Origin of the sequence: Neobacillus soli NBRC 102451, assembly GCF_001591665.1 — a bacterium.
GTDB lineage: Bacteria > Bacillota > Bacilli > Bacillales > Cytobacillaceae > Neobacillus > Neobacillus soli.
The window spans coordinates 1-57,671 of record NZ_BCVI01000025.1; the positions used below are offsets into that span (position 1 = coordinate 1).

At 35.2% G+C, this 57,671-nt stretch carries 61 protein-coding genes, 1 pseudogene and 2 riboswitches; of the genes and pseudogenes, 48 read left to right on the forward strand and 14 right to left on the reverse strand.

Features of this window, described 5'->3' with window-relative positions; all coding sequences use genetic code 11:
- Positions 1-187: 187 nt before the first annotated feature.
- The 3 genes from BSO02S_RS09660 (at position 188) to BSO02S_RS09670 (ending at position 2,852) form a co-directional block, all read left to right on the forward strand.
- Entirely contained in the window at positions 188-655 is a 468-nt protein-coding gene (locus BSO02S_RS09660) for a hypothetical protein (protein WP_066066030.1), read from the forward strand.
- Between the two features lie 290 nt (positions 656-945).
- Positions 946-1,692: an RNA polymerase sigma factor SigI gene (gene sigI / locus BSO02S_RS09665; protein ID WP_066066035.1), complete on the forward strand. Its 747-nt coding sequence runs from the start codon at positions 946-948 to the stop codon at positions 1,690-1,692.
- Positions 1,689-2,852, forward strand: coding sequence for an anti-sigma-I factor RsgI family protein (locus BSO02S_RS09670; RefSeq protein WP_066066037.1), 1,164 nt, complete (start codon positions 1,689-1,691; stop codon positions 2,850-2,852). Before sigI ends, BSO02S_RS09670 begins: the two co-directional genes overlap by 4 nt.
- Positions 2,853-2,895: 43 nt before the next feature.
- Here BSO02S_RS09670 and BSO02S_RS09675 read toward each other — a convergent pair whose 3' ends face one another.
- Both BSO02S_RS09675 and BSO02S_RS09680 read right to left on the reverse strand, forming a co-directional pair.
- Entirely contained in the window at positions 2,896-3,099 is a 204-nt protein-coding gene (locus BSO02S_RS09675) for an alpha/beta-type small acid-soluble spore protein (protein ID WP_066066040.1), read from the reverse strand.
- A gap of 122 nt (positions 3,100-3,221) precedes the next feature.
- Positions 3,222-3,575 (reverse strand): DUF3905 domain-containing protein, encoded by a 354-nt coding sequence (locus tag BSO02S_RS09680; RefSeq protein ID WP_066066045.1) that lies wholly within the window; start codon positions 3,573-3,575, stop codon positions 3,222-3,224.
- Positions 3,576-3,706: 131 nt separating this feature from the next.
- Here BSO02S_RS09680 and ykzP point away from each other — a divergent pair, with 131 nt between their 5' ends.
- The gene (gene ykzP, locus BSO02S_RS27525) at positions 3,707-3,868 is read left to right on the forward strand and encodes a protein YkzP (protein ID WP_169802740.1); all 162 of its coding nucleotides are present in this window, start codon (positions 3,707-3,709) and stop codon (positions 3,866-3,868) included.
- Between the two features lie 24 nt (positions 3,869-3,892).
- Here ykzP and BSO02S_RS09685 read toward each other — a convergent pair whose 3' ends face one another.
- Positions 3,893-5,638, reverse strand: a complete 1,746-nt coding sequence (locus BSO02S_RS09685; protein ID WP_066066048.1) for a B12-binding domain-containing radical SAM protein — start codon at positions 5,636-5,638, stop codon at positions 3,893-3,895.
- A 348-nt stretch (positions 5,639-5,986) separates the two neighbouring features.
- On the opposite strand from BSO02S_RS09685, the gene BSO02S_RS09690 reads away from it, so the two are divergent.
- The 4 genes from BSO02S_RS09690 (at position 5,987) to BSO02S_RS09705 (ending at position 11,288) form a co-directional block, all read left to right on the forward strand.
- Complete coding sequence (locus BSO02S_RS09690) at positions 5,987-7,000, forward strand: 2-oxoacid:acceptor oxidoreductase family protein (protein ID WP_066066051.1); 1,014 nt, start codon at positions 5,987-5,989, stop codon at positions 6,998-7,000.
- On the forward strand, positions 7,000-9,294 hold the full coding sequence (locus tag BSO02S_RS09695; protein ID WP_066066053.1) for a thiamine pyrophosphate-dependent enzyme: 2,295 nt from the start codon (positions 7,000-7,002) through the stop codon (positions 9,292-9,294). The genes BSO02S_RS09690 and BSO02S_RS09695 overlap by 1 nt, the downstream gene beginning before the upstream one ends.
- Positions 9,295-9,479: 185 nt before the next feature.
- On the forward strand, positions 9,480-10,598 hold the full coding sequence (locus BSO02S_RS09700) for a PAS domain-containing sensor histidine kinase (RefSeq protein WP_096190962.1): 1,119 nt from the start codon (positions 9,480-9,482) through the stop codon (positions 10,596-10,598).
- Positions 10,599-10,703: 105 nt separating this feature from the next.
- A complete protein-coding gene (locus tag BSO02S_RS09705; RefSeq protein ID WP_066066267.1) occupies positions 10,704-11,288 on the forward strand; it encodes a DUF2087 domain-containing protein in 585 nt (194 codons plus the stop codon).
- A gap of 34 nt (positions 11,289-11,322) precedes the next feature.
- Here the strand turns inward: BSO02S_RS09705 and mtnK are convergent, their stop codons facing one another.
- Complete coding sequence (gene mtnK / locus BSO02S_RS09710) at positions 11,323-12,507, reverse strand: S-methyl-5-thioribose kinase (RefSeq protein WP_066066056.1); 1,185 nt, start codon at positions 12,505-12,507, stop codon at positions 11,323-11,325.
- Between the two features lie 104 nt (positions 12,508-12,611).
- Positions 12,612-12,753, reverse strand: a riboswitch (SAM riboswitch).
- A gap of 297 nt (positions 12,754-13,050) precedes the next feature.
- Between mtnK and BSO02S_RS09715 the strand changes: the two genes are divergently transcribed.
- The 13 genes and pseudogenes from BSO02S_RS09715 (at position 13,051) to BSO02S_RS09780 (ending at position 24,727) form a co-directional block, all read left to right on the forward strand.
- On the forward strand, positions 13,051-14,229 hold the full coding sequence (locus tag BSO02S_RS09715; protein ID WP_066066059.1) for a pyridoxal phosphate-dependent aminotransferase: 1,179 nt from the start codon (positions 13,051-13,053) through the stop codon (positions 14,227-14,229).
- 230 nt (positions 14,230-14,459) lie between these two features.
- Positions 14,460-14,569, forward strand: a riboswitch (SAM riboswitch).
- A 75-nt stretch (positions 14,570-14,644) separates the two neighbouring features.
- Positions 14,645-15,856, forward strand: coding sequence for a 2,3-diketo-5-methylthiopentyl-1-phosphate enolase (mtnW, locus tag BSO02S_RS09720; protein ID WP_066066062.1), 1,212 nt, complete (start codon positions 14,645-14,647; stop codon positions 15,854-15,856).
- Positions 15,857-16,531 (forward strand): 2-hydroxy-3-keto-5-methylthiopentenyl-1-phosphate phosphatase, encoded by a 675-nt coding sequence (locus tag BSO02S_RS09725; protein ID WP_066066065.1) that lies wholly within the window; start codon positions 15,857-15,859, stop codon positions 16,529-16,531. It begins immediately after the preceding gene.
- Positions 16,525-17,154, forward strand: a complete 630-nt coding sequence (locus BSO02S_RS09730) for a methylthioribulose 1-phosphate dehydratase (protein ID WP_066066069.1) — start codon at positions 16,525-16,527, stop codon at positions 17,152-17,154. Before BSO02S_RS09725 ends, BSO02S_RS09730 begins: the two co-directional genes overlap by 7 nt.
- A 100-nt stretch (positions 17,155-17,254) precedes the next feature.
- Positions 17,255-17,788 (forward strand): 1,2-dihydroxy-3-keto-5-methylthiopentene dioxygenase, encoded by a 534-nt coding sequence (locus BSO02S_RS09735; protein ID WP_066066072.1) that lies wholly within the window; start codon positions 17,255-17,257, stop codon positions 17,786-17,788.
- 84 nt (positions 17,789-17,872) lie between these two features.
- Positions 17,873-19,260, forward strand: a pseudogene (locus BSO02S_RS26300) (IS3 family transposase).
- Between the two features lie 227 nt (positions 19,261-19,487).
- Positions 19,488-19,730 (forward strand): aspartyl-phosphate phosphatase Spo0E family protein, encoded by a 243-nt coding sequence (locus tag BSO02S_RS09750; protein WP_066066081.1) that lies wholly within the window; start codon positions 19,488-19,490, stop codon positions 19,728-19,730.
- Positions 19,731-20,299: 569 nt separating this feature from the next.
- A complete protein-coding gene (locus BSO02S_RS09755; RefSeq protein WP_066066084.1) occupies positions 20,300-21,124 on the forward strand; it encodes an electron transfer flavoprotein subunit beta/FixA family protein in 825 nt (274 codons plus the stop codon).
- Positions 21,125-21,156: 32 nt separating this feature from the next.
- Positions 21,157-22,188, forward strand: a complete 1,032-nt coding sequence (locus tag BSO02S_RS09760; RefSeq protein ID WP_066066087.1) for an electron transfer flavoprotein subunit alpha/FixB family protein — start codon at positions 21,157-21,159, stop codon at positions 22,186-22,188.
- Complete coding sequence (locus BSO02S_RS09765) at positions 22,181-23,476, forward strand: FAD-dependent oxidoreductase (RefSeq protein ID WP_066066091.1); 1,296 nt, start codon at positions 22,181-22,183, stop codon at positions 23,474-23,476. The genes BSO02S_RS09760 and BSO02S_RS09765 overlap by 8 nt, the downstream gene beginning before the upstream one ends.
- The gene (locus tag BSO02S_RS09770; protein WP_007086187.1) at positions 23,476-23,760 is read left to right on the forward strand and encodes a ferredoxin family protein; all 285 of its coding nucleotides are present in this window, start codon (positions 23,476-23,478) and stop codon (positions 23,758-23,760) included. Before BSO02S_RS09765 ends, BSO02S_RS09770 begins: the two co-directional genes overlap by 1 nt.
- 213 nt (positions 23,761-23,973) lie before the next feature.
- Positions 23,974-24,246 (forward strand): hypothetical protein, encoded by a 273-nt coding sequence (locus BSO02S_RS09775; protein ID WP_066066094.1) that lies wholly within the window; start codon positions 23,974-23,976, stop codon positions 24,244-24,246.
- 28 nt (positions 24,247-24,274) lie between these two features.
- The gene (locus BSO02S_RS09780) at positions 24,275-24,727 is read left to right on the forward strand and encodes a hypothetical protein (protein ID WP_066066095.1); all 453 of its coding nucleotides are present in this window, start codon (positions 24,275-24,277) and stop codon (positions 24,725-24,727) included.
- A 670-nt stretch (positions 24,728-25,397) separates the two neighbouring features.
- Here BSO02S_RS09780 and BSO02S_RS09785 read toward each other — a convergent pair.
- On the reverse strand, positions 25,398-25,697 hold the full coding sequence (locus BSO02S_RS09785) for a hypothetical protein (protein ID WP_066066099.1): 300 nt from the start codon (positions 25,695-25,697) through the stop codon (positions 25,398-25,400).
- Positions 25,698-25,949: 252 nt separating this feature from the next.
- Here BSO02S_RS09785 and BSO02S_RS09790 point away from each other — a divergent pair, with 252 nt between their 5' ends.
- Both BSO02S_RS09790 and BSO02S_RS09795 read left to right on the forward strand, forming a co-directional pair.
- Entirely contained in the window at positions 25,950-26,420 is a 471-nt protein-coding gene (locus tag BSO02S_RS09790; protein ID WP_084374970.1) for a DUF3888 domain-containing protein, read from the forward strand.
- Positions 26,421-26,561: 141 nt separating this feature from the next.
- Positions 26,562-26,957 (forward strand): DUF3888 domain-containing protein, encoded by a 396-nt coding sequence (locus BSO02S_RS09795; protein ID WP_066066103.1) that lies wholly within the window; start codon positions 26,562-26,564, stop codon positions 26,955-26,957.
- Positions 26,958-28,126: 1,169 nt separating this feature from the next.
- On the opposite strand, the gene BSO02S_RS27530 is transcribed toward BSO02S_RS09795, so the two are convergent.
- Positions 28,127-28,303 (reverse strand): hypothetical protein, encoded by a 177-nt coding sequence (locus BSO02S_RS27530; protein WP_169802741.1) that lies wholly within the window; start codon positions 28,301-28,303, stop codon positions 28,127-28,129.
- Positions 28,304-28,928: 625 nt separating this feature from the next.
- Positions 28,929-29,423 (reverse strand): hypothetical protein, encoded by a 495-nt coding sequence (locus BSO02S_RS09805; protein WP_157081422.1) that lies wholly within the window; start codon positions 29,421-29,423, stop codon positions 28,929-28,931.
- Between the two features lie 247 nt (positions 29,424-29,670).
- Here BSO02S_RS09805 and BSO02S_RS09810 point away from each other — a divergent pair, with 247 nt between their 5' ends.
- From BSO02S_RS09810 to BSO02S_RS09860, 12 genes are all read left to right on the forward strand, one after another.
- Positions 29,671-29,961 carry a hypothetical protein gene (locus tag BSO02S_RS09810; protein WP_066066109.1) on the forward strand — a complete coding sequence of 97 codons (291 nt, stop codon included), beginning with the start codon at positions 29,671-29,673 and terminating at the stop codon, positions 29,959-29,961.
- Positions 29,962-30,157: 196 nt separating this feature from the next.
- Positions 30,158-30,478 (forward strand): hypothetical protein, encoded by a 321-nt coding sequence (locus BSO02S_RS09815; RefSeq protein ID WP_066066112.1) that lies wholly within the window; start codon positions 30,158-30,160, stop codon positions 30,476-30,478.
- 252 nt (positions 30,479-30,730) lie between these two features.
- Positions 30,731-31,168, forward strand: coding sequence for a hypothetical protein (locus BSO02S_RS09820; RefSeq protein ID WP_066066115.1), 438 nt, complete (start codon positions 30,731-30,733; stop codon positions 31,166-31,168).
- Between the two features lie 155 nt (positions 31,169-31,323).
- A complete protein-coding gene (locus tag BSO02S_RS09825) occupies positions 31,324-31,770 on the forward strand; it encodes a hypothetical protein (RefSeq protein WP_066066117.1) in 447 nt (148 codons plus the stop codon).
- 72 nt (positions 31,771-31,842) lie between these two features.
- The gene (locus tag BSO02S_RS09830; protein WP_066066121.1) at positions 31,843-32,121 is read left to right on the forward strand and encodes a hypothetical protein; all 279 of its coding nucleotides are present in this window, start codon (positions 31,843-31,845) and stop codon (positions 32,119-32,121) included.
- Positions 32,122-32,328: 207 nt separating this feature from the next.
- The gene (locus tag BSO02S_RS26990) at positions 32,329-32,496 is read left to right on the forward strand and encodes a hypothetical protein (protein ID WP_157081423.1); all 168 of its coding nucleotides are present in this window, start codon (positions 32,329-32,331) and stop codon (positions 32,494-32,496) included.
- Positions 32,496-33,692 (forward strand): hypothetical protein, encoded by a 1,197-nt coding sequence (locus BSO02S_RS09835; protein ID WP_066066124.1) that lies wholly within the window; start codon positions 32,496-32,498, stop codon positions 33,690-33,692. Before BSO02S_RS26990 ends, BSO02S_RS09835 begins: the two co-directional genes overlap by 1 nt.
- A 12-nt stretch (positions 33,693-33,704) precedes the next feature.
- Positions 33,705-34,217, forward strand: a complete 513-nt coding sequence (locus tag BSO02S_RS09840; RefSeq protein ID WP_066066126.1) for a P-loop NTPase family protein — start codon at positions 33,705-33,707, stop codon at positions 34,215-34,217.
- 318 nt (positions 34,218-34,535) lie between these two features.
- Positions 34,536-35,600 carry a DnaB-like helicase C-terminal domain-containing protein gene (locus tag BSO02S_RS09845; protein ID WP_066066130.1) on the forward strand — a complete coding sequence of 355 codons (1,065 nt, stop codon included), beginning with the start codon at positions 34,536-34,538 and terminating at the stop codon, positions 35,598-35,600.
- Between the two features lie 86 nt (positions 35,601-35,686).
- Entirely contained in the window at positions 35,687-36,328 is a 642-nt protein-coding gene (locus BSO02S_RS09850) for a Sak single strand annealing protein (RefSeq protein WP_066066135.1), read from the forward strand.
- A gap of 40 nt (positions 36,329-36,368) precedes the next feature.
- Positions 36,369-36,656, forward strand: a complete 288-nt coding sequence (locus BSO02S_RS09855; protein WP_066066138.1) for a hypothetical protein — start codon at positions 36,369-36,371, stop codon at positions 36,654-36,656.
- A 3-nt stretch (positions 36,657-36,659) separates the two neighbouring features.
- Positions 36,660-36,896, forward strand: coding sequence for a hypothetical protein (locus BSO02S_RS09860; protein ID WP_066066141.1), 237 nt, complete (start codon positions 36,660-36,662; stop codon positions 36,894-36,896).
- A gap of 519 nt (positions 36,897-37,415) precedes the next feature.
- On the opposite strand, the gene BSO02S_RS26995 is transcribed toward BSO02S_RS09860, so the two are convergent.
- The 3 genes from BSO02S_RS26995 to BSO02S_RS09870 all read right to left on the reverse strand — a co-directional run bounded on the left by BSO02S_RS26995 (position 37,416) and on the right by BSO02S_RS09870 (position 38,874).
- Positions 37,416-37,580: a hypothetical protein gene (locus BSO02S_RS26995; protein WP_157081425.1), complete on the reverse strand. Its 165-nt coding sequence runs from the start codon at positions 37,578-37,580 to the stop codon at positions 37,416-37,418.
- 186 nt (positions 37,581-37,766) lie between these two features.
- Positions 37,767-38,057, reverse strand: a complete 291-nt coding sequence (locus BSO02S_RS09865; protein WP_066066144.1) for a hypothetical protein — start codon at positions 38,055-38,057, stop codon at positions 37,767-37,769.
- 19 nt (positions 38,058-38,076) lie between these two features.
- Complete coding sequence (locus BSO02S_RS09870) at positions 38,077-38,874, reverse strand: ParA family protein (protein ID WP_066066147.1); 798 nt, start codon at positions 38,872-38,874, stop codon at positions 38,077-38,079.
- 412 nt (positions 38,875-39,286) lie between these two features.
- Between BSO02S_RS09870 and BSO02S_RS09875 the strand changes: the two genes are divergently transcribed.
- From BSO02S_RS09875 to BSO02S_RS09890, 3 genes are all read left to right on the forward strand, one after another.
- Entirely contained in the window at positions 39,287-43,543 is a 4,257-nt protein-coding gene (locus BSO02S_RS09875; RefSeq protein ID WP_066066154.1) for a hypothetical protein, read from the forward strand.
- Positions 43,544-44,320: 777 nt separating this feature from the next.
- On the forward strand, positions 44,321-44,581 hold the full coding sequence (locus BSO02S_RS09885) for a hypothetical protein (protein WP_066066159.1): 261 nt from the start codon (positions 44,321-44,323) through the stop codon (positions 44,579-44,581).
- 12 nt (positions 44,582-44,593) lie between these two features.
- Positions 44,594-44,785: a hypothetical protein gene (locus BSO02S_RS09890; RefSeq protein ID WP_066066162.1), complete on the forward strand. Its 192-nt coding sequence runs from the start codon at positions 44,594-44,596 to the stop codon at positions 44,783-44,785.
- A gap of 238 nt (positions 44,786-45,023) precedes the next feature.
- On the opposite strand, the gene BSO02S_RS28270 is transcribed toward BSO02S_RS09890, so the two are convergent.
- On the reverse strand, positions 45,024-45,146 hold the full coding sequence (locus BSO02S_RS28270; RefSeq protein WP_268875992.1) for a hypothetical protein: 123 nt from the start codon (positions 45,144-45,146) through the stop codon (positions 45,024-45,026).
- A gap of 413 nt (positions 45,147-45,559) precedes the next feature.
- On the opposite strand from BSO02S_RS28270, the gene BSO02S_RS09895 reads away from it, so the two are divergent.
- Positions 45,560-45,820 carry a hypothetical protein gene (locus tag BSO02S_RS09895; RefSeq protein WP_066066163.1) on the forward strand — a complete coding sequence of 87 codons (261 nt, stop codon included), beginning with the start codon at positions 45,560-45,562 and terminating at the stop codon, positions 45,818-45,820.
- A 119-nt stretch (positions 45,821-45,939) separates the two neighbouring features.
- Here BSO02S_RS09895 and BSO02S_RS27000 read toward each other — a convergent pair whose 3' ends face one another.
- Positions 45,940-46,116 (reverse strand): hypothetical protein, encoded by a 177-nt coding sequence (locus tag BSO02S_RS27000; RefSeq protein ID WP_157081427.1) that lies wholly within the window; start codon positions 46,114-46,116, stop codon positions 45,940-45,942.
- 385 nt (positions 46,117-46,501) lie between these two features.
- Here BSO02S_RS27000 and BSO02S_RS28455 point away from each other — a divergent pair, with 385 nt between their 5' ends.
- From BSO02S_RS28455 to BSO02S_RS09910, 4 genes are all read left to right on the forward strand, one after another.
- Entirely contained in the window at positions 46,502-46,699 is a 198-nt protein-coding gene (locus BSO02S_RS28455; RefSeq protein WP_084374973.1) for a recombinase family protein, read from the forward strand.
- A 91-nt stretch (positions 46,700-46,790) separates the two neighbouring features.
- Entirely contained in the window at positions 46,791-47,612 is an 822-nt protein-coding gene (locus BSO02S_RS09900; protein ID WP_066066166.1) for a hypothetical protein, read from the forward strand.
- 760 nt (positions 47,613-48,372) lie between these two features.
- The gene (locus BSO02S_RS28705; RefSeq protein ID WP_501193484.1) at positions 48,373-48,987 is read left to right on the forward strand and encodes a DUF8727 domain-containing protein; all 615 of its coding nucleotides are present in this window, start codon (positions 48,373-48,375) and stop codon (positions 48,985-48,987) included.
- Positions 48,987-50,789: a DUF2357 domain-containing protein gene (locus BSO02S_RS09910; RefSeq protein ID WP_066066172.1), complete on the forward strand. Its 1,803-nt coding sequence runs from the start codon at positions 48,987-48,989 to the stop codon at positions 50,787-50,789. Before BSO02S_RS28705 ends, BSO02S_RS09910 begins: the two co-directional genes overlap by 1 nt.
- 14 nt (positions 50,790-50,803) lie before the next feature.
- Here the strand turns inward: BSO02S_RS09910 and BSO02S_RS09915 are convergent, their stop codons facing one another.
- Both BSO02S_RS09915 and BSO02S_RS09920 read right to left on the reverse strand, forming a co-directional pair.
- Positions 50,804-51,937 (reverse strand): DNA methyltransferase, encoded by a 1,134-nt coding sequence (locus BSO02S_RS09915; RefSeq protein ID WP_066066174.1) that lies wholly within the window; start codon positions 51,935-51,937, stop codon positions 50,804-50,806.
- Positions 51,924-53,006: a DNA adenine methylase gene (locus BSO02S_RS09920; RefSeq protein ID WP_066066177.1), complete on the reverse strand. Its 1,083-nt coding sequence runs from the start codon at positions 53,004-53,006 to the stop codon at positions 51,924-51,926. The genes BSO02S_RS09915 and BSO02S_RS09920 overlap by 14 nt, the downstream gene beginning before the upstream one ends.
- 376 nt (positions 53,007-53,382) lie before the next feature.
- On the opposite strand from BSO02S_RS09920, the gene BSO02S_RS09925 reads away from it, so the two are divergent.
- From BSO02S_RS09925 to BSO02S_RS09945, 5 genes are all read left to right on the forward strand, one after another.
- The gene (locus BSO02S_RS09925) at positions 53,383-54,351 is read left to right on the forward strand and encodes a site-specific integrase (RefSeq protein ID WP_066066180.1); all 969 of its coding nucleotides are present in this window, start codon (positions 53,383-53,385) and stop codon (positions 54,349-54,351) included.
- Between the two features lie 157 nt (positions 54,352-54,508).
- Positions 54,509-54,769: a DUF7662 domain-containing protein gene (locus tag BSO02S_RS09930; RefSeq protein WP_066066183.1), complete on the forward strand. Its 261-nt coding sequence runs from the start codon at positions 54,509-54,511 to the stop codon at positions 54,767-54,769.
- Positions 54,770-54,821: 52 nt separating this feature from the next.
- Complete coding sequence (locus BSO02S_RS09935) at positions 54,822-55,430, forward strand: hypothetical protein (RefSeq protein WP_066066185.1); 609 nt, start codon at positions 54,822-54,824, stop codon at positions 55,428-55,430.
- Between the two features lie 90 nt (positions 55,431-55,520).
- Positions 55,521-55,901 (forward strand): hypothetical protein, encoded by a 381-nt coding sequence (locus BSO02S_RS09940; protein ID WP_066066188.1) that lies wholly within the window; start codon positions 55,521-55,523, stop codon positions 55,899-55,901.
- 478 nt (positions 55,902-56,379) lie between these two features.
- Positions 56,380-57,579: an IS256 family transposase gene (locus tag BSO02S_RS09945; RefSeq protein ID WP_066066192.1), complete on the forward strand. Its 1,200-nt coding sequence runs from the start codon at positions 56,380-56,382 to the stop codon at positions 57,577-57,579.
- Positions 57,580-57,671: the final 92 nt, after the last annotated feature.

Here is a 57,671-nt window from a genome sequence, read left to right on the forward strand (position 1 = left end):
CCGTGTTTCCTTTATCTCAGCCAAAGCGCTCCAGTCCATACGCCGCTAAACGGCCGCTTGCGCCTTTTGTTCTTAAGTTGGGAAAAAATAACGAATTACCCTGCTATTTTTTGGTATTAAACTGGACAAGCTAAGTGGAGAAGTATTTTTGCATTCTTAAATTTGCCTTGAGAAGCGGGATTGTTTGATGAAAGAGATGAGCCGATTAGAAGCCGTTTTATGGAATATTGCTTTACCTGGTTTTAGTCAATTATTAATGGGTCAATACATTAAAGGAATATTGTTTGTGGCCTTAGAATTCATAATAAATGCTAATGGCCATTTTAACCAGGCAATCATGTACAGCTTTTTAGGAGAAATCGACAAGGCCGAAGCGGTCATGAACTACCAATGGGTCATGTTTTATCCGTGTGTTTATATGTTTTCAATGTGGGATAGTTATCGTTCAGCCATGCCTGCAAATGAAAAATACACGTATTTACCGTTTGTCTTTGGTGCTTACTTTGTCACAGTTGGTTTGATGCTATCCCCTAAAGTGATGCTTTTTCAAATTCACCTAGGTCCAGTTTTTGTACCCATGCTATTTTTAATCCCAGGCCTACTGATCGGATTTTTAATAAAATATTTGTTGACCTTCACTTTTAATAAAAGATAATTGGTCAGATAAAAAAAGACTTTAATTCTTGTTAGACGAGGATTAAAGCTTTTTTATGTTGGGAAATTTTTTTTATAAACCCCCATAAACTGTTTAAGAGGAAACGTAACTATGTAGTAAAAAGAAAGGAAATTAAAAATACAGCATTTAGGCATGTGAAAATTCATTATTTTTGTGCCATTAAATTAGATTGGTAAGCCGTTCTTGGTGCTAATCTTTCATTTTGCTCAACTCCTCTAAAGTCCAAAGGTCCGTACTTATGTTATAATTGGGCGAATAGAGGTGAGTGAATGCTAAGTTTATTGTTTGTAGCCAAGAAGAAAAAAAGGACGTTGGAGGAATCAGTTCTCTTAATTCAACAAGGTGACAAGTTCCTGCTCAATGAAATCATAGATGCTTATAAACCATTTATTGCAAAAACAGTTTCTTCCGTATGTAAACGATATATTTATGAAACCGATGATGAATTTAGCATTGGCCTTATCGCGTTTAATGAAGCGATTGAAAAATATTCGACCGAGCGGGGAAGTTCCCTGTTAAGTTTTTCTGAAGTGATCATAAAAAGAAGGATAATTGACTATATTCGTAAACAAACTAAACATCAACATATTAGTATTGACCTAAGTAATACGTCGCATGAAGAAGAAACAGCGGGGTCAGTTATTGTTAACGAGCTATCTCTTGATGATTATAATAAAAGAAATGACGAGCAATTAAGGAAAGATGAAATTATTCAATTTCAATCATTATTGACCACCTTTGGTTTAAGCTTTAGCGACTTAGTTGAGAATTCCCCCAAGCATTCAGATGCACGGAAAAATGCGATGATTGCCGCAAAAATATTAATTGAGGATCATGAGTTAAAGGAATTATTATTTAGCAATAAGCGGCTTCCGATAAAGCAGCTTGAAAAAAGGGTGGATGTCAGTAGAAAGACCATAGAACGGAATCGGAAATATATTATTGCTATCGCACTCATTTTATCGAGTGATTATGTTTATATGAAGGATTATCTAAAGGGGGTGCTCGATACATGAAAAAGGGAATAATAATGGAAATAGATGAGGCCATTTTAACGCTTTTAACCCCCGAAGGTGAATTTCTGCATGCTAAGCGACTCAATCAGCCATATATAATTGGTGAAGAAATACAATTTTTTCCGATTGTAAGCATGAAAACATCTTCCAATTTAATCTCTTATTTAAAGAATTTGTTTAAGCTAAAATCGGTTTGGGCTGTCATAGCTGCACTATTTATCTTCCTTGGATCATTTATTCCCATGTATCAAAATAATAAGGCCTATGCCTATATGTCCATTGATGTGAATCCGAGTATTGAGCTTGGTGTTAATAAAAAAATGCAGGTTGTAGAGTTAACTGGTTTTAATAACGAAGGAAAAAAGATTATTTCACAAATTGATAATTGGAGAAATAAGGATGTTTCTAGAGTTACTCAAGCTATTTTAGCGGAAATGAAAAATGAAGGCTTTTTGAAAACGAAGGAACATGTGATAATTTCTACTGCAAGGACAAAGGAATCAGAAAAGAATGTTGAAGAAAAGTTCCAACAGAATATGCAAGCAATTAAAGAGACAGTAAAAAATCAGCATTTAGAGCTGACATTATTAACAAGTACGGAAAAAGAACTTAAAAAAGCACATGAACTTGGTATAACAGCGGGTAAATACCAAGAAAATAAAATCCAGTCAGCATTAAAGAAAAGAAGTAAAGAAAAGGTAAGGACCATTGAGAACAACCAGGAAGGCAATGGTCTTCCGTCGAGACCGGCTAAAACGGTCCAACCAGGGCAATTAAAAAAACAAATAATGAACCAGTCTGTTCAAAACAAGAGAATACCTGAAAATAAATTACAAAAGGAAAAACGCTGGGACGACTGGAAAAAGATGCCCCCAGGACAACTGAAAAAACAGAAAGAAGAACAGTTAAAGCACGACCAGGGGAAGCAAAAAAAGCAATCTTACCAAAAGGAAAACGTAAACGAAAATAAAAAAACAAAACATGGCGAAAAACAAAATGGGAAACATCGCAATAAACATAATGGAAAATATAACGAAAAACATAATAACGAAAAACATAATAACGGAAAACATAATAACGAAAAACATAATAACGGAAAACGTAATAACGGAAAACATAATAACGAAAAACATAATAACGAAAAACGTAGAAGTAATTAAAAGTCCGGTATGAATACCGGACTTTTTTCCATGTTTTATTAAATTATTCTTTAGTAAATTGTCCGGACATTTGCGCTTGTGCCTGCTTGACAAGTCTTTTTGTAATTTCGCCACCCACAGATCCGTTTGCTCTTGAAACTGTATCAGAACCTAAATGGACGCCAAATTCCTGAGCTATTTCGTATTTCACTTGATCCAAATACTGTTCAATTCCAGGCACTAACAATTTGTTACTGCTATTAGCCATTTTAGTCAACTCCTTATAACTTATACAGAGATAATTTTACCTCTGTATAAGTATTATTTAGTATGAACCCCATTTTCATAAGTGGTAATGTTTTTCGGAACTGGATAAAAAAAATACGTTTTTTAATCTGTTCCCTTGCTAACATCATTTGTGGGGTGCATGAACGGGTAGGCTTGGGGTTTTCTTTTACTCTCTAACAGCTCACGATTTTCGGTTGTGTTCCAGCCAATATCGTTCGTAGGATGAACCCATTCGTCACCCGCCATGATGGCCGGATCTGTATCCTTTGACCAATTTTCTAAAGGGGAATTATCAGAGGCATATAAGCTGTCACCGATGGTCACACCTTGTTTGTTAACAAAAGGCGCCTCCATTTTGATACCGGTCCCTTCAAAGGTTGGAGCATTAATTTGATGTGGCATTGTTTCGTTTATCGTTAATTGCTCAAGGGTCTGTTTGTTTTTTTGCCTTTTCATATCTGCTCACTCCTGTTTTTCTTTATTTTCTTCATGAATGATAATTTTATTTATGAAAAATAAGGAATGTTTGATTACCATCAATTTGTTTCAAACTAAAGAGGTCACAAAAAATAAAGGAGGAATACTTCATGGCAAAGCGAAAGGCTGAATTCGATGCAGTGGAAAAATATACAAAGACACCTCATAAAAATGTTCAAGAAAGTGAATTTTCAGCAGAATTTACTGATAATAACAATGCCATTAGGTTTGCAAACCGTAATTCCAAGTTAGGGAAAAAAGGAAAAGGGTAAAAAAAATAGCCGGCATTGCCCGGCTTATTTTTCTTTATATGAAAAAATGAGGGTTCTCGCATTTGTTGGATCAAAATAAGCTAATAAACAAACAGGATCCTTGTCAATTTCTCCTGTGCTTAAATATCTTGTTAAATCAAAGGAGAGCTCTTCTAGCATCGTATGCTTAAATAATTCCTTTTCATCCATTTGCAGCTCCTCGAATTCAATACCTAAAAGTGATGGCTCCTCGAGGATTTGTTTATATAATTTTGCCCGTGCACCTTTATCAAAGGAAGGTCCCCACCATGGCTTTCTTGGCTTGAATTTATGGTTTTTAAGGTAATCATACTTCATAAGTCCTAAAATCACATCAAGATTTTCGACTGACATTTGTTCAAGAAAGGAGTGCAGCCGGCGGAATAAATCTTCAAGCTGGTGGCCGATTCTTGACCAGCCCCTTTCATCCCAATAAGATCCAAACTGCTGGAAGAAATCAAATGGTGAAGGAAAAACGTTCGTTACTAAGTATTCAACAGTATGATCCATCCTATGGTCGTTCCAATATTTTTCTAGCACATCCTCAACCTGTTTAATTTTAACAATATCGTCAAAGGAAAGGACATTATTACTTAATATTTCATAGGGGGAGTGATCCATATAAATATATTGATGGTCAGCAGCTCGAAGGCGTACCCCTGTTCCGCGCAACATCTTCAAAAATCCTAATTGTAATTCCTCAGGCCTCATTTCAAAAACATCGTTAAATGTTTTCCGGAAAGATGAATAATCTTCTTCTGGCAGCCCAGCAATCAAATCGAGATGCTGGTCGATCTTGCCGCCTTCTTTTACCAATGTGACGGTTCTAGTGAGCTTAGAAAAATTTTGTTTCCGCATAACAAGCTCATTCGTAAAGTCATTGGTAGACTGAACACCAATTTCAAAGCGGAAGAGCCCTTTTGGTGCCTCTTGATTTAGAAATTCAATTACTTCTGGACGCATAATATCAGCGGTTATTTCAAATTGAAAAACGGTGCCTGGAAGATGCTCGTCAATCAGGAAGCGAAACATCTCCAGGGCGTAGCTTCTGCTGATATTAAAGGTACGGTCAACGAACTTAATTGTTTTCGCACCGTTTGCCATTAAATAGCGAATATCTTCTTTTATTTTTTCCCTATCAAAATATCGTACCCCAACTTCAATCGATGACAGGCAAAATTGACAGCTAAACGGACAGCCGCGGCTAGTTTCAATATAGGTCACACGTTTGCCTAAATGTGCATGATCTTCTGAAAAGCGGTACGGTGATGGGAGCTCCTTAAGATCAAGCTTATTCATCTGCGCTGTGAGCAGTACTTCACCATTGTGCCGATAGGCAATTCCATGGACATTGCGATAATTATGGGACCTTTCGATTTCCGTAAGTAACTGTTTAAAGGTTTGTTCACCCTCACCGAGTACAATAAAATCGACATCCGGATATTTGTTCATCCACTCAGTCGTATCATAGGATACTTCAGGACCACCCAGAACTATAAGGATGGAAGGGTCGATTTTTTTAAGCATATTTACCACTTTGAGTGTCTCTTCAATGTTCCAGATATAACAACTAAATCCAATCACCGTCGGTTTTTGTTGATAAAGGTCTGAGACAATGTTCATTACGGGATCTTTGATGGTGTACTCTTTGATTTGGATGTTAAATTCCGGGGCGGCATAAGCCTTTAAATAACGAATCGCTAAGTTAGTATGTATATATTTAGCATTCAAAGTTGAACAAATGACATTCATAGAATAACTCCCTTTTCTTTAATGAAACAAAGGATAATTATATATTATTTTAGACCAATTTAATAGTTAACAAACTGTTTCTTAAGGTTCATTAATAAATGTCTTAATATAACTAGTACTGTTATATTACAGGTAATACCCTGTTATATAATTGGTGCGTCCGAAAAAGTCAGTTGTATTAACGGTTTGTAGATAACAGGTTAATGTGTTTCAAATGTTTTTCTAAGATGTTTAACATTTGTCACAGCTTAATAAAATCTATTGCTCTACAATAACTTTGGGGAAGTTAAATTCTTATGTCTATTTTGGGTAATTATTTGAACGAAATTGGGGAGGGACAGGGACATTATGTCTATTTTACCGAAAAAAAATGAACTAGGATTTTTTGAAATCCGTTTAGAATCAATTGGCGGTCTAGGAGCGAACCTAGCTGGTAAAATGTTGGCTGAGGCAGGTATTTTAAGTCTTGGTTTGAAAGGATCTAATTTTTCATCTTACGGGTCTGAAAAAAAGGGGTCTCCAGTAAAGAGCTTCATCCGTTTTTGTGAACCGGATGTAGATATTAGAGATCATAGTCCAATCGAACAACCACATATTGTTGGAGTATTTCATGAAGCATTATATAGAACGGTTAATGTTGTCAGCGGCCTGAATGCTGATGGGATTGTCTTGGTAAATACAGCAAGAGATTTTGATGGAGTTAAAAAGGATTTACAGCTAGAAAACGGTACACTAGCAATTGTTGATGCCCTGACCATTGCGGTTGAGGAAAAAACAAAAGTAAATACGGCGATGCTTGGTGCATTATATCGTATTTGTGATTTTCTAGATCCGGAATCAATGAGAGATGTAATTCGAAAAACGTTTACAAAGAAATATCCGCATCTTGTTGAACCAAATGTCCGCACCTTTGATCGTGGCTATAATGAAGTTCAATTTAAAACGTATGAAGTGCCGGATGGAGCAGAAGGGAAAGCTTTCACACGCCCGCTTCCGTCTCTTGGCTATATGACCCAGGAAATCGGCGGTGTCATGGTCTCGCAGGCAAATAGTATTTTTAAAGATTTAAGCGGTTCTCGACAAGGATTTCTTCCCGAGTTCCAACTAGATAAATGCATTCATTGTGCTGCCTGCGATAATGTTTGCCCGGATTTTTGTTTTGTTTGGGAAGAAGGAGAAGATAAGCGCGGCAGGAAACAAATGTTTCTTAAAGGAATTGACTACCAATATTGTAAGGGCTGCCTGAAATGCGTGGAAGCATGCCCAACCGATGCATTAGGCGACCTTCGTGAAATGCTCGGGTATGCTGATGAAAACCGCGTGAAGCAAAACTTTCCTTATATTGCAGGAGGGATTCAATAATGGCGATTTTAGAAGATAAATTAACAGTTCAAAGTAAAGCAGAACAGGTTTCAACATTTGAATCAGGAAATGAAATGGCTGCAATGGCAGCCGCTCAAATAAATTATCATATTATGGGATACTTCCCAATTACACCTTCAACAGAGGTGGCGCAATTTTTAGATCAAATGAAGACGCGCGGTGAGCATGATATTAAGTTAATTCCAGCGGATGGTGAACATGGTTCTGCGGGTATTTGCTATGGTGCTGCTGCTACAGGTGCGCGCGTAATTAATGCAACGAGTGCAAATGGCTTCTTATTTATGCTTGAACAGATGCCTGTTCAATCAGGAACTCGTTTTCCAATGGTAATGAACCTTGTTACACGAGCAGTCAGCGGGCCGCTTGATATTCGCGGCGATCACTCTGACCTTTATTACGCCTTAAATACCGGCTGGGTTATTTTAACAGCAAAGACGCCTCAAGCCGTTTATGATATGAATATAATGGCACTAAAAATTGCTGAACACTCAAAAGTGCGTTTACCTGTTATTGTGGCTTATGATGGTTTCTTCACATCACACCAAAAACGCAGGGTGGAATACTTTAAGGATCGTAAAGTTGTGCAACAATTTGTTGGTGAATGTCCTACAGACTATAATTTTGTAAGGGATCTTAGAAAACCTGTGACCATCGGTGCCCATATGAGTGGTGATGAGTTCATTAACAATCACTTCCAGCAATCCGAAGCGATGTATAATGCTGGTGAGGTCTTTAGAGAAATTGCTAATGAATACGCGAAAATTTCAGGAAGAGAATATCCTGTTCTGGATTTGTATAAAATGGAAGATGCAGAATTGGCGGTATTCCTTTTAAACTCCGCGGCAGAATCAGCTAAAGATGTTGTTGACCAGTTACGTAAAAAAGGAATTAAAGCAGGGGTAATCAGCCCGAATATTATCCGTCCATTCCCTGCGAAGGAAATACGCGCGGCCCTTAAAAATGTGAAATCATTATTAGTTGGTGAACGGGCCGATTCCTACGGTGCAAATGGCCCTAATTTAACACATGAAGTAAAATCTGCCCTGCAGGATGACAAGAACAACCAAACGATTGTGTTAAGCCGCGTATTCGGTCTTGGCGGTAAGGATTTTTATGCAAGTGATGCACAAAATTTCTTTGAAATGGCGATTGAAGCCATGGAAAAGGGCTTCGCTGAAAAGCCATTCGATTACTATGGCCACATTCCTGGTAATCCGGAAAAAATCCTTAAGCCTGTCATTTTGCCACAGCACGGAGATGTTTTTAAAACAGGTTTAATTGATGTGAAGATGGATGAAGAAACGAATAAATTGAAGGTAAAAATCCCGCCGCTTCGTGCGTTGACTGGAAAACCAAAACGAATCGCATCGGGTCATGGAGCATGCCCAGGCTGTGGAATATTTGCTGGTCTCGAGTTATTCTTTAAAGGAATAGAGGGGGATATTGTTACTCTATTCCAAACAGGCTGTGCCTATGTAACTACCACTGGTTATCCAAGTACCTCACATAAGCAAACGATGATGCACAATCTGTTCCAAAATGGTGCAGCGACATTATCAGGTACACTAGAAGCATTTATGGAATTAAAACGCCGCGGTGAAATCGAAGTTTCTGATGATGCGACGTTTGTGATGATTACTGGTGACGGCGGTATGGATATTGGGATGGGCTCTGCGATAGGGACGGCACTAAGAGGACATAAATTGATCATGCTTGAATACGATAATGAAGGCTACATGAACACAGGTTCACAAATGTCTTATTCTACGCCAATGGGGCATATGACAAGTACATCCGGTGTAGGGAAAAAACAGCGAGGTAAAGCCTTCCATCATAAAGACACAGCACAAATCATGGCAGCGACAAATATGCCATACGTGTTTACCGGGTCTGAGGCCTTCCCACAAGACTTGGTTAAAAAAGGTGCAAAAGCACAGTGGTATGCCCAAAATGTTGGAACGGTTTATGGAAAAATTCTTATCACCTGTCCATTAAACTGGAAATCTGATGACCGCTACGGCACAAAAATTGTCGAGGCAGCGGTAGATGCTTGCTTCTTCCCGCTTTATGAAGTGGAACAAGGTGTTACAACAATTACGTACAACCCGGAAGAAAAGAATAAACGTATTCCGCTTTCGGATTGGTTAAAATACATGGGTAAAACCAGACATCTTCTAAAAGATGAAAATAAACCAATTTTAAAAGAATTTGAGGCAGAAGTGGAAAAAAGATGGCAGCGTCTAAAAGCAAAAGATGAAAACCCAATGCTATAATAATGTTAAACGCAAAGTGCAAGTATGTGCTTTGCGTTTTTTGCGTTTTGCCGCGGATGTTCACGAAATTGGTTAGCTGAAAAATTTGCTTGACAAGCGAAAAGGATATTCCGCGCTTTATGTAGAATATATGAGTAAATATTATTGCCTAATTTAAGATGTTCGTGGGGTGGCTTTAAGTGGAGATGCAGTTAAATCAGGGAGATGCTTTACCCCTTGATATTAGTGAACTGAAGAAAAGAAAAACTGATTTGCGAGAGAGCGAACAAAAGTACAGACGAATATTTGAGGATTCCATTGATGGACTCATTCTCTGGGATAACCAGCATCGCATCGTGGATATCAATTGTGCCGCTGAAAAAATGATAGGTATTTCAAGGGAAAAATTAATAGGGAAACAGATTTACGATCCCTATTCTCATCAAGAAAAGAATAAGCAGGAAATACTGAAGCATATTGAACACGTTCTTAATAATGGGCATGGCAATTCCACCATCATGTTTGATAAAGAAGATGGTAAAAAGCAATATTTTGAATACTCATCAAAACTTGAAATTGTTGAGGGGTTGAATTTTACAGTATTTAAGGACGTATCGGAAAAAGTGGAAATGCAAGAGCATCTGCGAAAATCAGATACTTTAAATGTGATAGGGGAGCTCGCGGCAGGAATTGCTCATGAGATCCGAAATCCCATGACAGCCTTAAAAGGATTTATCCAATTACTCGAGGGAAATATTACGAAAGAGCATTCGATGTATTATCAGGTTATTACCACTGAACTCGCGAGAATTGATTCAATTATTAACGAGTTTTTGGCCCTTGCAAAACCGCAGGCAATTAGGTTCCAGGAGAAAGACATCAATCAGATTATGAAGGAAACCGTTGATCTTTTGAATGCGCAAGCTGTACTTTATAACGTCCAATTTTTCACTAACTATGATGAACAGCTTCCACTTGTTTTTTGTGAGCCCAATCAATTGAAAAAGGTATTTATTAATTTAATTAAGAATGCCATCGAGGGTATGCCGAGTGGTGGGAATATAACAATTACTCTACAGAAAGTGGAGAATCAGCAAATTCAAATAAGCATTAAAGATGATGGAACAGGAATATCGAAAGAAAAGATAAAAAAGCTGGGCGAACCCTTTTATACAACAAAGGAAAGGGGTACTGGGCTTGGTTTAATGGTGAGCTATCGGATCATCGATGAACATAAAGGAAATATAAGAGTTGAAAGTGAGGAAGGGAAAGGGGCGATATTTTATATAACGCTACCAATTAACCTGAATAATAGCAATCTCTAAAACACTTCCATTCCATTGGAAGTGTTTTAAATTATTGACAAAAAAATATTAAATTAGATATACTTCTAATTAGATGTATATCTAATCCATGGGGTGAGGTCGTTGATTCAGTTAGATAAGTTAGTAGCCTTTTATAAATCGATGGGTGACCCAACAAGGGTGAGAATTGTTGCGATTCTAGCAAATGGGCCTTTACATGGGCAGGCGATTGCGGGAAAGCTTGGCTTAACTGCCCCTACCATTTCACATCACTTGAAAAAGTTACGGGATATCCATGTGGTTTATGAAAGAAGAGATAAAAATACAATTTATTTTTATTTAAACACAGCGATGATTAAGCAGCAGGCTCATGTGCTAACCCGGTTAATAGAAAAAGGAGGAAAGGAGTTGGATGAGATGGTGGAAACTAGTTTAGTACGACAAAAAGTTTATGAGAATTTTTTTACAAAAGAAGGGAAACTGAAAAATATTCCTGCGCAAAGAAAGAAGAAATTAATGGTGTTTGAGCGTATGATTCGTGGGTTGAAGATAGGTGAAAAGTATGAGGAAAAAGTATTAAACGAGTATATCAAACAATTTCATGAAGATTACGCTACCATTCGCCGGGAGTTTATTATTAATCATTACATGTACCGCGAAAATGGTATATATGAACTAAACCCAGAGGAAATGTGGGATAAACCTGAATAAAAAAGCAATCCAATCTGGATTGCTTTTTCCCATGTTACAATACACCCTTTACTTTGAAGATGAAAGAGGGGAGGTTGTTAATTTCTTTTCGTTGTTTAATAAGGACTTCCCCTAGTTCCAGCGTTTTACGCTTGGCAGCTAGTCTTTTATGCTCATCTTCAATACCGTCCAAATCTGCAACATGTGCGAGTCCAATTGTCCTTCTAATTAATTCACAGCCAGCAAAGCCAAGGGCGTCCTCAAAGAATTTTGAAAGCTGGTAGTTTAAGAATGTCGAGGTTTTTGCTAATATTTCTTTATTTTCTGTGTTCCATAAGTGGGTATATTGGTCTTCAAAAACAATCCAGACCGTTTCAATATGATTGATAAATAAATCACGTTTTGACTCGTTAACAATTACCTGGAAAAGTAGATTCGCAATGACTTGGCCAATATCAAATCCAGCAGGGCCGTAGAACGCAAACTCAGGATCGATGATCTTTGTTTCCTCATTATTGGCAAAAACACTTCCAGTATGCAAGTCACCGTGCAAGAGGACTTCTGCTTCCGTTAAAAAGCTTCTTTTCAAGACATTTACATGAAACTTCAGCTCTTCATCCTGCCAAAGGGCATCAACTTCCGCGCGTAAGCCATCCTCGAATTCATTTGTCTCCGCATCAAAATATGGATCTGTGAAAATTAAATCCTCTGTGATCTTGCAAAGCTCCGGATTGATAAACTTTTGCACCTGTTCTTTTTTTGCAGATAGACCTAAACCATAATCAGACGTAAAAAATAAAGTTTTCGCCAGATATTCACCCAAATGTTTAGAAAGAAGCGGGTAGGTTTCCCCTTTAATAACTCCTGTTCTAGCAATCAAAAGATGGGATAGGTCCTCCATTACAGTTATAGCAAGTATATCATCAGTGAAATATACTTCTGGCACATAAGCAGGTGCAATTTGTCCAAAAATCTTTAAGGCATCTGCTTCGAACTTTGCTCTTTTTAGCGTTAATGGCCAGCTTTCACCAACAACCTTTGCATAGGGAAGTGCTTGTTTAATGATAAGTCCCTTTCCGGCTTGTTCGTCCACAAGGTGAAAAACAAGATTGAGATTGCCATCACCAATCTCCTTGCAGACTAATTCTGCATTTTCAGTAAAAATATTTAAACTTAAGGCTAGCTGAATGGCAGCTGCTTCGGTTAACGGTTGGTAAGATGTTTGTTTTAGTAGAGTCATTACTTTTCTTTTCCTCCTTGGTATAGAGGCTTGGATTGTGCCCAAAAGCACTAAAAAAGCCTCTTTCTCATCTGAAAGAGGCTTGAAGACTATGTCTATCGCACCTCTTATCTCTCAGAAAGAATATCCTTCTGTTGGAATTAGCACCGTGCCATGCGCAAATACTTGCGCCCCATTTCACAATGGATTTAAGGTCGGTTGCTGGGCTTCAAAGGGCCAAATCCCTCAGCCAGCTCGTGATAAGAGTAAATATAATTTTCAGTTTCTTTTAATCTGATAAACACTATAACAGTATTAAAAGAAAAGTGTCAATATTTTTTGAAAGATTATTTATAAAACCATGGTTTTCGATTTTCAAAAACAGTTTACTTCTTGGTTTTTGGATGGGTCACCAAAGGCGATATCTATTTGTAAGCAAGAAATTTTCAATTACACGAATCTTCCCCCCATTAGGAATTTTTCCTTTACATGCTGTTATTTAAGTTATATCATTTGTGATTAGAAATTCCCAAAATACGAAAAAGAATAAAGCAGGTGAGAATGATGAAGCAATTTCCGCCATCAGAACTTTTAAATAGTCTTCCGAAGCAATTTTTTGCCGGGCTCGTTAAGAAGGTCGGCGAATATATTGCCGAAGGACATGACGTCATAAATTTAGGTCAAGGCAATCCGGATCAGCCAACACCGGCACATATTGTTGCCAAGCTGCAGGAAGCGGCAGCTAATCCACTGAATCACAAATACTCGCCATTTCAGGGATATGGGTACTTAAAACAGGCAGCTGCAGATTTTTACTTAAGAGAATATGGGGTAACCATTGACCCGGCTAAAGAAGTGGCCATTTTATTTGGCGGGAAAGCAGGATTGGTCGAAATTCCCCAGTGCTTGTTAAATCCAGGTGATACCATTCTCGTTCCTGATCCAGGCTATCCAGATTATTGGTCTGGAGTCGCCCTTGCAAAAGCGGAAATGGTTACGATGCCATTAAGAGAGCAAAATAATTTTTTGCCCGATTTTCACGAACTTTCTCCTGAAGTTTTATCAAAGGCGAAATTAATGTTCCTCAATTATCCTAATAATCCGACTGGGGCTACGGCTACACAAGAATTTTTTGAGGAAACAGTTAAGCTAGCCAGTGAAAATGATATTAGTATAGTCCATGATTTTGCCTATGGAGCCATTGGCTTTGATGGTGAAAAACCATTGAGCTTCTTGCAGGTAGATGGAGCAAAAGATGTGGGGATAGAAATTTATACACTGTCCAAGACCTATAATATGGCCGGCTGGCGAGTTGGCTTTGCTGTAGGAAATGAAAGCGTGATTTCGGCGATTGAACTACTTCAGGACCATCTGTATGTTAGTTTGTTCGGGGCTGTGCAGGAGGCTGCAGCAGAAGCACTGACTGGCCCGCAGAATTGTGTGAAGGAATTAAACGAGCTTTATGAACGGAGAAGAAATGTTTTAATTGATGGTCTTCGTTCAATTGGCTGGAATGTCACGGCCCCAAAAGGTTCATTCTTTGCTTGGCTAAAGGTACCAGACAGGCTTTCATCGGAGGAATTTTCGAATATTCTCCTTGAAAAAGCACATATAATGGCAGCGCCGGGTATTGGTTTTGGAGAATTTGGTGAGGGTTATGTCCGTGTGGGATTATTATCATCTGAGGAACGGTTAGTGGAAGCTGTCAGAAGAATTAGTTGTTTAGAAATTTTTAAAAAATAGGTTGACAATTTATTCTTTTCTTGGGATAATCCAAAATAAAGTTTAATAACTTAGAAAAGCGCAAGCGCCCGTTAAGCGGCGTATAGACTGGAGCGCTTCGACTGAGATAAAGGAAACACGGAGAGCGGAGCGCATCCGTGCTTGACTTATCGTAGGGAAAAGAGCGAAGTCCACTAGCCGCTGGGCGCTGGAGCTGGACAATTCTGAAAAAGTGAATAAATACGATCGTTTTCTTATCAAGAGCAGGCGGAGGGAAAAGCCCGATGAAGCCCGGCAACCGACTTAAACTAGTTTTAAGCACGGTGCTAATTCTTGCAGCCTAGGTGCTGACAGATAAGAAGGTGTTAGTAAGGAATACTAACCTCTTCTTATTCGAAGAGGTTTATTTGCATTTTACAGGTGAGGAAGTGACAGAATGTCTGAATTAATAGCTACATATTTACTACATGATGAAAAAAATCCTGAAAAAAAGGCTGAGGAAATTGCCCTTGGATTAACGGTTGGTTCATGGACAAACCTGCCTGAATTAGAGCAAAGCCAATTACGCAAGCATAAGGGCAGGGTGGTTTCGATTGAGGGGTTAACGTCTGAAAAAGAGGATCAATCACTTATACGAATTGCCTATCCAACGCTCAATTTTTCGAATGATTTACCTGCCATCTTAACCACTGTCTTTGGAAAACTTTCATTGGATGGAAAAATAAAATTACTAGATTTGCAGTTTGATGATGTATTAAAGAGTCAGTTTCCAGGACCAAAATATGGAATGGACGGTCTTCGAGAGAAATTAAACGTCTATAACAGACCACTTCTGATGAGCATTTTTAAAGGAGTGTTAGGTAAAGACATCACCTTCTTAGCGCAGCAGTTAAAGCAGCAAGCCCTTGGCGGTGTTGATTTTGTGAAGGATGATGAAATCCTTTTTGAAAATGAGCTAACACCGTTTGAAAAAAGAATTGTGGCCGGAAAACAAGTTTTACAAGAAGTACAGGAACAGACAGGACACCGGACCTTATACGCAGTAAACCTAACTGGCAGAACATCACAGCTAAGGGATAAGGCCAGGAAGGCTGCTGAGCTTGGAGCAGATTTATTATTGTTTAATGTATTTTCCTATGGCTTAGATATTCTCCAGGAATTAAGAGAAGACGAGGAAATTGCTTTACCGCTTATGGCTCACCCGGCTGTCAGCGGTGCCTTCACCTCCTCCCTTGAATATGGCTTTTCCCATTCCTTGTTACTCGGGAAGCTCCTCCGCTATGTCGGAGCTGATTTGTCATTGTTCCCATCTCCTTATGGAACAGTGGCATTAGATAAACCCTCTGCACTCGCGATTGCCGGTGCGTTAACAAAAGAAGATATCTTTAAAAAGTCATTTCCTGTTCCATCGGCGGGAATTCATCCAGGGTTGGTTCCATTGTTGATTCGTGATTTTGGGATTGATTCTGTCATCAACGCAGGCGGAGGGATTCATGGACATCCAGAAGGAGCTCGTGGCGGCGGTCGTGCCTTCCGGCAGGCGATTGAAACCAATCTCCAAGGGAAGATGCTTGTTGAGGGTGCTGAACAGTTCCCAGAGCTAAAAAAGGCACTCCAGCTATGGGGCAATGCTGAGGTGATAGTATAAATGACAAAAATTGTAATTTTTTGTGACTTTGATGGTACTGTAACGGAGAGTGATAACATCATTGCCCTGATGGAAAAGTTTGCCCCACCAGAGTGGTTAAAACTCAAGGATCAAATTCTTTCCCAGCAGATTTCCATCAATGAGGGAGTGGGAAGATTATTTTCCTTACTGCCTACTAACTTAAAGGACGATATTACTGCGTTTGCTATTAAAAACGCAAAAATCCGCCCAGGTTTCAAAGAATTTGTCGAATTTACGCGCATGGAGGGAATTCCTCTCTATATCGTAAGCGGGGGAATCGACTTTTTTGTTAAACCCATTTTGGCGGATTATGCCCCGTTTAATGGAATCTATTGTAATGAATCTGATTTTTCAGGAGAAACAATTAAGATTCTTTGGCCGTATGAATGTGATTCGTTGTGTAAAAATGATTGCGGCTGCTGTAAGCCGAGCATTATTAGGAAACTGAATCAATATGAAGCCAGCTTTAAAATTGTCATTGGCGACTCGGTAACTGATCTTGAAGCCGCCAAGCATGCCGACTTTGTTTTAGCAAGAGATTTGCTGGAGGAAAAATGTGTGGAATGGGGTATAAACCATCAAGGATTTGCAACGTTTTTTGATTGTATTGGGGAAATAAAGAAAAGAATTGAGGTGGGTGAGTTAACATGCTAAATGATAGATGGACAGAATTAGCGGATGTAAAGGATGAGCTGGCCGAGCGTGATTGGTTTATGGGAACAAGCGGAAACCTTGCAATCAAAGTAAGTGACCATCCGCTTCAATTTTTGGTGACAGCAAGTGGAAAGGATAAGCGCAAGCGGACAGACGAAGATTTTTTGCTTGTCGATGAATATGGGAGTGCAGTTGAGGAAACTCATTTGAAGCCGTCAGCTGAAACGCTGCTTCATGTGGAAATATACCGCAGGACCAATGCAGGCTGCAGCCTCCATGTCCATACGATTGATAATAACGTCATCTCTGAGGTTTATGGTGACAATGGTGAGGTTACCTTTAAAGGCCAGGAGTTGATCAAGGCCTTTGGTATGTGGGAAGAGGATGCGGTTTTAAAATTGCCGATTATTCAAAATTATGCCCATATCCCAACACTAGCCAATAAGTTTTCTGAACATGTCTTAGGTGATACTGGTGCCGTTTTGATTCGAAATCATGGTATTACAGTATGGGGCAGGAATGCCTTTGAGGCAAAGAAAGTCCTTGAAGCCTCGGAATTTCTATTTCGCTACCAATTACGTTTGCTAGAACACAAACCATATCAATTATTTAAGGTTGTTTAGTATAAGAAAAGCGGAAGCGACCGTTTAGCGAAGTCTACTAGCCGCCGGTGCTGGAGCATTATCAAAGTTAAAAGTAGATATAATTAAGGAGAGATAAAAAATGGCATATGTTACATTTCAAAATAAGGAAGAGCAAATCCACGAACAAGAGGAAGTAGCAAGCTTCCTAGAGTCACAGGAAGTCATTTATGAAAATTGGGATATTAGCAAACTTCCAGCATCGCTCAATGAAAAGTATCTTTTGAGTGATAAGGAAAAAGAAGAAATTCTTAGTACATTTTCGAAAGAAATTGCAGATGTCTCTGCCAGAAGAGGCTACAAGGCTCAAGATGTCATCTCATTATCTGATAATACCCCTAATCTAGACGTCCTGCTTACAAACTTTAAAAATGAGCACCATCACACAGATGATGAAGTCCGTTTTATTGTAAGCGGGCATGGTGTATTTGTGATTCAAGGCAAGGATAGTGAGTTTTTCGAGGTCCATCTCAATCCCGGTGATTTAATCTCCGTACCAGAAAATACAAGGCACTATTTTACGCTTGAAGAAGATCGGAAAGTTGTTGCCGTTAGGATCTTTGTCACAACGGAAGGCTGGGTACCAATTTACGAAAAAGAAGAAGTGAATTCATAATAAAAAAACTGGCTGCAGCTATTCTGCAAGTGATGTGAACCCCCAAAGTTGGACACAAGAAAGTCCAACTTTGGGGGTATTTTTATGGTCAAATTTTCAAGTGAATTTAGAGAAAAAGTAGTTATAGACTATCTGACTAGCTCGATAGGGACCGACACGTTAGCCAAAAAATATGGCATAAAGGATTACTCCACAATACTCAACTGGGTCCACCGATACGAGAAATATGGTGTTGAAGCCTTCAACGTTCGATCGCCTGAAATCGTTTATGATGGTAACTTCAAACTCGGAGTATTAGAATGGAAGAAAAGCAACAATGCTTCCTTAAACGAGACGTGCCTTCATTTTAATATTTCTACCGCAAGTACAGTGTGGACCTGGGAAAAGAAATTCGCTAAAGAAGGCGTAGGAGCGTTGTTTCGTGAGAGAGGACGTTCCGAAAAGATGGAGAGGAAATCCAAGGATACCAAGCAATCAAAGAAGCAGGCGCCTACAGAACTAGAAATAGTGCAACGGGAAAATCGGCTATTGCGGATAGAGAATGAATACCTAAAAAAAATGAAGGCCTTAATTCAGGAACCAAAGGATACCGACAAAAGCAAACGCAAATAGTCACTGAGTTAAGGCAAACCTATCTCTTATCAGAAATCTTGGAGGTTACGAAATTACCCAAGAGCGTGTATTATTACCATCTTCATGATGAAGAAAATCCCGGTGAGAAAGCCACCCTAGAGGAAATAAAGAGAATCAAGGAAGAAAATCCTGCCTATGGCTACCGCCGTGTCACTTTGGAGCTGCAAAACCAAGGGTTTGATGTGAATCATAAAAGAGTGCAAAGAATCATGCAAGAGGAGAATCTGCAATCTACTGCCTACGGAAAGAAGACACGTAAGTACAATTCGAATAAAGGTACTGTAGGAACCATTGCGCCGAATCGCCTGAACCGCAGGTTTATGACTGACAGACCTTATCAGAAACTGACTGCGGACGTCACCGAATTGCGTTGGGGGGATCAGTCCATGGAGCACCGTGTGTATCTAGAACCTATGATGGATCTGTTTTCAGGGGAAATCCTCTCCTTCAATTTGAGCCTACATCCGACAGTGGAGTTTGCCTTGAAGCCTTTGCAGGAGGCGTTGGACAACTTGCCGGATCTGCCTTATCGGACTACGGTCCACACCGATCAGGGATTCCAATATCAGAATCAGCAATGGGTTCGTGAACTGAAGAAACATCGAGTATTCCAGAGTATGTCCCGGAAAGCCACCTGCCTTGATAACGCAGCAATGGAGAGCTTCTTTCATCTTCTTAAGAGCGAAACGGTCCACCTATACAGGTATCAGACCTGTGAAGAATTAGTTTCCTCTATCAAGAGATGGATACATTATTATAATTACAGTCGTATCAAACAAAAACTCGGTGGCAAGAGTCCTGTTCAATACAGGATTCTCACCGCCGAGAAAGTAGCTTAATATTGTGTCCAACTTTTTGGGGTCAGATCAAAGCCAGTTTTTTTATTGGGTTTTTTGTCGTAAAAACAAGAAATGAATTAAAAAAGTTGTCGAAAAACAAAAGAAATAGGAAGTTTTGTCTTCTTTTGCGAATGTATTTACTTTTATATAAATACTTGTCATAATTCATCAAGTAGTCTACTTTTTTAGTGGTTTACAGTAAGAGTGTAATGAGTAGGGGGATAACATTGTACACGTATAGTAATAATCCATCTGATATGATTGAAGAAATAAAGGTCAAAAGGGAATTAATGATTAACAGTGCGAATACACTGGGTTTCACAAGCGGAGAAACGATAAAATACAGCCAAGAACTAGATGAATTAATAAATAAATATCAAAGGGTTTTAGGACAAGCTTCTAGGCCAAATGAGGAAGTGAAATTTGCTTTTAAACAAATGATTATGATTTGGCCAAAAGTATTAATGTAAAATCCGATTTCAATTGCTCGGATAAACTTGGTTTAATGAAGGTCTTCCTTTTCTTAATTACAGTTATTTAAAATAAAGCGACAAGAAGACCTTCCTGTATATTGTAAAAACCAATTTCCAGGTACAAATTTTCTAGTGTTTCCCTCCTTGAAGGCGCAGCGACCGCCAACAGAAAATTCCTTAGGAATTTATCCAGAATTAACCTTCTCAATCACCAGCAACCTTTCTTATCACAATTAATCCAATCATAATTACCGAATATCTACAAGATTAGACAGCAACTGTGATTTTTATCATTGTTTATATCTCAATATTTCTTATAGTTATATTAGTACCATTATACTTGAAAATTAACATCACGATTCAACTTCATATCTTTTACCGCAACTAGTATTTCCTTCAACTTTATTCTAGGTTTAGATTTAATTAGAAAGAAAAAAAGAAAACTATCATTATTTGGTACTATGCTTAATTTACGATTCATATATCGTTAATAAAGGCATTTTTTAAACCCGCGAAGGCAAACGCTTTCAATATTCTTAGATCATATGGAGGAGGGAAAATCCTACATGCACATTGTCGTATGTGTCAAACAAGTACCCGATACAAAAATCATCAAAATTAATCCTAAAACAAACACACTCGACCGCCGAAGTGCGCCAGCTATCTTAAACCCTTACGATGCCCATGCTGTTCAAGAGGCCGTAAAAATCAAGGAAAAAACTGGTGGTACGATTTCGGTGTTGTCAATGGGACCGCCGCAAGCAACTGCTGTTATTAAGAAGAGCATTGAAATAGGTGCAGATAGAGGCTATCTAATATCTGACCGTGCCTTTGCAGGAGCGGACACACTTGCAACTAGCTACGCTTTATCTAAAGCATTAGAAAGAATCAACAAAGAGCTCCAAGTGGACATGGTTATCTGCGGGAAACATGCCATCGATGGTGATACAGGACAGGTTGGACCAGGAATTGCAAGAAGAATGGATATCCCCCCTGTAACAAATGTAATTGAAGTTTCTGAAGTCAATTTGAAGGAAAACACGGTTTTAATTAAAAGGAAATTAACCAACGGCTATGAATTAATTCAATCGGAACTGCCATGTTTGTTAACGGTTGAAAAGGAAATTAATGATATCGAATATTCGCCAATGACAAACATGATTCAAGCTGCAAGATACGAACCTGTTATTTGGGCGGTAAGTGATCTTGAAAATGTGGAACGTACTCAGCTTGGACTAAAAGGTTCTCCAACAATCGTTGGTAAGATGTTTACACCTCCACGGCCGGAAGGCGGGAAAAGATTAGAGGGTTCTGCTGATGGGCAAGTTGGCCAGCTCATGGAAGTCTTGAAGGAGAAAAAGGACCTGTTTACACTACAGTCATCTAAATAATAAAGAATCTTTTGTCGTAGGGAGGGATTTACATGAATCTAGACGATTATCGTGGGGTCTGGATATTCATCGAACAAAACGGTAGTAAAATTGAAGGCGTTTCTTTAGAGCTGCTCGGTGCCGGCAGAAAGTTAGCTGATAAACTACAAGTTCCGTTAGCAGGATTTTTATTAGGTTCTGAAATAAAGCCATTAGCGAATCAAGTCATTTCTTATGGTGCAGATGAAGTATTTTTGATTGATCATCCCGTGTTAAAAAATTATCGAACGGAATCGTATATGCAGGGTGTCATGCTGCTTGCACAAAAATATAAACCGGAAATCATCCTGTATGGTGCAACCCCGAATGGAAAAGACTTGGCAAGTGCCGTTGCAACCGATTTGAATACGGGTTTAACAGCGGATACTACAATGCTGGATGTGGATGTTGATAATAGATTGCTAGAAGCGAGCCGGCCAGCATTTGGCGGAAATATTATGGCGACAATCCTTTGTAAAAAGCATCGTCCGCAAATGGCGACCGTTCGACCAAAAGTAATGAAAGCATTAGAACCGGAATACGGCAGAACCGGAAAGGTGATTGAAGAAAAAATATCATTGCAAGAAGAGGATATGCGCACAAAAGTGCTCCAAATTGTGAATGACGTAACAAAAAAAGCCAATTTGGCCGAGGCCCATGTAATTATCTGCGGGGGAAAAGGAATGGGGGATGTGCAAAACTTCCAAATCCTTTATGATCTGGCTGAAACTATCGGAGCATCCGTTGGAGGTACACGTGATGTGGTCGAAGCAGGATGGCTCCCGCACCATCTTCAAATTGGCCAAACTGGTGAAACAGTGACACCAAAAATTTACTTTGCTGTCGCGTTATCAGGAGCCATTCAGCATGTCGTTGGCATGAAGAATTCGGATTTAATTATCGCCATTAATAAGGACCCGGATGCACCAATATTTGATGTTGCAACATACGGAATTGTAGGAGACGCTATGGAAATCATCCCAAAACTAATCGAGCAATTTAAGCAGCTTAGGATTGAAAAGGGCGGTGAAATAAGCTATGTCTGAAAAATTTGATGTAATCGTCGTCGGGGCAGGTCCAGCAGGCACCTCATGTGCCCTCACCTGTGCGAAAAATGGACTTAACGTGTTGCTTATTGAAAGAGGCGAATATCCAGGCGCCAAAAACGTAATGGGCGGGGTTTTGTACCGCAAACAAATGGAAGAATTAGTTCCTGAATTTTGGAAGGAAGCACCGCTCGAGAGACCGGTCATTGAGCAGCGCTTCTGGATGATGGATAAGGAATCTGTCGTTCAATTTGGGTACAAAGGTCTTGAATGGGCGGTTGAACCATATAATAACTTTACAGTGCTAAGGGCGCAGTTTGACCAGTGGTTTGCCAAAAAGGCAGTCGAAGCCGGTGCACTTCTCATTAATGAAACGGTAGTAACGGAATGTATTGTTGAAAATGGCAAGGTGGTCGGTGTTCGTACTGATCGTCCAGATGGCGAGGTTTATGCAGATGTCGTTGTCCTTGCAGATGGGGTAAACTCACTCCTTTCGAAGCAGTTAGGCTTCCATAAGGAATTTCGTCCTGATGAAGTGGCCTTGACGGTCATGGAAGTTATTAACCTGCCAAAAGAAAAAATTAATGACCGCTTTAACCTTGAAGATAACCAGGGGTGTACGATTGAGATTTTTGGAGATTCAACAAAGGGGAACCTTGGAACAGCATTTGTATACACGAATAAAGAAAGCTTAAACATTGGGGTTGGTACAACGCTGTCGAGTATGATTAAAGCTAAAATAAAACCGTACGAACTCCTAGATTATCTCAAGACTCACCCGATGGTCAAGCCAATGATTGCGGGTGGGGAATCGGCGGAGTATCTGGCTCATCTTATTCCTGAAGGTGGCTACCGTTCCGTCCCGAAGGTAGCTGGGAATGGTGTAATTGTCGTTGGAGATGCTGCCCAGCTTGTCAATGCCATTCATCGTGAAGGTTCGAATATGGCAATGTCATCAGGAAAAATGGCTGCTGAAGCTGTTGTGCAGGCCCATAGTCGCGGAGATTTCAGTGAATCAAGTTTAAATAGTTACCGCGAAGCACTTAATAGCAGTTTTATTATGAAAGATTTAGAGAAATACAAAGATGCGGCACATACGTTTGAAAAATATCCGCAATACTTTAATGAGTATGTTCCAATGATGAATAAAGCAATGAGTAAATTCTTCACCGTAGATGGTACACCAAAACGAGAAAAGCAGAAACAGATTATGAAAAGTGTGACTTCGGAAAGAGGAACGATTCGAGTATTGCAAGATATTTATCGTGCGTGGAAGGCGGTGAAATAATGTCAACGAAAAATATCGAGGAAAAACAGTACCTCCTCAGGTTTAAGTGTGATACGAAGTCCCATTTGACGATCCTCGATCATGATGTATGTATGACCCAATGTCCCGATAAAATATGTACAGTATTCTGCCCGGCAGAGGTATATAAATGGGAAGGTACAAGAATGCAAGTTGGCTATGAGGGCTGTCATGAATGTGGCAGCTGCCGAATTGGATGCCCCTATCAAAATATTAAATGGGAATACCCAAAGGGCGGTCATGGAATTGTGTTCCGCTTAGCTTAGTTTTTTGTGACCAGTCCGTGACCGTTCAAGTGCTTGATTTTTAGACATTTTCGGCTTGGCTTGTGACCAATCTGTGACCAACAAAATATTACTGCAAAAGGATTCCTATGGAATTGACCGTTCATCTAATGATGGACGGTTTTTACTTGTTTGTAAGATATGGAATAATTTATCCAATAACTTACTATAATAGTAGTTATGGAGGTAATAGAAATGGCATTTGATTATGAAGACGTCTGGGATTTGGTTTTTGATACACTAAGAGAAGTGAATTCGAAAATTTCTATCGATGAAAAAACACTCAATTTAAAACCGAAAGAGATTTTATCTAAAGAGCAAGAAAAACAATTTAATCAAATCATCCGGATGAAAATTCGCTTGTTGTACAAAATCACTATTCCCAAAAGTCATATTTATAGTTTTATAGATTTGTTTGCTTATGTTTATTTTTTAACAGATTTCATCGAAACACGGCTCGAGGCATAGTCGTGTTTTTTATGTAGGAGGGAATTTATTGGAATTTGAACATTTAGAAATTATTAGCGAGAGTTATAAAGGTATCTTTTTAGTTTTTAGGCGATGGGGGAAAACACTTAACGGATATTTAAAAAAAGAAAACTCAATATGGAAGATAGTTGATATTCATACAAATGAAGAGTTAGAAAGAGAAAGTGTAAACGAAATCGTAAATCACCCGAATATTAAAGATCCGCATGAAAACAAAATCAATGTCTATTTTGATGATATTCATTCTGTAAAAGCAGATGAAACGGATGGGGTAATTATGGCATCTTTTATATACAAGGACGCTAAATTCATGTTGTTTTTAAAAAAGTATCAGCAAAGTTGGCACATTTTTGAATATAGAGCAAAATTAAATGATATTGGCTGGCTTTCAAAATTTGAACCGGATTTTATTGAAAAGCTTATGAACCATCCGAATATAAGGTTATTAACGTTAATTTAATTCAATTTTTGGTCCATTGCCTCATAAAGTAGTCTTCATGGGGTAATGAAATGAAATTTGATGATTATACGTGGGAGCTGGAGGCTTTTTATTGTCATTCAAGGTATACAGGTCTTGGTGCGATAGGTTCTTATTAAACAAATCAATACAATGAAGAATAATACTATACACTTGAATGGATATATACAGATAAACATCAAGAATTGGTTTTAACAGATGTTTTACGACATTATTATGATGTACCGGGTAATCCTCCAATAGGCGCTTGTGTCACTGGAGCTGCTTATCGAGAATGTGAATCAGTATTAAATTTCAATATTAGATGAATCGTATGAAATGCTAAGGAAAGAAGTTATAAATCAATTCAAATCAGAACGATTAAATAATTTATTTGAAGAAGGAAAAATATCCAAATAATCGGAAAAGAGGGATTTCGTGATATTTATAATGGAGTTAGAAAACTTAGGATAGATAAAAGCATTACATTAATGTAATTGGCAATTAAAAAATGCTGTTACTGGCAGTAATGAGAAAAACCGAAAATATGCAAAAAATGAATAAAAACTTGCATATTTTCGATTAATTATTTGATACGGTTCTTGAACTAAAGCTACCCTATAGTTTAAGTACATTTCTTCACAAACTTGTCTTTTTTAAACTTCATTTATTCTCATATATTTTTTCCTCTGTCAATAAACCATTTTAAGATTCCAATTATTAGTATAAGGAGTGGTATTCCCTGAATGAAGAGAAATCCTGCCCAAAAATTATTTGTAGTGCTGGTCGGGGAGTCTGTTGCCATTACACCAATAAATAAAGCCAATGGAGTGGTTATTACATTTAATCCTAACCCAATCATAACAAATGATAACTTTTTGCTTTTAATCTTCGGTAATCCAGCCGCCCAAAATAAAGCTATTGCAAAAGCAATAATAACTATCGGAAGTCCGATGAATATCAAACTCTCCAAAACCTCTACCTCCTAATCTAAACGATAGCCCATCCCACTTTCCTAGAAAGATGAAGATGGCACCTACCGTCTACTATTTTACCACAAAACCCCATATCGCTGTTCAACTAAACTGCCCGTTACTTCAATAAGAAAAATGCGTCTCCACTTATTGTAGAAACGCACCTCGTTAGTTCAAGAAGCACATACCTTATTTAGAAACGGTAACACTACAATTGAATAGATAAAGTCGTAAAGAGGTGTATGAAAAGAATGAAAAAGATGCTAATTGCTTTTATACTATCTGTTGTTCTTGTTACACTCTTCCAAATAAAATTGGCTTCAGCAAGTGAACCAACTCAAGATTCCGAAGAACTTCGGTTACAGGATATGCTTATGATTATGTTAACTCCGAATATTAGAGAAGTGCTGGAAAACTATTACGGTCCAAATACTCCAGGGATTACTCCCTGGAAAATCAAAATTATCCAAACCAAGAGAGTCCAACACTTTCGTGGCTTTATATTAGTTATTACATTTGAAATAGAGCCTACTACGGGACACAACGTTTCAATTGGAAAGGACCGCATTACTTATCGAATCTCTTTTGGTCCTAAAGTTGAGTTGATTGAACACACTCACATAGAGACATATGATTTACCTTATGAATTGCAAGAAACGTCATCGTTTGATTTAAATAAGCTGCCACGTTTGTTTAAGTATGTTCTTTCAAAACCATTTTAATGTTTTCCTTCTTCAACAAACCTGCCCAGTTACTTGAAGAAGAAAAAAGCGATCCTTCGTTATTGAAGCATCGCACCCGTTAGCTTAATAAGAATTTCCTTAATTGTTAATTATAAGAGAAACTTGGAATGGAGGATTTTTTTGAGAAAAAGCCTTTACATATTAATTGCCTGCTTAACCCTTTTCTCTTATTCACCTGTAAAAGCTGAAACCGTAACTAAAAATGATGTACAGTTGCGTGATGACTTGATTTTCATTTTACTTTATCCCTCAATTCAACAGGAATTGAAGAAGCAATATGGCGAAATCAAACAAAATTACTGTGGTAAAATAGTCCAAATTAAAAAGTTGCCAATAGGCACTTACTTATTTAATGTCACCGTACAGGTAACAACATTTGAAGATGCTCACAGCCCCCCACACGATTTAGTGACAATCACGTTTAGTAATGAGAAAACCGTAGAGTGGGAGGCTATTGATTTTAAAAAAAGAAGGTTAAAACCAAACGAAATAACAAAATGCACGCATCCTTTGTAAAAAGGGTGCTTTTTTCTTCGGATATTCTTTCACTAAACTGCATCGTTAGCACAACAAGAAAAAGCTGCCAAAGCTGCCCATTTGTTTAACTCTTGCACCCGTTAGTGAAAAAACCGAAAATAAAGTGCGACGAGATAATTAACAATAATAAAAATACAATAAATTTTAAATATAAATGTAAAGATGCCTTTGTCTTTTCGTGTGAAAATTAAGTAGCCAATACAAAATATCAGTTGAATAATATACAAGGGGGATACCGCAAGTTTTGAGTATAGTTCTGGAAGGGGTGTTTCCATAATCTTGTCATTCACTTTAATTTCTCTCCTAAATTAATCTAATGCCTCCGTTATAATCCGCTGACCAGTGAAGTCTTGCTGCGAGGCTTAAATATATAAAAATTCCAAACGCCATTTCCTGTTACTTCATCTTCCATTGTAATCGCTTTTAATAAACAAGCAATACTGGAAATTGAAGGGACTTCAAAAAGTTTAATGAAGTTATTAGGAGCTCTCAGATGACCCAACGGAGGCGATGCATTTCCTTGTTGAGCTAAACTGCCCCGTTAATAGAATAAGCACTGCTCGTTATTTATGTATAAATATAAGTATTTATACAATTCTGGAATGAGTAATGTTTCATAAATATTAATAAACATACTGCCAAAACATACTTCATTTATATACCGGAAACACATTAAATGAGTTTGGAGCATTTATGGAAAAACTAGAACATCGTTACGATGAAATATGCAAAAATAAGAAAATTGGCAATATCCCTTTAAATAAACTAACCAGAAATGATGTTGTATTTATTTTAATTTAAGAGTATGAACATGCTGCTTTTTTGCAACCGGTTCGGTTTTGATGTACAAAGTTTGAAAAAACAGCACAATCATGAGTACAATTCGTGCTACCTTTTTTATTGATATATAACGATCTATCCACGATTTTTGTAAACAAATTAACTTATTCATTAGCACACCAATTAGCATTTGTCTGTTGGGTAGCAGATAAGGTCCAAAAGGTGTGCTAAAATATGCTTCATAGGGTCATTTAGTTTAGTGTGCAATTTATTCCTCAATAAATATCCAAACAAAAAAATCGCCTGATAAAATTAAATTAAATTTAAAATCGCAATAATTTATATGGGGAAAATACTATCCCGATGACTTACTTATCTTTATGAAATTCTTCTTTATTGAAATGACATTCGCCACAAGTTGTACAAATATAATCACTATGAGCACCACCGTACATGTACTCCCGGTCAATAAAATCATGATTACAAGGTTGATTGCCATTTTCTTTCCAAGCTTCTCTTAGTAATTTACCCTCTTCATATGTCATTATCTTTGCCTCCTTAACGGTTGATATTCTTATCATGGGCAAATACTTATAAATTTATACATTAGTATTTTAATATTCTTCGATTATTTTAAGGTATTAGAATTTAGGGTATTAGAATTTAGGGTGTTTAACTCTTAATCACGTGTATTTACTTTGTATTTTGATAAGAAATTAATTTGTTCTTCAATCTTATTCCGAAGCTCTTATACTTTTAATTCCGCTTCTTTTTCCTGTCTTTCCAGAATGCTTTTTCTCACGGCAATAGAGCCTTGAAATTCTTTTAAACAGTCCCGTTTTTCTTCCAATGTAGGGCATGAGTTTTAGATCTCCATGTGAAATATCCCCCGTCATGCTGCTTAAAATCTCTTCAAAGCCTTCCTAATCCTTATTTTTAATTAAATCGTTTAATACAAAAATTTTAAATCCTAAATTTATTAGCCTATTGAAAGCGATTCTTCAATCATGTTATTTAAACGCGACAATCGTTTGGCTTGGTCAATTTTAATGCTAAATAGTTCCGGTATGTTTTTTACCAGAGTTCCATTTTTTAATGATGTATTTACTTTTTTACTTACTTTGCAATTTCCCACCCATTTAAAAAGTGTACGGTACACTTTTATTCTATTTAGCCAAACAACAATTCCAATCGTGCTGATGGATGTTTTATTACTTGATCTAGTACGTAACGAAGCCCCTCTATATGAATAGATCGACAAACCTTATTTTTTCCGGCTTTGGTATATTCATGTTTTTCGCAAAGGCAGCATTCTTTACTTAGATGAATCGGTTCAGTATCTATCGTGACCCATTTTCCTACAATAGGCTCGTAATGAGCAGTAAATCGATATTTTTCTGGTCTATTTTTAAGAGTGAATATGACATTTATTCTTTTTCTTTCTACAAAAGTAGCAAACTCGCTATAATAGTCTAGAATAGTTTCTGTTCCGATTTCTCTAATTCTTACTTTATCAACGATTAATATCTTTTTCATTTCCTGGAATTCCTCGTATGTTCTAGGTGCTTCTTCTTTCCAATCCGCCTCAATTTCTTGCCATGTTTGTGTAAATTTCATTTTATCCCTGCTCCCTGCAATTTTTTTACGTCTCTTTAATTCTTTCACAAATTTCATCCTTTGAAACAAATTATTCTCCCTCTTTCAATAGTTTTTTTAGCACGTACTAATGTAGTACAATAAATTTTTTATTATTAGATTCACAGAATTTGCCACCGATTGTTTTTATTTTGAAGTAAATGTATTGTTTATACTCTTATAAAATCAGTGACTGAATCCTAATTGTTCACTAAATTGTCAACAGGTAATTTGCACTACCTGTCGAATTTGTTCGAATTAAGGAGGAGGTTATATAATGACCCAATTAATTACCTATAAAAAGGCAAAAGAAGAGGCAAAAAGACTTCAACACTATGTATCTCTAGTCGAATCGTATCAAACGGACACCTTAGATCGAATGATTATCAAAGATTATGCACTTACAAACAGTATGAAAAAAACTGCCGAAAATTTTAAATTTCTTGGGGCAACGAAAGAATATATAGCGATGGTAATTAAAGGAAATCCAAAGGAAGATGAATTACATAAGATACTTAAATCAGGTTACATGAGGAAAACCAGGTATAGCAGAAGTAAACAAAATTAGGGACGTTCTAACTGCGAAGCGTTATTAAAGGAAAAGCACCAGATGATCTCTACCGAAAGATGAAATCCGGTTATTTACAAAAAATTAAAGCAAACAAAAGGGGATATTAATTCCCAATTTTACCCAACATTCCAAATCCCCACTATAATGTATAAGAGCTTAACAAAAATCAGTAATAATAAAGGGGATTTTTGAATTGAAGCTAACTAATTTAGGTAAAGAAACAGAAAAGCATCTTATTATAAACCAATCAGCATTTAAAAAGGTGGAAGAAATAAGAAAACGAGAAAAAATGGTCCAAATGGCGCATAATGATTGTCGTCCAAAGAATAATGGAAAATTAGCATATTTTCAAGAGAATTTTAAACAGTGGACTGAAGAGCACTACTTAGAAAAAATATTCGAAGATAATAATAATATTCGATTTCAGATAGAGCAATACCATTTGGACAGAATAGGTAAATTCCAGTTGGAAATTGATGTAGTAGAACGAAATATTGAATTGGGAAATAAATAAGGAATTGCAAAAGGGTCGAGGATTATTTCTCGACCTATTTTAATTAAAAATATTTTAATAAAATATTAGTTATAGGAGTTTGAGGAATAAAAGGAAAGAAAAATAAAAGAGAAAGTTAATTTTAGAATATATTAACTTTATGATTATTATATAGTGATTTGTGTGATATAATAAATATATCAACGTAGTAAAAAACGTTAAATTTGTATTAAGTTGGAATATCCATTTTCATTAATAAAGGGGGAATATAAAATGCCATATAGTTTAAAAAGATGTGGTGCATATTTAGATAAAGAAGGAAAAGCAATACCCAAACATTTATATATTGTTCGTTATGCGATTGAAGCATCAGCAATAAGAAGAGAAAAAGTGCATAAAATGACCGGAAAAAAGAAACAGGACATTTACGGTAAAAGAAGAGCTATTTTTATCAAAAGACTGGACAAACTTATGGATGATGATGGAAATCCAAAGGATAAATTAATTGAATCCATTATAAAAAAGAAAGTTCTGTTATATCATTTAATTAAAAACGATAAGGAATATTTAAGCTTACCAAAAGAAGAACAAAAAGACCGTCTTAAGGAATTTAAGGATAAATATGCTGAAGAAGCAGCAAATATCGCAAAAGAAGAAAAACAATTAATTCTAAAAAATTGGGGAACAATTGTGGGTATCGCCTATTTGTAAAAGTGGGAAGTAAAAAATCTTCCCATTTTTTTTGTTACCAAAAAAAGAGTTCATTTTAGCCTCACCAAAACATTTCTACTGACCTTTTTAACCCTCCACACCCTTGACAGTTTAACCCTCCATACCTTATAAAGGAAAAAAGAGGAGGATAAAATATGAGTAACGAAGTTAAATTTCCATACAAAGGTAAAATGTATACAGCAACGTACGACTATGAGATGTATCTTGAAGATGTCTATTGTGAAGGAGAGCTTCACGAGGATATTGAAAACAACGAGGATACACTTATTAAGTTTATCACCGAGACAAAAATATGGGGGTTTTCAAAGCAGTATTCATGTGATGTTAATGGTGGATTTGAAGAATTTTATACTTTTCAAATGTTGGATATATTAAATATTTATGAAGTTTGTTTAGTACCAAAAAATGGTGCTTTGTATCTTTACGATTTAAATAAAAAGCCACTGGATATTGGCAACAATAAAAAATTAGTCCAAAATATGTTGGATGAATTCAAGAAAATGAAGTTTGACAATCCTATTGCAAAAGAAATTCAAGCTGAAATAGGACGAATAAGAATGAATTTTTTGTTTGATAAATAGGAAATCAGTTGCCCCGGACTTCGAGGTACCTTATAGATCCGGAGCTACATAAAAAAGTAAGGGATGGTAAAAATGAATTATGATATTATAGGATTTTCCAAACACTATAATTTTGATGATATAGATGGCTTTTTGACATATTACCATATCAATGTATCAATTGATGAAGCACCGTACTGCATTGTTGTTGACGAAGAAACTATGTATTTCATCGGGGATGATCGAGTAACTGCAAATAGAAAAGAATTCCGAGATGCTGTAGAAGAATTCTTAAAACTAAATGCAGATATTCCATTATTAAAGGAAATCCAGGAAATTGTAAGGCGTAAAAGGGTTGATTTACTATTCTAACGAAGCAGAGTTATATGAGGTTAAAAAATTATTAAAAAAATCTTTCATAATGTCTTGCGAAGGGGTAAGACAATTTATTATACTATAAATACAAATCAATATATACAAATCAAATAAAAATGATTTGCAAATCGAAGTTATGTTAAATAACTTTGTATTAAATTTCAGCCATTTAACAAAATAGCAAATAGTAAAGGGGGGGCAAACATGAAGAAAAAATATAAAAATGAATTGCCGCAGATTAGAGCGCATATTTCAAATGAATTACTCAAGCAATTAAAGATATATGCTGCCGAAAATGAAAAAACTGTCCAATCCATAATAGAAGAATACATTACAAAATTAATCACTGAAAACAATGGGAGAGGTAATTGATGACGGATAAAAAGATTATTCGAAAAGTAAAAAATAAAGAAAATCCTTACGTTATGTTAAATAAAGGCTTTATAAATGATGAAAGATTATCTTGGAAGGCAACTGCGATTCTTGTCTATATATTATCCAAACCCGATGATTGGAAAGTGTATCAAAGTGATTTGGTAAAAAGAAAGACAGATGGAGAAAGTGCGATTACATCGGGAATGGATGAATTAAAACTATACGGTTATATTCAAATTCAACCGGTAAAAAATGAGGAAGGTAAAATTGAACACTGGGAAACACTTGTTTATGAATCGCCAAATGAAAATCCATATTATTCTATTGAATTTTATGAAGAGCAATTAAAAAAGATTGAAAATAAGAAAGCTAAAAAGAGAAGAAACACTCAGAAAAAAATGAAACCAGAAGTGGAAAATCCAGATGTGGAATTTCCAGATGTGGAAAAGTCACAAAGTGGAATATCAATGACTACTAATAATGATTTATTACAAATAAATGATTTAACTAATATAAAAGATATAAGTATCGACATTGATTTAAATGAAATTCCTGAAAACAAAAAAAATGATGAAGCGGCAACTTCATCAAATTCAAACCCGTTACTAAATTATCATAATTCTATTATAGCAAATGATTCTCGAACTTCAACAAAAAACGCTGAGAATGCGAAGCATTCTCCATCTTTAAAAGAGAAAAACAATATAACTGATCACCAGGCTATGATTAACGAAATTATTATTAAAGCAAATAATTTTGGAGCAACAGCAAAAGGTATCACTTATTCATTAACTCCAAAAACAATGCAGCTTCTTCAAAGTAATAATAGTTTAACAGAATTCTTATATAAGATTTCGGTATTAAACGAGTGGAACGGTAAAGCTGGTTCAGGACATAATTTTGCAAAACCATTGCTTATTTATCTCAATAAAACAAATCGCATTCCGACGAAAGAAGAATTATGTCTTATCGATAATTTAGTTGGGGAATATATGCCAGTGTATGTTGCAAAAGGAATCAATAAGTTAAATATGTTTCAAAGCTTATTAGATTGGAGAAAATTACTAATAGAGCACATTAGTGAAATTAAACAGCAGGCTGAATCAAAAAGACCGACAGGAACAAAAACCTATTATGTGGACAAGCCAAAACAAATTCCAAAATCAAATGTCGGCGGATTTGACGACTTTTAAGGGGGATAAAACGTGTGCAAATATAATGAACATTGCTCAGGTGGGGCAATTGAAATAAACGGTATTTTTATGGGTCGCTGTGAATGTAAGCACCAGGAGTTCATGGAGTTCTTCTATGAGTGGAGTGGTGCAAAAAACGAACATAAACGGCTCAAAAATCAATTAGAAACATACAACATTGATTTTTATACTAATTCATTAAAATATGAGAAAGAAACGGTCAATTATTTAAAAGAGATGGAATTCATCATCGAAAATAAAGAAAAATTTATAAATGATGGTGTCAGGATTATTTTAAAAGGCATTCCTGAATCCGGTAAAACACAATGGGCTACAACTGTTGCTTGGGAGATTCTTGGCACGATGGATCTGACACCAGTTGAAATGAAGTATGATAGATTCCTTTTCATTTCTATAAAGGATTTGGTTTACAACCAGAAGAAAAATTTATACAACCAGTCCTATATGGAAGAAATATCAGAAAAAGTGGCACTTTCAAAAGTTCTTCTCATTGATGATATGTGAGAGGAACTTGATATTCCGAATAATAGCAGAACCGGTGAAGAGGACAAGCGTAAATCAGAAATTAGAAATTTCCTACGAACACTGCTGGATGAATTCAATGGGCTTCTCATTATTACAACAAACCTTGGTAAAAACAATCCAATCGAAAATGTATATAAAGAATTGGACCCACGCCTTCATTCAAGACTTTTCGGAAACAGCGGAGAAGGCAAAAATATTTTAACGTATGGATTTAAAAAAAGAGATGGTTTTCGTGAAAATAAAGAATCAGAAATCGTAAATCGGCTTAAAAACCGGTTTCAATAAGGGGCGATAATAATGAGCGATGAAATAAAAAAAATTAAAGAAAAACATGGTTTAAAATCTGCTGAAGAAATATGGGGAGAGCTAAAACAAGAAAGTATCGAAACATCAGGAAGAATTCCATCGTTTATGAATGGAATGATGTTAAATGGTAAAATACTAGACTTTGATACTGATATTTTAAATGGCGGGTACTTTCGTTCAGTTTCACACGTTGTTAGTGCATTCCCGGGCAGTGGTAAAACAACCTTTTGTACACAACAGAGTGCACTTCAAGGATTTAATCATTATCGGGTACTTTATTTAACACTCGAACAATCAGAGTTTGAAATCATTGAAAAAATGCTTGGGACACTCGGTGGTAAATCCTATTCGGAATTTGAAAACATCAAATATCAAAATCCGGATGATTTCGAAAAACAAAAAGCAGAAGCACAGCGTTTATTAAAAGCGTATTTTGGTGGACGAGTTGATGTGAAATCAGGCATTTATCATGTGAATCAAATTCTGACATTTCTTGAAGAAGTCGTTAAGGAACAGATTTATGACATCATCTATATAGATAATATACAGAATGTTCGGTCAAATCCAAAAGCAAAAGAAACCAAATCAGAGCAGCTCATGCGCCTTACCAATCTTACAAAGGATATTTTAGCAAAATACCGGACAACAGCACTCATTTGGTTATCGCAGCTCTCCAATGATTCCGGTTATAAAAATCCAAAAAACGCAAAGCCAAAATGGTGTACGGACATCAACGATGATTGTTCTACCTTCATCACTCTACATACAAAACATGAAGGCGGAGCAGAAGGTAAAGGAAAAAATGAGAAAAAACACGAGCCGGAAGACATCGACAAAACGTATATTGATGTTTCAAAAAATAGAAAAGGTACAAAAGGTTTTACTTTTGAAAATGGGGCATTCCGATACGATAAGGAAAAAGAAAGAATTGGCTCTTTTGCCCTTCCATCTCTTGAAGAACAAGAAAGGAGAAAATTTGGTGCAGTAATGGACAAGCCAGTGGTAGAGAGCGGAGAAACGACACTTGATGAATTATTTAGCGGTTTTCAAATGTAAAAAAATTGCTGGACAAATTTAACTCTCCAGATACAACGAATGGAACAGAAATAAAATTTTTCTAAAAAAATAAGGGGGAATTTAAAATGAGTAACGAACAAAAAAATTATTATGAAAAATTAGCGGACATTAACGTAAACGACCATATTGAGAAAAAAGGGAAATTCAGCTATTTATCTTGGGCATGGGCAGTAGATACATTGAAAAAAAATCATCCAGACGCAACATGGGAAGTCATTCGGCATAATGGAATGCCTTACATTAAGACAGAAGTTGGATATTTTGTTGAAGTTGCTGTAACCGTAAGTGGGATTACACACTCACAAATTCACCCGGTATTAAACAATTTCAACAAGCCAATTGATAATCCAACATCATTTGATATTAACACAAGTATCCAGCGCTGTTTAGTAAAAGCAATTGCACTTCATGGTCTTGGTCTTTACATATTTGCAGGAGAGGATTTACCAAATAGTGATGAATCATCAACTTCACTACAACTACTACAACAAAAAAGCGCACCGGCTGCAACTAGTACACAAAAAGCAAATAAAAACCAAGTTGGAAAACTATATGTCGTAATTAAGGAGTTTGCTAAAAAAAAGGGTCAGGATCCAAAAGTGGTGGAAGCTGGTCTTAAAAAACAGTGCAATGTAAACAGCTTTGAAGAATTAGAACAATCAAAAGTATCATCGCTTATTGATTATTTTACAAAACAAGCAGGGTAATTCCTGCTTGTTTCAATAAAAATCTATGGAGGTTTAAAAAATGGAAGTATTACAGTTTGCTTGGCACATTCTCAATACATACGAAATTTTGGAAGTAAGTAAAGGGAATTCAGAAGATGGGGAATTGATCTTGGTTATTGCAAACAATGGGGAATACTCGGTTGCAGTGGGAATCTTTACTGACAATAGAGAAATTGGTATAACAGAATTTATCGTTAATAACGATAATGTTTTTGAGACAAGAGTAGATAGAAGCGTTCATCCGGATGATATAAAAGCACTATCTGAACATAATAGAATCAGATTAAATTTTATCATGGAGGGTTAAAGAATGAAAAAGAACCTATATTCAAATTTAATTGATATTGCATTTGGTGAAAATGATTTTATTGAAGGGAAAAGGGATTTAAACATATTCTTTGCTAAGGATAATGATGTATTAGTTGATAACGGAAAATATTACATATTTTATAAAGATAGATGGTATGAAGCAGAAGAAAATTATAAATCTAATTATTTCGCAACAACCGATAACAAAAGCTTTTCCAAACGTGAAATGTATGCATAATACAACCACTGGAGGGTCAAGATTGATTCTTGTGAAATCAAGCATTCTCATTTGTCCAGAAACACGTTGAAGTATTTCGGTGATTCCAGAAGCTTGCAGCAATTTGATTAATGTTGCTGATTTGTTCCCGGTAAACAGTAATTGCGTCGGAAATTTGACTTAGTGGACTGATCATCTGAAGAGAAACGCTGCTCATCATAGCCCCGATGGATTGACTAATTTCTTGCTGCCGTAAAATTGCATTTTTTAATTCTGAGTTATTGATAAGTTGTAACTAAAAACTTCAAACACTTTCGCCGATTGATTGCAATTCTTTTCTTGTTTCGTCATTTAAATAGTATTGCGCCAACGATTCTCACCTCTCATCCCAAGTAATACGGATATGAGCAAGGCGGTAATAGTTACAAGAGACGGTTTTGTTGTAATTTCAGCAATCGCACCCGATACGCTACAAAAGAGATTTAATGAGTTTTACAATCAACATAATTGATTATGTTCAAGCGCCAAAACGGCGCTCTTTCAACCGGCTTTTTCTCGGGTGCATGACTTTATAATGCTTAAAATATCTTGGTAGGCGAAAATGCAGCCCTTTCGAAAACCGTTTTCTGTACCATTCTCGTAGTGATGAATTCGGTTTGAAATATAATCTTCTAATAAATTAATTACCAAACTATTTTTTGACATCTTTCCATCCTCCTAAATACTACTTTATGATCAAGGAAGGCAGTTTATTACAAAAAGTTTGAATGAATTAGAATGTAAGAGGGCAATTTGGAATGATATTATTAGCAGAGTCTTTATTAATTAATAATTTACAAACTATTATAAAATAATTAATAAAAAGTTTAATAATTATTTATAAACTATGTACTAAATCTTTCCTAATTCTTTAAAATATTTCCGAAGAACCTGGCGGACAAGCTGTGATTTTGGAATCATTTCTTCATTACAATATTGATTAAGCACATCAAGGATTCCTAAATCCAAATTAAATGTTTCTAATTTCGTTTCCATTTTCTTTTTGGGTCCTCTTGCCTTTTTTTCTTCTGTTTTAAGGCGTTCAAGGACACTCCTTCTTTTTGAAACGATATTATTTTGGTTTTCCTCTATTACATTTTTTATTTCTTTATCTAATGCGTCTAAATCATCAAATTTACCCAACTGTTTCATCTCCTTTTTTTTAGTGTAATTGGTCCAATTTCGCGATCAATTCTTCTGTGACCCTTTTGAAATCATTCATTGTCTCCTTCGCGTATTTATTATCCATTTCGGATAAAAGCTTTCCTTCATTTAAAGAAGTTGAAACAACGTCCGAGAAGCGAATAGGGGAAAAAAAGTTACTTTCTTCGAACCCACTTAAAATGAATTCTTGTTTTATTTCATTGAGTTGCCGAATAATTTTCCCGTTTCTTGTGGACACTTTATTCGGCACAATTGCATAATCAACATGGAAATCTTCTTTGAATTCTTCTACAATTTCAGCACTTCTTTTTGCTGCTTCTTTTGAGTCAACATGTATTTCCATAGGAATTAAACAAAAATCACTTGCAGCGATTGCGTAACCAACTATGTCGGAATTCTCAGATGGGTGGGTGTCAAATAATACAAAATCAAACTTGTTTTTCAGCACTTTTGTTTTTGAAGCAATACAATTTAATCGTTTCGCCGGTGAAATGTTTTTCACCGCCCACTTTTCGAAATCATCTATTGTTTCATTCGAAGGTATGTAATATATTTCTGTCTCGTTAAATTGGTGAAGCACTTCACTTGGCTGTGCTGTACCTGTTAAATAATCAAATGCCGTCTTTTGAAATGAATTTCTGTTTTGTAAGAATCCGGTAGCTATTGAACTGTTTTGACACAAATCGATGATACATGTACTAAAACCCAAATTATTTAATGACATAGCTAAGTAACGTGTGAGTGTTGATTTACCTACACCGCCTTTGGTTGATAATATCGTAATGGATTTACCCATTTTAATTACCTCCTAAAAGTTATTAAATTTATTATAAATAGTTTATAAATCATTTTTATCGTAATTTTGCAAAATCCTTTAATTACAAAAAAAAATGCTCGTTGAACGAGAGCATTCTGTTTCATTGCACAATTTGAATTTATGTACTATTTGCGTATTTAGCTTTTTTAAAATTCATAAAAGCTACTGCCATCAACAGCATTTTTTAATTACCAAATACAATTTTTAAGTGATTCTTATATTAAATAGAAAAAAACATATATTCTAATAAAAACGCCTCTAAAAATTTTACATAGGTGGTATGATTCTCAATAAGGGCTATGGTTTTTTATGGTAAAATTAAATAGCAAGAATCTTTATATTTAGTGACGATACGGCGGGTTTTTTGTGAAAATTATGGAGTATGACTATATTGGCATTATTAAAAAAATTAAATTCCTTTGTTTCAATGTCCAAAGGAAATGAGGTAAAAGATATGGATTCCTTTAAGACAGTGCGTGATCGAGATGCTTGGGCGACTATACGCGGCTATGTTTATCAAGTGGATTTAACAATTGATCGATGGATTGATTTAAAAGATAACGACCTTCTTGAATTAGAGCGCGGTGAGGACGTTGATATTGTTTCGGAGGCGATTACAAGTACGGGTGCTCAGAGAAATAGGATTTTAGAACAAATTAAACACCGGGATAAAAATATTACATTACGGTCATCTGAAGCAATTGAAGCGATGGTTTCCTTTTACGACCACTTACAGTATAATACGGGAAAAAAGCTGGTATTTCGTTTTATAACAAACGCAAAAATAAGTACGGAGAGACCGGCTCTATTTCATGATAAAGTAGCTGGAATTTCTGTTTGGGAAAAATTGCGGACTGGAACTGAAAAAGAGAATAAAATTACAGAAAGACTGAAAAATATTCGTGAATTTTTAAAGTTGACTTCTCGTCCGAGTGCGATTGGGGTTACTTTGTGGAATAACTGGATAAAATTTATTAAAAAGTCGAATGATGAAGTATTAATGAAGTTTATAAAAAATTTCGAATGGAGCTCAAGTAATACACCTTTTCAAAGGCTTGAAGAAAAAATACAAAAAAAATTGGTGGATTTACATATTGTTACTAATCTGGAGGAAGGGGGTAAACTTTATCGGAAGTTATTCCTTCACGTTTTTAAGAAATTATCACAACCGGGAATTAAAAAGCTTTCCAAGGAAGAACTATTTGCGCAAAAAGAAATGAATTTCATCGATAAAAACGATATTCAACTATTAAATAATCTTCATGAAATATGGAAAATACTTGATTTAAGAGTACATGACCTTGAAAATAAAGTTCAATTCCATGTGGAACAGTTTTCCAAGTTTGATGATGAAATTGAAAAATTAAAAACGGAGGTTGGATTTCAGGCTACGATTGATCGGTCTGTTCAACGACCGGAACTAAATGTTCCTATATTGGATAATGTAATACCTCGAAGTGAGTCTGTTAAGTTATTTGTTGAAAAGTTACAACAACATACTTGGTGTGCTATTTATGGAAACCTGGGTAGTGGAAAAACGAACTTAGCAATGCTTATTGCTAATGAAGTAGAGGAATGTATAGCCTGGATTCGATTACGTGATTTAAACCCTAAGCAAGCTGCATTACGTATAGATGATATTCTCGTTGCTTTATCAGGTAAAACTCCAAAGTCTGATTGGAACGATTGGTATAAAGATGTAAGTGCCACTCTTCCCAGAAACTCCCTGATAATTTTGGATGATGTTCCACGATTAAATGGAGCAAGTCCTTTAGATGAGCATTTAAAAATACTGGTAAGAGCTTTTCACGAAAAGGGATTAAAGGTTTTATCCACTAGCGCTTATCCTTTACCTATAACACTTATCCAAGACGTTCCAAATGGGATTATTGGAAATCATGAGGTACCAAATTTTACAATAGACGAAATTAAGAATATGTTAATTTTATATGGTGCTCCTCAAATTTTAGTAGATAACGAAAAGTTTATAGGTTTACTGATAGCTTTGACTGAAAGGCATCCTGTTCTCTTGACTGCAGCTACAAGATACTTACAGGAAAGACGGTGGAGCTTAGATAATGATAATCTGCAGGCACTCTTTCAAGGAGAGTATAGACAAGGGTTAAATGATTTAATTCAAAATGAGCTAATAAATAAATTGGAAGATGAAAGTACCAGAGAATTACTGTATCGGTTAACCTTAGTCAAAGGTTCCTTTAGTATGCACGAGGTACAAGAGATAAGTCAAATATCACCAATAATTGGTGCTCCGTTTGAAAAAATTAATAAGGCAAAGGGTTTATGGATTCAGAATGATACAGCGACAACTTATCTAGTATCACCACTCCTTTATACAATTGGTCCATTAAATCTACAGGCAGAAACTAAGAAAAACACACATTTTATTTTGGGAAAAGGCATCATCCAAAAAAGATATATTCATCCAATTGAAGGTGCAAAAGCTATACACCATTTTGTTTCTGCAGAAGCATATAAAGAAGCTGCGATGACTTTAATTTCTAGTCTCGATCAACTTGAGGTAAACAAAGCGTATTCTGATGAGTGGGGATTTAGTTTAATGTGGTACAGTGCACCCCTTCCTGAACAAATGGATTTACATTCTAAGATGCTCTTACGAACAAAACAGATAATGGTCTTAATAAAAATGGAAAAGGATGTAAACCATTTAATCAAAGAATTAGAAGAAATGATTGAACAAATAGGAAATACAGATTCAACGGCAAAGTTTATTTCCTTATATCTAGCCAATTATTATGTAGATAAAGATCCCCTAAAGGCAACAAAATTTTTAATAAAGGGATTAAGTGGGTTTTATCAACCAAATTCGCAATCAGAAAATGATCTTGGTGAATTAAGTGTGCACCCAGTTACAATTATCTGGATAGCAGGGGTTCTTTTAAAATCTTCTCACGATATTATCGACTGGTTGGAAATGATTAGCAGTATTCCTGGGAGACTATTGGAAGTCGCCTCCAAAAGTGAAATTGCTCCGGAATGTTGTATGAAAATTTGTGACCAAATATGGCTTGATGAATTAAACAAAGGTGAAAATGATCGGGAATGGAATCAGGTAATAAATGTACTGGAGAAGGTTAAACATGTTTCAAATGAATTAGGTTTAACACTATTATGGGCTTGTGCAGTAAGAGCCCAAATTATTGTTTTAGCTGAATACAAAGACGATTTAAAAGCTGCAACTTTATTAGCTGAGGAATCGATAAAATTTTATCCAAATGAACCAGTCGTTCGTTTTCTTATTCAAGGTATTTTGGGTAAACAATTTGTTTTTAAAAGTAGATACTCTGACGCAATTACAAACCTTACTGAAGCACTTAAATCCGAAATCACAGAATATCCTACTGAAAGGATATTTTGTTATATTGAGCTAAGTAAAGCTTTCGGTGACGGGAGCCCACAACATGCTATATTTTTTACTCAACATGCCTTGGAGATTTCAAAACAAAATAACATTAATCAAGATGAACTAATGGTAAAGGCATTAGGCGAACATATGGTTGCTCTATGGATGGCAGGGGAAATTAATAGGATTTATCCTTATTACGAAGAAATGGTACTTCGATTATTAGAGGCTGATAAAAATAAAGATGCCTGGAAAATTCTTTTTGTTGCTTTTGGACATGTTTCTGGGTTCTTGTCGTCAATGATTGCAACAGGAAAACCGCCTGCTGGAATAAGAGGTGGAGAAGAGTATGCAGCACCAACTAGGGGATTTTTTATTGTTCATCATCCATTACTGGTAAATATATATGATCCATCCAATGATTGGTTTTTAGCTGCCCATTTAAGTATGGCTGCAGAGGCGCTTGGGTTTATAGACGAAGCAGAAAAATGGATAGTAAAAAGTTTTGATATAGCTCTTGAAAGGGGAAATATAAGAGGCATTAGTTTACTTGGAACACAGGCAATTGATTATTTGATCCGCATAAATAATTTTTCGCTTTCTCTTGATATTGCTATAGAAACTGAAACAATGTTTGAATTACGTAACCGAGGAAAGGAATATGATGCCAACGCGGAATTAGTTATCGGTTTACGTTCGGATATGGCTTGGGCAATGATAGAGGAACGTGCAGCTGAATTAGCGGTAATTCCAGCAGTATTAACACTATTAAAAGCTAAGTATAATTCATCTTCAGAAGTTACTGAGTTATCAGAGCAGTTAATTAGTACCTGTAAACAAATGCAAATCATATCTCCGATACCAAAATTTTGGAATTCCTTAGCCGAAACAATAGGAACCATTTTTTCTGAAGATTTAACTTTCAATCAATTTATTAATTTAAGTAAATTTCACAACCAACGTAGTCTGCAATTTTTATGTTATATAGGTGCGACTTTAGTTGCTTTGCCAGCTGATGCCTTAAAAATTTATAAAGCGTTTGAGCAATTTATAGAAGGTCGATATATAGGACTGGGAAAGTTGTATAATAATAACATACTACCGTTTATTTTGGAATACTGGACCACTCAATTGAATAAAAATAGTTTTCTTTTTTCTCATCAAGATTACATACAAACACGGTTAAATGATTGTAGGAAAGTACCCCAAAACCAACAACTTTCACAAATTTTAAAAGTTATTGAATTTGGCTTAAAAATACATTAAATATAGTAGGGTTAATAAAGTGTTATAATAGTTCCTTTCGTTCCGCATGCTTCTAGGACTAACCCGACAGATTTGTTGAAAAGAAGGAATCACTATAATAAAATAGCATTTTTAAATTCATTTTTGGGGATTTCCTTTTCAACACGAATTAAACAGATTAACTAGTGGTCTTTTGTTAAACTAATCGTTGCGAAGTTCAATAAAAAGTTAAAAAACAGCCTGTATCAATGTTTCGTGGTAATCAATGATACAGGCTTTATCTATCGAGATTTATTTGTCTTAATATATTTATTTAACTTTTAGGTCCTTCTATTTAAAAAATACTGAATAAATTGTAAAAATTTACACATATTTGTAAAGCTTTGCTTACTGTACTAACCTCCCTAAGTTGAATAGGAATTTGATATATATTCCAAATACTTATTGTGGGAAATTCCTGTGAAACCCCTTCCTAATGTAAATGAAAAAATATTAATCTGTTTAAAAAAATTGAAAAGGAGGACCAACCATAAAAATGTTAATGTTATTTGGAAAACAATTGTTCGGGAGGATATAATAGTTTATTTGTTAAAGCGTTATGGAGGGTTAAATCTGAATTTTTTAACCCTCCATAACGCTTTAGAAATACATAAATATAATGAAATTTTATTATTGGGCTACTTAAGTATTAGGGCTGAACGGATATTTGAATAAAAGAAGTCAGAAGGTTGGCGCTGGTCTCATTGATTTAGGTGTAAACTTTTAAAAATTGGTTATCCTCAAGTAAGAGGTGTTGTAATGAAAATTGAAAATCCACATTTTATTATTGAACCAGTTGAAGGAACTCCATTTGCGGTAACCGGATCTTCAACTGCTGATTCGATTGTTAGTGTAACAATTGATGGGAATGTGTGTGAAATATATTTATCGGTAAAAGATGATTGGAAAATCATAGGAGTATTAAGTCCATTAGGTACAGAATATGATAAAGAAGATTTGAGGCTGAAGCTGCTAAGCCATCCAAAATTACGTCTTCATTATTTAACGGGAGGCAATTAATGGGGGATTGGGATGACCAAATTGTTCGGAAAACTTAAGCTAGGAGATAAGGAATATTTTATGCATGATGAACACGACAAGATAGTTTTTAAGGATAACTCAAATGAAGGTGTAAAGGTCGACTTTTCATTTAGCAAGGACGAAAAAAAAATTAAACTTGCAAAACATGGCTGGCGTGAGTTCTGGACTAAATTGTTCAGGTAAAACCGAATTTGAAGGTTTGATAAATATTTTATTTAGAAGGTGGAAAAATTAGGATTATTCCATTGGATTAGGTAAATAGTATTTTAAATGTTATCTCGTTACAAAGAACAGCGGTAATTATTGGGGCTTATCCAAATTTAACTAAGATGAACAGGCTTAAACTATCCGATAAATGCTGACAATATTATTTTATTTATAGAGAATAGTACCTTCGCAATGGAAACCAACTTTATACATTTTATTTTTTGATATTAGGTTCAATTCGTTCAACCTTATCTTTCATTTCATCGAGGCTTGCAACTAGATTAATTAGATCCACAACAATCATCAGCTTATTGTATAAATCGTCTTCAATAACCATGTTTAAGATGCCTAAAACTTTGGACTTGTTAAAGCAATTTCTTCCTTTCTTACAAAGTCAATTATAATTTACACCTCTTTTTAATTTCATATTTACCATCCTTTTAAAAATATAAAATAATATGTTGTTAAAATAGTGAAAAAAGTGCTGTATTCATAATTGATATCACATTCTCGTACCGAATACTGACTACTTCTTTAGAGGAATTGTGAAGTCATAACTACCAAATCAAGAAATAATGTAAATTTGGTTGACAAGCAAACAAAAATTGTAAATAGTGGTGGGTTTATTTTTATGGTTAACTCTCCATGGAGAATTTTTTATTTTTAAATATATCAAATCCTAAAGACCATCTAAATTAAATATAAACGAAATCGAAAGACATCATTCATCATACGAGGAGTGTAGAAGAGATGAAGATTGATGATCCATATTTTATTGTTGAACCAGATAAAGAAGGTGTACCATTTATTTCTAGTTCCCATAATTTTGCCGATGCGATATTAAGAGTAAAAATCAACAGTATTGAATGTGATGTTTTCGTTCTGACAAGAGATGGGTGGGAAATAAGTGAAGTTTTACATCCAGGGAATATTGATATGGATTACGAGGAATTACGAAAAGCTCTACTAACTCATCCAAAGTTAAGACTATTGGCATTAGTAGGGGGATAATAAAATTTTTTGAAAAAATAAGTAGAAATAGGGGGTCGAATACTTGCGATTTTAACTGAAGGAATAACCTTAGGCTATTCCTTTTTTGTATCTTTATCTTTGTATTGAGGGTTAAACAATTATTTATTACGATTTTCCATAAAAGATTTATAGAACTCTTCAACATCTTTTAAAGGAGAATTTTCAAGTTCTTCCCAAAAGCGGTGTGAAGCTTTCGGGATTTGTTTACCACTAAATGTAATGTCGTCTTTAATAATTTCTTTTAATTCACTGATCATTTGCTGTTTTTTATCCATTTTATTCACCTCCAAGGGATAGATTACCAAACTTGGAACTGCGGGTCTATTGAAAAGGGAAATAAATACATTAGTTAGCAAGGTTTTTTGGATATGAAATTTAATAATTAAAATTTACGGAAAACGACCGTTTAATTGATATATTTTCAAACAATTTAAAATGGCTAATTTTTGAACTTATTTTTAAAAAAATGTACGAAAAACGATGCGAAAAATAAATTGTCCGTAAGAATTTATATTTACCCTTATTCGGACAAAATGGAGAAAAATATGAAATTAGGATATGCAAGGGTTTCAACTGATGATCAGGATATGCTGATGCAAATAAAACGCTAAAGGCTGCAGGGGTAAAAAGTTGAAAATAATTTAAAGAACAGTATCGGGAATTAAAAAAGACCGCCCGCAATTAAACGAGCTGCTTAAATATACTCGACCGGGCGATGAGATTGTTGTATTCAAGCACGATCGTATCAGACGCAGTTTAATGTATTTGGAGGAGCTTGTGGAGGATTTTAATGTAAGAGAAATAGAATTTATTTCTCTTCATGAAAAAATCGATACAACAACCGCTATGGAAAAATGAGTTTGAGATAAATTTATATTTTTAGTTATTCTACTATATGGTAATATAGGAAAAAAGGTCTACTGTAAAATTTTAGCTAAGGAGAATATAAATGCCATTACCTTTAGCAGAACTAAGATATATATTTTCTGACTATGATTTAGCAACACTAAGGCTACCACAATTACATGAATATAGATTTCACTTAACTGAAACTAGTATGAGGGATACTAAAGCAGCTGCAGGTAAAGTTAGAACAGCTTTAGCAGGTTTACCACTTTCTAGGGGACAGAACTGGGTTGATTTAAGAGGAGTTTATGGTTTATCAGATGATGGAAATACAATAAATACAATTGGAAGAGATTTTATTCATTACATTGATACACATCATCCATCAGATTTTGCTAAAGAATTTTGGCTTTATCGAGCACTCAGCCAGGCAAGTAATCCAATAACTATTAACGCCCATTTTAACAGAGTAAAGAATTTACATATTCTTTTAAATAGTATTCCACATGCAAAGGGGAAAACGATATTTAATAACTCACCTACAAGTAATAAAATATTATCTTTATCAGAGCACCTGATTCCGTTTCCAAAAGCATTAAAAAAATTTTTTAGTTTACCAAATGAAAAAATTGAGGAGTTTGCTTTATTGACAGACAATGAAATAGATACACTTATCGCATCTTTAGGACCCACAGAACAAGGATTAGACCCAGTTTTACGTCGAATAAAGGGTTATAAATCTAGAAGTATTGAAAGGAGAATTTACTTTCCAGCCTCAATGATGATACTTCCAACTGTCATGAGAGTAGAATTAACTGGTATTGGACCTTTAAGAATATACTATCCGTATAGTTACTTTTTTACATATGATCAATTCATTAACTACTTAAATCAAGTGGGTATATATAATGTACATAATTATTAGGAGGAAATACTAAAACATGAAGTTACAAGATTACATAAAAAATACTGGTCTTTTATTTGACCAACAGCATGTTATTGATTTATACCTTGCACTAAAAACAAACCCCATGGTTATTTTTACTGGTATCTCAGGAAGTGGGAAAACGAAGCTAGGACAATCTTTCGTAGAATATATGTCTATTGCAACACATACTGTTACCCCGCCGGTACCGGCACCTCCACCACCTTTGTTGGAACCACATAAGTACCGGTTCGTTTCTGTTCGCTCTGATTGGTTAGATAATAAAGGACTCTTAGGCTATAATAATCCTCTATTGGGTATCTATAGTTCTACACCTGCAATAGAACTGATATTAGATGCCCATAATGAACCAACTGAACCATTTTTTTTAATTTTGGACGAGATGAACCTAGCTAAGGCTGAATACTACTTTTCTGATTTTCTTAGCGCAATCGAAAGTAGAAAGTTTTCTCCGATTACTGGAAAAATTGAAAGTGAATATATTGAATTACACAAGTCAGGTGAAAGATTGTTAACAAAACAATTTTCTACAGACACAGAGAAAGAACAAGCGCTAAATGAAATGAGAAGATTACCAGATGATAAATATGTAAATATTTTAACTACTGGTGATAGAATCTATTATGTTCCAGAAAAAATTACGATTCCACCTAACCTATATATAATTGGCACTGTAAATATTGATGAAACGACATATAGGTTTAGCCCTAAAGTTATTGATAGGGCTAATGTAATTGAAATGAATGGTGCTCCAATTAAAGATTATTTATCAAACATTATTACAGGGACTCATCATGTGGGTGCAAACTCATATTATGATCATTTATTATTTTCTGTTGATGATTTTACTTATGCTAGAGGATTTTATTTCACTAAAACCATTAAAGATATATTAACAGATGCAACCATTGATCAAATAGTTCTTCAAAATGCAATAAAACATGTTTGGGGTTTACTGGAGAATACACAATTTCGCTTTAGTTATCGTACAACAAATAATTTATTGACTTTTATATACAATGGAGTAGACCTTGCAAACAACAGTGGTATACCTTACGTTGAGGAATTACTACTCTATTTTATTGATGCTTCTATTCTTATGAAAGTTCTTCCTAGGTTACATGGACAAAGAAGACAAATGGAAAAATTACTTATTAATTTACTTTATTTTTGTCATAAGGATTTTAAAGAGGTTCATTATGATGAAATTAAAGCAGAAACAGTTGTTAATGACTTCAAAGGTTTGGAGAATATGGAATTTGATAACAGTAAATTTCGATTCCCAAGATCAGCGGAAAGGATTTATCGAGTATTAAGTTCTTTGATTGAAACAAACTATGGGAGTTTTATTTAATGGATGAGGCTTTAATTGTAAATAAATTGGAGTTATCCTCAAACTCATTAAAGGTAACAATTACACATTCCGGTAGCAATTTAGCATCTTTAGAAGAAGTGTTAATCAATTATGATAATATTGACGTTAAATTATTTGGTTTTAAATCTAATGATATGAATTTATTAACAAAGGCTCCGATTATATATAACCACTCAGATTTGTTGCAAGATATTAAATTCCTTGAGCATACAAGATATAAAATGGAAATTGACCATGGGACTTGTAGTGATTTAATTATTATGCCTAAAACTACAAATTATTCTCAATCACCTATTTCTGGTGAGATAGTAAACAAGGACAATTTCTCATTCGTTTTCCTCAATTGGAAATCAAATGTTGGAATAGATTCGATTTCTATTTACTCTAATGAAGACCCAATTGTTATACTACCTGTTGAGATTAGAGCAGCAAAATTAAGCTATTTTTCAGATTATAAATATATGGTAGATGAAATCATTGCCAAAAGTTCTAATATTCTATGGTCTGATAAATCTATAAGCAGCTTGCCTAATAAAAAGGAAACAGATATTTCAAATAATTTATTAGAGGATTATTTTTTTATAAAAGCGGCTATGGAGAAAGAATATATTCCTGATTTTTGGAATGTAATTTTACAGAATCCTAAAACTGCGCTTGATAGAGAGTACAGGAAAGTAAGCATAGGAAACGTAAGTAATTTTAACAATAGAACAATAATGTCTATTATTCAAAATCCTCAAAATCTTGTTAGAGCAAATATCGGGGCTGCACGTATACCGGCATTAAGAGGGATGCTACCTCAAGAGGTTGAGGATAATAAGCAAATTCTAACTTATGACACAAGTGAAAATAGATTTTTAAAATTTTGGTTAAATTATTTGCTAAGTATTCTCAATGAGATCATTAGGATAAGTGATGAAAATACCCTTATGTTCATAGATTCAAAAAGAATGTATTCAGAAATTGCACAAATGCTTTCCCATCCTATGTTTCATGATGTGGTGTTAGAGCCCTATATAGAAACTGGTAACCTTACACTTCGGAGGGTGCAGGGTTACAATGGAATGTTTAAACTTTATCAAGATTTCCAGGCAAAAGGAGCATTGGAATGGGATTCATTATATGAAATGCTATTTAATAAACAAGTAAAGCCCGTATATGATATCTATGAAATTTGGGTTTTTATCGAGCTAATTAATATTATAAAGAGTCTTTCATTAAGTCCACCCCAAATTGTATTTGGTAAAGGAAAAAGATTTTTTGAAAAAATATCTGTGCCTTATCACTCATATATCATTGAATTAAATTACCAGAAGGTAATTAAGCATGTGAAGGGTAAAAAAAGTTTAACTTCTTATTCAATGAGGATGGATCCTGATTTCTTGGTGAATGTTTTCCGGAATAAACAATTATTAGGTTCTATAGCATTTGATGCAAAATATAAATTCAAAAGCTTAAACGATATCCTTGTTGTAGGTGAAGAAGATGATGATTTAGAAAACGAAGAAGAAAAAGAAGTCAGGAAGGCAAAAAGAGTTGATTTACTTACAATGCATGCATATAAGGATGCTATTAGAGGTGTATTAGGGTCTTATGTTGTGCTTCCAAGCCAGGAGAAGGATATCGAATTGTGGAGTGAAAATGCGCAAATTGTCCCATCGGTTGGTGCATTTCCACTTTATCCATCTAATACAGTTGATTCTAGTTTAGATGTTCAACGTGAAAATATTAAAAACTTTATCAAAAAATTCATTAATAACTTAAATAGAAAAAGCACCTAAAAGGTGCTTTTTTATCATGCTTCTTTTCGGAAAATTAATATATACTGATGCATTTGATGCATTACATATGCATATGGGTAGCCAAACGGGAATAAATCATTCGCTTGATCGTACCATATTTTTACTCCTCTATAAACTAAACCAGGAATTGTACTTAGAGAATTTATTATGTCTGCATGAAGCAAGTTTGGCGCGCCTGGTTTTGGTTGAAAGTCTTTACAAAAAACAACCGCATATTTTCCAACTTCAAGTCTTCCTACAGCTAACTCCATAATGTCCCGGAATTTATCTAAGAATTCATTATATCCTAGGTTTCCTAAATCATTTTCATCATTTGTATAAGGAGTTGGATCAGTCTTACCGTAAAATTTCTGCTTTTGTCCTGTTTTTTTCTTTGTCATCATATCGGCGTAAGGCGGGTCAGTTATTATTAATTGAAATTGCCTATTTAAATAAGGGTGTCCATTCCTAAGGGTTTCTTCAGCATCCCCATGAATTGTTAGCTCGGTTGGTAAATTATCAGTTTGGCAAACTTGTTTATAAGCTTCAAGATACTGTGCATTTAAATCGATACCAACACCATGTCTTGGACTATCACAAAGAGATCCGCCCAATAAACTTCCACCTACTCCTACAAATGGATCAAGTATCCACTGATCTCTTTTTGTAAAAAAGGATATAATTTCTTTCATAAGTTGCGGTGGCTTTGGCGAGGGGTGTATCTTCCTCAGATTAAAACCAACACCCTCTCTTATTGTTGGGGGGTAAGCTTGTACTAAAACGCTATTTAAGAAAAATGTCCACTCCCTACCAGTCAAATCGTTTAGCTTATTTCTCTTATCATAAACTCCCCGTTCCCCCATATCAATTCCATTGACGCCTATTGGCTTTTTTTTCCTACCTTTACTCTTTTCTGTTCTCCAAAAAGGTATGTCTGATTGTTCACTTGTTACTTCATTATTTTTTTCACTTGTTTTCTCTTCAATAGCTTCTTGACCGGTTTCTTCCCCAATTTGTTTTTTTGTTCGTTTGCCCGTTCGTTTCTTTATTTTTACAATTGGTGTTGCTTCAAGCTCACTATTACCTTGGAAATCTTCTACTTCTCTATTTTGTTCGATTTTTTTTTCGTTTGAATTAGCTTCCGACATAGTATAGTCTCTCCTTAACTTTTTTTACCCCTGTTCCTCCGTTATTACTCTTGTATCGCTGAAAATTAACATCTATAAAATCGACATTTCCTTTTGAACTGAGTATTTCAAGGATTTCTTCATGTTGTAGTACCCCATCTGCGTTATAACTTAGGAAAATATGCTTGCAATCCAAGTTATTTACTAATTGGGTTAAAGCACTTGCTGCCTTATCAGAATAGCAAAAATCGGATTTTTTATCCTTCCATGGTCTTAACCCTGTTTTTCCATCTATAAACGGAGAGTCACCAATTGCTATAGTTTCTAGTATATGATAATAGGCACCATATTGCCTAAAATTATAAGGGGGATCCAGGTATACAACATCTGCTTGAATATTAGGAGCGAGCTCAAGGACGTCCATTTGATAAACTTCATGATTTAACCGTGGAGATGAAGTACATTCAACAGCCATTCTTTCTAAATTTAAAGGATTAAACGCTCTTTTATCCCATTCTTTCAAAAAGGCACCGTATGTTCCTGCTATATTAGCTACTTTATTTACTGCATTTAAAAGACTTGCAAGTAGTAAAGCTTCCTCATCTTCGGTTATAAAATTATTATCTTTCCAAATTCCAATTTGGTGTCGTATTGCATCGATTTTACAAGCATTTTCCTCTGTAAAGTACATTCTTTGAAAGGCTGAATCCCTAGTTCCTTCAAGAGTGTATTCTCGGTAAATAAATCCCTTTTTGGGAGTAATCTTATTTAAGTGATTAAGAACTAAATCATAATTATCTGCAATAAGCAGATTACTATAATCCATATTTTGGTTTATTTCATCCGAATCAAATAATCTTTCAAAAGGGATATTTTCTAGATCTGTTAATGCTGCTTTTGCCCATATTGTACAGGTGGTTAATAAATCATTAGCGATAACATTAAATCCCCTTTGTTTGAAATGTTTTGAAACTACAGCAGTTCCACAAAATAAATCTGCAAATGTAGGATTTTGAACACTTTCAACCTTTTCATTAATAAAACCTTCAATAAAATCTAATAATCTTTCTTTAGAGCCAATGTATCTCAAAAACTCACAACCTCTCAAATGTGTAAAAAAATAAAAAGGTGTACCGGAAAGACTGAATTTACAGTACAGCCAAGATACACATTTCGACAAAATTTAAATAAGGTCATTCTGTAATTATACAGAAAGGTTTAAATAGAGTCTAGTTAAGGTTTAAATAGGAAATTAATCACCATTATTATTTTAGAACAAATGTTCCCGCTTGTCCAATTAGGTTAATTGAAACTTTTTGTTGGAAATTTAATTCTAATCATTTTTAACAATCGATAAACATAGAAAATATTTTTGAAGGATTATTAACAATTTTTCTGAATTCAATTATAGTGTTTTTAACTATCCATAAACCGCATTATAGATAGCTAGCGAGAGGAGGAAAAATATGAATTTGGAAATTAACAATAAAAGTGGAAATGCACTTTCAAAGGAAATACTTGTTCTTCAGGAAGAGGCAAAAAGACATTTAGAAAACTCTAAATCTGAAAACACAAAATATGCTTATCGAACAGATTGGGAGCAATTTTCCGAATGGTGTGAAAAGAATGGGTTGCATGACATTCCGGCTAGTCCGGAGACTATTGTCTATTACATTACATTTTTAGGGAAAACACTTAAAGCATCCTCAATTAAAAGAAAAATGACAGCTATCTCCCAGCGACATGAAACCGCCGGTCAACCAAGCCCCACCAAATCAGCTCTTGTAAGAGGAGTCTGGGATGGTATTCAACGAAAAATTGGGATTAAAGAAGAAGGGAAAGATGCGCTTTGGCTAGATGAACTTCGGCAAATTATTCAAGCGATTCCACAGAATCATTTAATTGGTGTTCGGAATAGGGCATTACTAATCATTTGCTGGGCTGGGGCGTTAAGACGTAGCGAATTAACTGGATTAACAACTAAAGACATCTCAAAAACAAGAGATGGAATAATACTCCACTTAAATAAAAGTAAAACCGATCAAAAAGGAGAAGGACAGGAGGTTGCTCTCCCATATGGAAGTAATCCATTAACCTGTCCAGTACGAAGTTTAGAAGATTGGTTATCAGTATCAGGTATTACAGAAGGTAAATTGTTTAGAAGAATAGATCGTCATGGAAATATTCTGGGAGGACTAACACCACAGTCAGTTCGTTTGATTGTAAAGAAATGTTGTGAAAAAGCCGGGCTTAATCCCGAAAAATATGGTGCACATAGTCTAAGGAGTGGTTTTTGTTCCACAGCTGCAAAAGCGGGAAAGGCTGAACATCAAATTATGAAACAAACTAGGCATAAACGGACAGATTCGTTACAACGTTATATAAAGAAGGCTAATCTGTTTGATGATAATGCAGCCGGAGGGATTGGTCTTTAGATCCTTTACAGAAACTGTATAAACGCTAATATTTTTACATAATTGTGAAGCCTGGTCAGTTGCACTAATGATTTAGGTTTTTTGAAAACTATTTGTATTATTATGGTAAAATTGTTGTGACTTAATAAAAAATTAAATTTAATGGAGATAAAAAAAGGTGAATACAAGAGGCAGCAAATACGAACCACTATATCAATTTTTAAAATCAAAGGATTCCAATCGTTTAGTAATGACTTATAAAGAAGTGGAAGATGTGCTTGGGTTTACTCTTCCACCATCCGCATCAAAATATTTGGCATGGTGGGATAGTGCATCACAACACACACAGGCTTATTCATGGACAAAAGCTGGTTTTAAAGCAAATCCAAACTTAAAGGACAAGAAAATTGAGTTTGTTAAATACGAAGTAGGAGACTAGTTTAGTCGCAGTTTTAAAAAAAGTGTTAAAAAAAATACTTAGGATGAATTTAATGAATGAAGTTAAATCGATTACTATACTAATAGAAGAATTAATTGAAGAAAAGATAATTCATTATGATGTTAGAAGTATGCAAAGGAAGTTCAATAAATTTATTACTGCAAAAGCTAAAAATAAAGAAGAAGATGAGTTATATAAAAAGGCTTTGAAAGATGACAAAGGACACTATAATATTATAGCTGATCTGCAACCGATCTTTAAGGCTACATTAATTGGTATTGCAAATGGGCTTAAATACTATGAAAAGTTATCTGATAAACGAATCAACGAGTTGGATTTTGAGGACATTAAAGAGGCATACACATCTGGTGTACCTTATATAAAGTCATTTGCTCCTAATGAAGATGTAGTTGAAGAATTACTGTTCATGTGGGATGCATACTTTAATTATAAATATTACTTAAAGGTCCATGAAATAGTAGGGACTACACAATTGATTTTTAAAAATGTAGATGATTTGGAATATCACTATAAACTCGAAATTCTAGATCTGTATTCTACAGTCTTAAAGACAGAAATATTTCCTTTAATAACTGAAGCAACTATTCGCTTAAAAATTGACTCTGCTATTACAAATGATTTCATAGAAGATGAAGAGTGACGACATGTTTTTATGACTTTTTGTCGTGGAAAGTTCATGGCATACTGCAATATAATTTCCTTATCTTAAAACAGATAAGGAGCAGTAAAAATGAAATTATTACGAGGTAGGATTGTAGATGTATACACAGAAGACGGTATAAGAATGCAGGAGCTTATTCAGGGAATTCCAAAATATATGCAGTATAAATATGAAAATAATCCTAAATATGGTGGATGGAATGGAAGTTATGTCTATACTTATGGAACAACCCCATCAAGCCTTATTTTTAAAGTATTTATGTTCGATTTAAATAAAACAATAAAGGTTGATATGAAAGATAAAATTCTAATGTATAATAATATGTCAAGAATTTCAGCGAAATTAATACAGTATCTTTTAAAGCATAATAAAGGTAAAAAAATCTATGTACGAGTTAAAAAAAATTCCTATTCTATTGGGTTGGACGAAATCCGCATTGATTATAAATAATGGAACTTCTCAAAAGACAAAGAAATTAAATTATCTATTTATGACCATAAACAACTAAGTCGATTGAAATTTACATAAAAGGCTGTGTTGTTAAGGATTTAACTTAGACGAACGGTTACTTTACTTTAATGTGCAAATGGAATATTAGAAAAGAAATATCCTAGTTCAATTGAACTAGGATATTATAATTGAAATACCATTAGTTTACTAAAAACAATAACATATTACAGTGCAAATCGTGGTATTAAAGGATTTAAGGTTTTGTGACAGGTAACAGAACCCGTTACTATTTAGATGTCCTTTTTATAAATATCAACAAAATAATAAGACAGATTCAATGAATAATTGTATACAGATCACAGTTTGGAGATGTTTAAATTCCTGGACAGTGCGGAAAAAGTTGTGTAAATAAGTTTGAAATCAATCCTCCTTGGCGAGAATTAGGATAAATAATTTTTGCTAAGGAGGATTTTTCGACATGAAAATACCTAAAGAATTAATCAAAGAAATTGTAAAGGAACAGAAATTCACAAGTACAAATCAAATCATGGAAACCATTAAAGAGATGTTTTCTGATATTTTGGAAGAAGTTCTTCAATGTGAAATGGATGAACAGCTTGGTTATGAAAAACATCAACGCCGGAGTGATGAACCAAGTAATTACCGTAATGGCTCTACAAAACGGAAATTAAAAACACAATTTGGTGAAGTAGAAGTTACTGTTCCACGTGACAGAAAGGGCTCGTACGAGCCCCAAATTTTAGACAAATACCAAAGAAATGTGGATGGTCTGGAAGAAAAAATATTGTCTCTATACGCTCACGGTATGTCTACTAGAGATATCCAGGAACAAGTAAAGGATCTCTATAATGTTGAGATTTCTTCGGAGTTAGTTAGTAAGATTAGTGAAAAAGTTATGCCACAAGTAAATGAGTGGCAGAGCCGTCCGCTTGAAGCCTATTATCCTTTTATTTTCATGGATGCCATACATTATAAAATTCGTGATAATCACCAAATTGTCTCGAAAGCAGCCTACGTTGTTTTGGGGATTAACAATGAAGGATATAAAGAAATATTAGGCATTTGGGTTGGAGGAAATGAAAGCAGTAAGTTCTGGTTAGGTGTGTTAAACGATTTGAAAACGCGAGGAGTCAAAACTGTAAATCTATTCTGTGTGGATGGATTATCAGGGTTTAGAGAAGCCATTCAAGCCGTGTATCCTTTTGCCGGTATACAACGCTGTATCATTCACCAGATCCGTTCAAGTACCAAATATGTTTCTTATAAACATCTGAAAGAGTTTGTCGCTGATTTGAAAAAAATATATACTTCAATCAATGAAGAAACTGCGTTAGAAAGGCTCTTTGAATTTAAAGAAAAATGGGGCAAAGAATACCCTTCTGCGATTAAGTCATGGGAAGAAAATTGGGATATTTTAGCTACTTTTTTCGCATATCCGCAGGAAATTAGGAAAATAATATATACTACGAATATTATAGAAGGGCTTCACCGACAATTTAGAAAAGTAACAAAGACAAAATCTATCTTTCCTAATGATGATAGCTTAAGGAAAATGCTTTATTTGGCAGCTCAAAATATTACGAAAAAGTGGACAATACGATACCGTAATTGGGACATGATTTTGAGCCAGCTTGAGATCTTGAACCAAACATCATAATTGGGGACTCTGTCCCCAAACCCCTGAAGTTTATCGCTTTAGTTTTCCCTAAAACGGACACAAAAAAACGGACAGCATAAATCCGTCCGTTT

Excerpts from the sequence above, each read along its gene's own strand:
- BSO02S_RS09660 (WP_066066030.1), top strand. The coding sequence starts at position 188 with ATGAAAGAGATGAGCCGATTAGAAGCCGTTTTATGGAATATTGCTTTA.
- sigI (WP_066066035.1), top strand. The coding sequence starts at position 946 with ATGCTAAGTTTATTGTTTGTAGCCAAGAAGAAAAAAAGGACGTTGGAG.
- BSO02S_RS09670 (WP_066066037.1), top strand. The coding sequence starts at position 1,689 with ATGAAAAAGGGAATAATAATGGAAATAGATGAGGCCATTTTAACGCTT.
- BSO02S_RS09675 (WP_066066040.1), bottom strand. The coding sequence starts at position 3,099 with ATGGCTAATAGCAGTAACAAATTGTTAGTGCCTGGAATTGAACAGTAT.
- BSO02S_RS09680 (WP_066066045.1), bottom strand. The coding sequence starts at position 3,575 with ATGAAAAGGCAAAAAAACAAACAGACCCTTGAGCAATTAACGATAAAC.
- ykzP (WP_169802740.1), top strand. The coding sequence starts at position 3,707 with ATGGCAAAGCGAAAGGCTGAATTCGATGCAGTGGAAAAATATACAAAG.
- BSO02S_RS09685 (WP_066066048.1), bottom strand. The coding sequence starts at position 5,638 with ATGAATGTCATTTGTTCAACTTTGAATGCTAAATATATACATACTAAC.
- BSO02S_RS09690 (WP_066066051.1), top strand. The coding sequence starts at position 5,987 with ATGTCTATTTTACCGAAAAAAAATGAACTAGGATTTTTTGAAATCCGT.
- BSO02S_RS09695 (WP_066066053.1), top strand. The coding sequence starts at position 7,000 with ATGGCGATTTTAGAAGATAAATTAACAGTTCAAAGTAAAGCAGAACAG.
- BSO02S_RS09700 (WP_096190962.1), top strand. The coding sequence starts at position 9,480 with ATGCAGTTAAATCAGGGAGATGCTTTACCCCTTGATATTAGTGAACTG.
- mtnK (WP_066066056.1), bottom strand. The coding sequence starts at position 12,507 with ATGACTCTACTAAAACAAACATCTTACCAACCGTTAACCGAAGCAGCT.
- BSO02S_RS09715 (WP_066066059.1), top strand. The coding sequence starts at position 13,051 with ATGAAGCAATTTCCGCCATCAGAACTTTTAAATAGTCTTCCGAAGCAA.
- mtnW (WP_066066062.1), top strand. The coding sequence starts at position 14,645 with ATGTCTGAATTAATAGCTACATATTTACTACATGATGAAAAAAATCCT.
- BSO02S_RS09725 (WP_066066065.1), top strand. The coding sequence starts at position 15,857 with ATGACAAAAATTGTAATTTTTTGTGACTTTGATGGTACTGTAACGGAG.
- BSO02S_RS09730 (WP_066066069.1), top strand. The coding sequence starts at position 16,525 with ATGCTAAATGATAGATGGACAGAATTAGCGGATGTAAAGGATGAGCTG.
- BSO02S_RS09735 (WP_066066072.1), top strand. The coding sequence starts at position 17,255 with ATGGCATATGTTACATTTCAAAATAAGGAAGAGCAAATCCACGAACAA.
- BSO02S_RS09755 (WP_066066084.1), top strand. The coding sequence starts at position 20,300 with ATGCACATTGTCGTATGTGTCAAACAAGTACCCGATACAAAAATCATC.
- BSO02S_RS09760 (WP_066066087.1), top strand. The coding sequence starts at position 21,157 with ATGAATCTAGACGATTATCGTGGGGTCTGGATATTCATCGAACAAAAC.
- BSO02S_RS09765 (WP_066066091.1), top strand. The coding sequence starts at position 22,181 with ATGTCTGAAAAATTTGATGTAATCGTCGTCGGGGCAGGTCCAGCAGGC.
- BSO02S_RS09770 (WP_007086187.1), top strand. The coding sequence starts at position 23,476 with ATGTCAACGAAAAATATCGAGGAAAAACAGTACCTCCTCAGGTTTAAG.
- BSO02S_RS09775 (WP_066066094.1), top strand. The coding sequence starts at position 23,974 with ATGGCATTTGATTATGAAGACGTCTGGGATTTGGTTTTTGATACACTA.
- BSO02S_RS09790 (WP_084374970.1), top strand. The coding sequence starts at position 25,950 with ATGAAAAAGATGCTAATTGCTTTTATACTATCTGTTGTTCTTGTTACA.
- BSO02S_RS27530 (WP_169802741.1), bottom strand. The coding sequence starts at position 28,303 with ATGACATATGAAGAGGGTAAATTACTAAGAGAAGCTTGGAAAGAAAAT.
- BSO02S_RS09810 (WP_066066109.1), top strand. The coding sequence starts at position 29,671 with ATGACCCAATTAATTACCTATAAAAAGGCAAAAGAAGAGGCAAAAAGA.
- BSO02S_RS09820 (WP_066066115.1), top strand. The coding sequence starts at position 30,731 with ATGCCATATAGTTTAAAAAGATGTGGTGCATATTTAGATAAAGAAGGA.
- BSO02S_RS09825 (WP_066066117.1), top strand. The coding sequence starts at position 31,324 with ATGAGTAACGAAGTTAAATTTCCATACAAAGGTAAAATGTATACAGCA.
- BSO02S_RS09830 (WP_066066121.1), top strand. The coding sequence starts at position 31,843 with ATGAATTATGATATTATAGGATTTTCCAAACACTATAATTTTGATGAT.
- BSO02S_RS26990 (WP_157081423.1), top strand. The coding sequence starts at position 32,329 with ATGAAGAAAAAATATAAAAATGAATTGCCGCAGATTAGAGCGCATATT.
- BSO02S_RS09835 (WP_066066124.1), top strand. The coding sequence starts at position 32,496 with ATGACGGATAAAAAGATTATTCGAAAAGTAAAAAATAAAGAAAATCCT.
- BSO02S_RS09845 (WP_066066130.1), top strand. The coding sequence starts at position 34,536 with ATGAGCGATGAAATAAAAAAAATTAAAGAAAAACATGGTTTAAAATCT.
- BSO02S_RS09850 (WP_066066135.1), top strand. The coding sequence starts at position 35,687 with ATGAGTAACGAACAAAAAAATTATTATGAAAAATTAGCGGACATTAAC.
- BSO02S_RS09855 (WP_066066138.1), top strand. The coding sequence starts at position 36,369 with ATGGAAGTATTACAGTTTGCTTGGCACATTCTCAATACATACGAAATT.
- BSO02S_RS09860 (WP_066066141.1), top strand. The coding sequence starts at position 36,660 with ATGAAAAAGAACCTATATTCAAATTTAATTGATATTGCATTTGGTGAA.
- BSO02S_RS26995 (WP_157081425.1), bottom strand. The coding sequence starts at position 37,580 with ATGTCAAAAAATAGTTTGGTAATTAATTTATTAGAAGATTATATTTCA.
- BSO02S_RS09870 (WP_066066147.1), bottom strand. The coding sequence starts at position 38,874 with ATGGGTAAATCCATTACGATATTATCAACCAAAGGCGGTGTAGGTAAA.
- BSO02S_RS09885 (WP_066066159.1), top strand. The coding sequence starts at position 44,321 with ATGAAAATTGAAAATCCACATTTTATTATTGAACCAGTTGAAGGAACT.
- BSO02S_RS09890 (WP_066066162.1), top strand. The coding sequence starts at position 44,594 with ATGACCAAATTGTTCGGAAAACTTAAGCTAGGAGATAAGGAATATTTT.
- BSO02S_RS28270 (WP_268875992.1), bottom strand. The coding sequence starts at position 45,146 with ATGGTTATTGAAGACGATTTATACAATAAGCTGATGATTGTTGTGGAT.
- BSO02S_RS09895 (WP_066066163.1), top strand. The coding sequence starts at position 45,560 with ATGAAGATTGATGATCCATATTTTATTGTTGAACCAGATAAAGAAGGT.
- BSO02S_RS27000 (WP_157081427.1), bottom strand. The coding sequence starts at position 46,116 with ATGGATAAAAAACAGCAAATGATCAGTGAATTAAAAGAAATTATTAAA.
- BSO02S_RS09900 (WP_066066166.1), top strand. The coding sequence starts at position 46,791 with ATGCCATTACCTTTAGCAGAACTAAGATATATATTTTCTGACTATGAT.
- BSO02S_RS28705 (WP_501193484.1), top strand. The coding sequence starts at position 48,373 with ATGAATGGTGCTCCAATTAAAGATTATTTATCAAACATTATTACAGGG.
- BSO02S_RS09910 (WP_066066172.1), top strand. The coding sequence starts at position 48,987 with ATGGATGAGGCTTTAATTGTAAATAAATTGGAGTTATCCTCAAACTCA.
- BSO02S_RS09915 (WP_066066174.1), bottom strand. The coding sequence starts at position 51,937 with ATGTCGGAAGCTAATTCAAACGAAAAAAAAATCGAACAAAATAGAGAA.
- BSO02S_RS09925 (WP_066066180.1), top strand. The coding sequence starts at position 53,383 with ATGAATTTGGAAATTAACAATAAAAGTGGAAATGCACTTTCAAAGGAA.
- BSO02S_RS09935 (WP_066066185.1), top strand. The coding sequence starts at position 54,822 with ATGAATGAAGTTAAATCGATTACTATACTAATAGAAGAATTAATTGAA.
- BSO02S_RS09940 (WP_066066188.1), top strand. The coding sequence starts at position 55,521 with ATGAAATTATTACGAGGTAGGATTGTAGATGTATACACAGAAGACGGT.
- BSO02S_RS09945 (WP_066066192.1), top strand. The coding sequence starts at position 56,380 with ATGAAAATACCTAAAGAATTAATCAAAGAAATTGTAAAGGAACAGAAA.